Genomic DNA, 55,135 nt, shown 5'->3' on the forward strand with positions numbered 1-55,135 from the left:
TGGGGGCGGTAGCCCCCCGGAGGTTTAGGAGAAAAACGGGGTTTGTGGGGCGAAGCCCCACTTCGGGGGTTTGAGAGTACAGAGAGATAAGGGGGCGGAGCCCCCTTGTCTTTCGTTATGGTGGGCCCGCGGGGATTCGAACCCCGGACCTCCACCTTGTAAGGGTGGCGTCATAACCATCTAGACCACGGGCCCGCCCAGAGTAAAGAAAAGGGGGAAGGTTATAAAATTTTCGAAGCTACTTCTCAACTCCTCTCCTGACCTTCACGGCCAGACCGCTCTGGAAGAGCTTGAGCTCCCTTCCGTTCAGCAGTGTCTGCCCGGTTGCCAGGAGCTCATCGTTTCTGTTCACGATAAGAACCTCGTCGTATGGCCTTATGTTCTCGTCGGCATCAATCACGAACTTCGCGAAGACGTTCTTGCCCTTCCTCGCGAAGGGTTCGGCGTCCTCATCGACCACCACGCGCATCCTCGGGAACGGCAGGATTTCGTGGAGCCTCTTAGCACCTTCGATACCGAGCGTTAAAAGCCCATCCTCCGCTCTGAAGGTTGCGAGGTGCTTGCCCTTTGCCTTGATCTGTCTTGGCATCCCCGTCTTCCTCGACAGCTCGACAAAGGCGTCCTTAAAGGCCTCCCCAGCACCCCCTCCGAACTGGTACTCGGCTACAGCCATAACGTAGTTCCTGACCTCATGCTTCCCTGGCTTCCCTATCGTAAAGTCCTCCTCGCCCTCACTCTGGGCAAAGGGGTAGCTAAGGCTTAAATACTTGGGAATCTCCCCGAATATCGGATGGTTGATTGTTTCAGGGAACTTCGCCTTAACGCGCTCCGCTCTCGCTTTGGCCCTCTGGACTATCGGCCACTTCAAGGATTCTTCGCTCACCTTGAAGAAGGCGCTCGCCTTGGTTATCGGCTCGTTCTTTTCGAGGTAGTCTTGATACTCGAGGAGGCGCTTGTAGGCAGCGTAGAGCTTCGGATGTGAGCGCGCCCTCTCGTCAACTAACCTCCAGAGTTCGCCCTCCTTGATGGCCTGCTTCACGCGGTTGAGCTCCTCCCTGATTACCCAGAGGTTGTGGAGAGCAAGAAGCCTCGTGCGCTCTTCCTTCGGCATCTCGCGGAGCTCCTGGGGGGTGTAGCGGGAACAGACGGGGCATGAGCACGGGAAGTACTCAAGCTCGCTCAGGTGCTTCGTCCCCTCAGGCGTCAGGTAGCGGTCGTCCTTGGCGTAGAGGGCGTAGCTGGCAGAGTCAAAGAGGTCTATCCCCATCGCCACAGCTAAAGCGAATATCATCGGGTGGCCAGCGCCGAAGAGGTGAACCGGCCTGTCGGACCTCAAGCCCTGCTTGGAGGCTATGACCACATCAACCAAATCCCTGTAGCGGTAGCTCTCCATCAGCGGCACGACAGCGCCAATAGGATGAATCTCGAAGTTCATCTCGCTGAGCTTTCTGGCGGCATATGTTCTCAGGTCCGGATACGTTGAGCCCTGAACCGCCGCGTTCATCGCTATCCCCTTTATCTCCTCGGCCTCCTTCGCGCGCTCGAGGGTTATCCTGAGATCTTCCTCTGCCTTCTCCCTTGGAGCATCCGGGGGCGTGGGGATGTCAAGGAAAGTCCCGATGTCGACACCAATCCTCTCCTGGAACTCGACTATCTCCCTGTTGGTAACGTCAACGCCGCCGTAGCGCATGAGCTGGAAGGAGCCGGAATCGACCTCGATGATGCCGTCGTAGTCAAGGAGCCTGTGAATGCCGACCTCAAGGGCCTTCTCTCTAAGCTCGGGTGTCTTGTAAATGATGTAGGAGTTGGTGATTATTATGCCGAAGCCCATCTCCTTCAGTTCCTTCGGCGTCACTGTGAGTTGCTTCGGGTTGATGACTGGCATTATGGCAGGCGTTTCTATCTTCTTCCCGTTAACTTCAAGCTTTCCAATCCTACCAGCGGCGTCTCTCGCCTTTACCTCAAACTTAAACTCGACCATCTCGCAACACCTCAAGAACCTTCGGCGGTCGGTTTAAAAGCCTAAGCTAATAGGCCAACGAGCAGGTATGCCAGCCCACCAGCAGCCAGAGGACCGAGAATCCACCCCCGGACTATTCCAAGGAGAACCCTGACATTTACATGCTCACCTTTGTAAGCACTAAGCCCGCTTATGGCGCCTATTATTGCCTGACCAGAGCTGACTGGGAGTCCCAGCAGGTTAGCGGCGCTGACCGCTAAAGAAGCCCCTAACTGCGATGAGAAAGCCGAAGTCGGTCCAAGAGGGGAGAGATCCCTTCCAACCGTCATCATAACCTCATAGCTGAAGGTCAGCGCTCCAATGGCGAGCATGAGGGCAAGGACGACCTTGAACGGCCCATCAAAGCCCAAGCTTTCTAGTATACCTGCTACGTTGGAGAGCTCGTTTGCACCGAGGTTGAAAGCTGAGAAAGAAGCCGCCGTAAATATCAACCACCTCTGGGTCAGCTCCAGGTTTTTGAGGCACTTTATCCTCTTCAACACCGGAGAGTAGAGACGATAGACGACTATGGCCGTAAGGGCCGCCAGGATGGGGGAGAGAACCCATGCGAGGGTTATCCTTCCAAGCGTTCCCCAGTCGACAGACAGGCCAAGCGCAAGGGAGGCACCTGTTAAAGCTCCGATGAGGGACTGTGTGGTTGAGATGGGCTTTCCCCAGAGGCTCGCGATTGTAACTGCTACCGCTGCGCTGAAGAGTACTAAACCAAGCGTCGGGGCTCCCATACCTTCGGCTAACCCGCTCACCGTTCCTGAAACGCCCGAACCACCAAGGAGGGCACCCAAAGTCGTAAATATTCCAATGAGCAGCACGGCCCGCTTGAATCCAATAACTCCCGAACCCACGGCGGTCCCAACTGCCTTTGCACTGTCGTTCGCACCTATTGCCCAGGCCATGAAAAGGGCAGCGATTATGAGCATCATCGTAATCACGCCTATTTAGTCTATTGGTTAACACATAGTCTATATAGTCTATGTAGCACATAAGTGAGCATTTAAAAAGGTTTCGCATGGGGATGAGAGCAGGCACTCTCAAAGCCTGCCCAGGAGTAGTCTAACATAGCCGTAAACGTGGAGTGTGAGGTAGAACAGCGCCCAGAACCAGACTATAAACGGGAAGAACAGGGCATTAAAGAACGAGCCACCCTCAACAAACGTCGGAACGAGCATCGTGATGACCTCAAAGCCATACCAAAATGCAAAGAGCTCAAAGCGACCAAGAACCAAGAGGAGAGGAGGAAGGATAACATCAAGAAATGCCACGAAGTCGGAAAACAGCAGGAACGCCCAATCCTTGGTGAAGCCGCCGCCGAGGTTCTTCAGATCGCCGAGGAACCAGCGCTTCCTCTGGCGCCAGAGTTTGGAGAGAGTCTTAGGCATCTCGGTGTAGACCTTGGCCATTGGGGCGTAGACGACCTTTCCGAGCTTTTTGATGGATTTGGTCGTGGCATAGTCCTCGACTATGTCCTCAACAAAACCGCCAATTCTCTCAAGCGCTTCCCTCCTGAAGGCCGCTATGGGCCCGGGAGCGAGGCTCAGGTCGTCGAGCTCTTTAGCGCGTCGGAACATTGCAATCCTCAGGTGCTCAATATCTTGAGCCCTCTCGAGGAAGGAAGAGCCCATAATCCGTACCTGGCCGCCCACGCCGAGGGTCTCATCAGAGTGGAAGCGCCTCACCAGCCCCTTCAGGGCATTTTTATCGAGCTCGCTGTCGGCGTCGGTGGTGGCTATTATCTCACCGCTCGCCTTCGCAAGGCCGAAATTGAGGGCTTTCGCCTTCCCGCCGTGTTCTTTTCTGTAAATTCTGAGCCTTGAATCCTTAATAGAGCTCGCAATCTCGTATGTGTCATCCTCGCTTCCATCATCAACAACTATGACCTCAAAATCCGGGTAATCCTGAGCAAGAGCCGATTTTATGGCCCTCAAGATCCTTTCTCCCTCGTTGTAGGCAGGGATTATTAGGCTAACCTTCGGCGTCCATTCCCGAATTCTGTAATTACTGAAAAGGCTAATTATGTAATTAACGAAAAAGTAGCCGTCCCAAGCAAGGATTACCGCAAGGGCCATGAGGAGGAAGTCCATGGTGGAAGAATCGAGGGGGCGCTTTTAACTTTTGCCTGCAAGCCTGTACTTCACAACGTACCGTCCGTGCTCGAATTCGTCCTCTTCAGCCTCCAAGACCTCGGCGGGCTCAAGCTCCAGCCCAAAGTCGAGGGCTTCCCACTTGATGTCGTCGAAGTAGTCGTAGAGCCCGCAGGTTGCGCAGAACGAGCCCTCAAACTCAATGACGACCTCATCGCCATTGACTCCCACGAGCCTGGCCTGGGCTTCGCTGCCGTGGAGCCGGTTGAACTCCTCAAGAACCTTTTTGAGCACTTCCATCTTCTCACCCAATTGGGGTTCATCATAAGCACTTAAAAAGTTTGTTAAGCCAACCGAATAGTTTAAAAATCCAAAAGCAAATGGTCGGCCGATGAGTGAGGAAAGGATAAGGTACGCCGAGAGAGAATACGCGGACGAGGAGATATTCGAGATACTGAGCGAGCCGGTTAGGGAGTGGTTTAAGCGGAAGTTCGGCACCTTCACTCCGCCCCAGCGATATGCGGTTATTGAGATCCACAAGGGAGAGAATGTTCTCATCTCATCGCCGACCGGTTCTGGAAAGACTCTCTCTGCTTTTCTCGCGGCAATAAATGAGCTTATTCTTTTGGGGAAAGAGGGGAAGCTGGATGATAAAATCTACGTTCTTTACGTCTCGCCGCTGAGAGCACTCAACAACGACATAAAGCGTAATCTTGAGGGACCATTGGCGGAGATAAATGAAGTGGCAAAAGAGCTCGGCTACGAGCTGCCGGAGATAAGGGTCGGCATAAGGACGAGCGACACCTCGAGCTACGAGAAGAGCAAGATGGTGAGAAAACCACCCCACATACTCATAACCACTCCAGAAAGCCTCGCCATAGCGCTCAACGCGCCGAAGTTCCGCGAGAGGCTGAGAACTGTAAAGTACCTCATCATCGATGAGGTTCACGCCTTGGCCGAGAACAAGCGCGGTTCTCACCTAGCATTGAGCGTTGAACGCCTGGCAAATCTCGCCGAGAGTGAATTCGTCAGGATAGGCTTGAGCGCTACAATTCACCCCCTCGAGGAGGTCGCCAAGTTCGTTTTCGGCTTCGATGATGAGGGCAAACCGAGACCTGGCCTAATAGTTGACGTCAGCTTCGCCAAAGAGACCAGAATATGGGTTGAGAGCGTCGTCGAGGATTTGATTTACACTGACGCTGGAACCCTGAGCGACGCCCTCTACAAACGCCTGGCCGAGCTGATAAGGGAACACAGGACGACGCTAATCTTCACCAACACTAGGAGCGGTGCTGAGAGAGTGGCCTTCAACCTGAAGAAGCGCTATCCTGAGTTTGAGGGGCTGATAGAGGCTCACCACTCAAGCCTTTCGCGAGAGGTTCGTCTGGACGTCGAGGAGAAGCTAAAGAGGGGTGAGCTGAAGGCTGTTGTCACTTCGACAAGCTTAGAGCTTGGCATTGACATCGGTACAATAGATTTGGTTATCCTCATCGGTTCGCCAAAGAGCGTCAATAGAGCATTGCAAAGGATTGGAAGGGCCGGTCACAGGTTGCACGACGTGAGCAAAGGTGTCATTTTGGCCCTCGACAGGGACGATTTGGTTGAGGTTACCGTTTTGGCGCACAACGCCCGCAACAGGAGGCTCGACAGGGTTAGAATTCCGAAGAATCCACTTGATGTTCTGGTTCAGCATTTGCTAGGAATGGCACTGAACCAGGTCTGGGAGGTCGATGAGGCATACAAGCTCGTGAGAAGAGCTTACCCCTTCCACGACCTGCGTTACGAGGACTTCATGAGCGTGCTGAAGTATCTGGCGGGAGAATACGCCGGCCTCGAGGAGAGGAAGGTCTATGCCAAGATATGGCTGGAGGACGGAAAATTCGGCAGGCGCGGCAAGATGACGAGGGCCATCTACTACATGAACGTCGGGACAATTCCTGACGAAGCAAAGATAAAGGTTTACACTATGGACAAAAAGCTCATCGGGACGGTTGAAGAGGAGTTCGCCGAGAGGCTCATGCCAGGAGACATCTTCGTTCTCGCCGGAAGGACCTACGAGTTCATCAAGAGCAGGGGCAACAAGATCTACGTTATCCCGCGCGAGGGTGCGAAGCCAACCATACCTGCCTGGTTCTCAGAGATGCTTCCGCTGAGCTTTGACCTTGCCCTGGACGTTCAGAGGTTTAGGAGGGAAGTTAAGAACCTTCTAGACAAGGAGAGCGCAAAGTCGCTTCTCACGAAGAAATACGGCATAGACGAGCGCGCCGCGAGAGCAATTTTATCCTACTTCCGCGAGCAGGCTCGCTATTCGGTGATTCCGGACGACAGCACGGTTCTCGTTGAGGAAATCCTTGGCGAGAAGAGAAACCGCTACTTTTTCCACACACTCATCGGCAGGCGAGCAAACGATGCCTTAAGCAGAGCCTTTGCCTACATGGTCAGCCAGTGGAAGAACTGCAACGTTGGAATAGCGATAAACGACAACGGCTTTGCCCTTCTCCTCCCGCCGGAGAAGAGGTTGAACGAGGAAGAAATACGGGCGCTCTTTGAGATTGGAGATTTGAGGGGGGCTCTCAAAAAGGCCCTCGACAATACCGAACTGCTGAAGAGAAGGTTTAGACACGTGGCCAACCGTGGACTGCTCATTTTAAGGCGCTATATCGGGAGGAGCAAGAGGCTCGGCAGGCAGCAGGTGATGGCCGTTGCTCTCCTCAAAGTGCTCAAGGAGAACTACCCCTACTTCCCGCTCCTGAAAGAGGTCTACCGCGAGATAATGGAGGACAAAATGGACGTTGAGAGCGCGGAGCAGTTCCTGAGCTGGGTTCGCGATGGGAAAGTTAGGGTTGTAATCGAGCACAACGAGCTGCCAAGTCCATTCGCCTTCAACCTCGAAGTTATAGGTTCCAGCGACGTCGTTCTGATGGAAGACAGAAGGGAACTCATCAAGCAGCTGCACAGAAAGATAATGGCGATGATAGAAGCATCAGGGTAAAGAAACCACGCGATCGTTGTAGATCACTATCCCTCTGTCAGTAATTTCATACGGTCTGATGGTTCCGTCGAAGCCGCTCCCTCTAAATTTGGTTATCTTGATGCCCCTGGAGAGCCTTCCGTCGATTTCGAAGGCCTCCAGCTCTATCACGCCACTCACAAGGTACTCCTCGATGTCCGTTCTCTGGAGCTCCGATGTCAGCAGAACGGTCGTTTTCATCCTCATCATCGTCTTTATGAAGGCCAGGAAAGCCCTCCTGTACTCTATCTCCTTCGTTGCTGTCAGCTTGAGCATGGTTATGGGATCGAGAATTATTCGGGTGTAGTGCCTCGTGCGGAGCTGCTGCTTTATGGCCTCCGTCATTCTCTCTATGTTCTTAGCGAAGGACTCAAAGAAGTCGTCCACGAGAACGTATCTCTCAGCCGCAGGAGTTGCGTCTATCAGGGTGAACCTAGGATCGCGGAGGTTAAATCCCATCTTGGTCATGTCCGCCCTGAGGTTATCTGCTGGCTCCTCTAAGGTCACATAGAGAACGTTCTCCCCGTTGGCAATGCCTGCCATAGCAAAGTGCATCGCGAGCGTTGTTTTCCCAGTTCCGGGAGCTCCCTTGACTAGATAAGTCCTTCCCGGGATTAGGCCACCGTTGAGCATCGCATCGAGACCAGGAATGCCCGTTGATATCCTTGCGCTCTCCATGTTTCTGCCCCGGGTATATTCTAGTCCCCGGAAATATAAGAACTTTTCGAGCTCTGGCAGATTCTGGCTTCTGCTTGGAGTATTAGTTGAGAGTTACACATTGAAAATTAGGGGAGAGGACTAAGCCTCGAGAGTCTTAACAACAAACGCCAGCAGGTCAGTCAATTCTCTTGTCCTCGTCTCAGGCGAAGCACCCATGTGGCCGCTCTTAGTTTCCACGCGCAGATAAACCGGCGCGCTGACCGCTCTTAGCTTCATGAAAAACTTGAGGGCGTGTGCTGGATGAACCCTGTCATCATATAAGCCAGTGTAGAGGAGCGTTGGTGGATATTTTTGCTCTTTAACGTTATGGTAGGGCGAGTATTTGAGCAGGAACTCCCTGTCCTTCGGATCGTCGGGGTTGCCGTACTCAGGAACCCAAACGCTGCCGATGTAGAGATTGTGGAAGCGGAGCATGTCGATGACGGGGTAGCCTATCAGAGCCGCGTCCATGACGTCCGGCCGCTGGACGAGCGTCGCTGAGACAAGCAGTCCACCGTTGCTCCTGCCCCAGGCGGCAACCTTGTAGCCCTCGGCCCTAAGCTTACCGAGAACGGCTATGAAGTCGTCGAAGACGTTCTGCTTGTTTTCTCTCATTCCGGCGCGGTGCCACTCTTCGCCGTATTCACTGCCTCCCCTGAGGTTGGCCATCACAAAGGTTCCGCCGCGCCGTATGAACGGAATCGCCTGCGGGAAGAACCTCGGAGTTAAGGCAATGTTGAAGCCGCCGTAGCCAAAGACCCAGGCCTTCTTCTCGTCTTTCTCTCCTTTTACAATGAAGTAGTGGATTCTCGTTCCGTCCTTTGAGATCGCAAAGTCCTCGCCCACCTGAAAGTCTCCTTCAATCTTCCTCTCGTCGAGAAGCTTCAGCTCCCCGTCAAACTCGTAGAGCCTGTAGGGGATGGTGAAGCTCTCGTATCGAAGGATAACCTTCTTGCCATCGGCGTCGAGTGGATAGAGGCTTCCGGGCAGGTTAAAGGTAATCTCGTCGAGCTTCTTGCCATCAAGTGAGTAGACCCCAAGTCTGTGGCTGGCATGGACGAGCCTGCCGGCTAGGATTCTGTCGCCCACTATTACTGCCCACTCCAGCGGGAACTCATCCTCGGGGATCACCTCCTCGATTTCGCCGTCTTCGATTGCGATGATCTTTCCGAGGCCCTTTCCTTCCTTCGTGAGAATGTAGACCTTTCCATCGACAACCTCTATCGGCTGTGCCGGAACCTCGGCCGAGTAAACCTTCTCCCACTTTTCGGGCTCCTCTATGGGGCCGAGGTATATCTCAGCCTTGTTCCAGCCAAAGGTCACAACTACCATCGCCCACTTTCCGTCGGTGCTCTTCCTCAGCCCGATGAAGTAGCCGGAGCTAAGCCCCTCGCCGAAGACCATCTTCTCTCCGCCCTCATCCTTCCAGAAGAGCCTCACGGCTGGAGCCTTAACGCCATCGGGTGTCTCGTCGTGGCGGTAGAACCTGCCGAAGTAGTAGCCGTTTTCCAGGAAAGCAACGTTCCAGACCGAGGGCTTCATCTCGTCGATGAGCTCTCCGGTTTCAAGGTCTATGATCCTTGTTATCCCCTCGTCGGCGCCTCCGATGGAAAAGCTGTATGCGAGGCGTTTCCCAGCATCGTCTGCTGTGAACCCCTGAAGGAGAACCTCGTCGCCAAGCTCCTCCTCAAGCCTCTTGGAGTCAACTAGAATTTTTCCGCTGAGCCACTTAATTATCTGCCTGTCCCTCTCCTTGAACATCACTATGATGCCCTTTTCAGTTAGCTTCGCCCCGTAGAGGGTTGGCATCGAGTAGTACTCCCAGACCTCCGGAAACAGTTCGTCGCTCAGCTCTCCAATAAACTCCCTAAAGCGTTTGTTCTCTTCCTCAACCAGCTTGAGAACACGCTCGTCCTGGAGGTCCTCCATCCACATGTAAGGGTCATCCATGGAAATCACCGCTTTAACGCTATGAATGAGACAATAAAAAGATTCTGTTATTCCAATTTTGGAACAAATTCTTAAAAATTATGGAACAATTTTCTGAAACATGATGGACGAAGACAAGAAGTTTATGCATCTCGCGCTGGAGCTGGCAAAGCGCGGAGAGGGCTGGGTAAACCCTAATCCAATGGTTGGGGCAGTCATAGTCAAAGATGGTGAGGTAATAGGTGTTGGATGGCACAGGAAGTTTGGGGAAAAGCATGCCGAAATTAACGCTATCGAGGACGCCAAGGATAGGGGACACGACACTAGGGGAGCAACATTGTATGTAACGCTCGAACCGTGCTCTCACTGGGGAAAGCAGCCACCATGTGCTGATAGAATAATCGCTGAAGGCTTTAAACGAGTGGTCGTGGCAATGAAGGATCCTCACTCACTTGTCGCGGGCAGAGGCATTGAAAAGATGCAGAGAGCAGGCATAGAAGTTGATGTCGGCATCCTTGAGGAAGAGGCGAAAAAGCTGAATGAGATCTTCATCAAATATATAACTACCAAGATACCATTCGTTTCAATAAAGCTTGCCCTAACTCTCGACGGTTTTATTGCTACAGAAAGCTTCTCTTCTCAGTGGATAACGGGAGATAAGGCGAGGCAAAAGGTTCAGGAGCTCAGGAGAAGGCACATGGCAATCATGGTTGGAGCCGGAACGATTCTTAGGGACAACCCGAAGCTCAACTGCCGCCTTCCTGAATGTCCCCCAAAATACAAGGTTATCCTCGACAGACACGGCCTTATCGGTGAGGAGCTGAGCAACGGTAGACGTTTCCGTCTCTTCAATGATGGAAACGTGATAATCTTCACAGAAAATCCGGAAGCGTTTGGAGAAGTAAACGCCACTATTGTCGAGGAAACCGATCCTGAAAGAATTCTTAGAAAGCTCGGCGAGATGGGGATAGACAGCGTCTTGATTGAAGGTGGAAGAATAGCCTGCCAGTTCTTGAGCTATGCCGACAAGTTCTACATCTTCTATGGGCCAAAGCTCTTTGGGAGGGGAATAAAGCCTTTCGAGTGCCTCAGCGTGAAAGAAGCCAACGAGGCACCGGTGTTAGAGATAGAATCAATCGAGAAGCTCGGTGAGAGCCTCCTTGTTACAGCTTACCCGGGTGATTGTGGTGTTCAGCGGCATTATTGAGGCCATAGGCAAGGCGAGATACTCTGCTGGAAGGCTCCATGTCGAAGTCCCTTTCAAGGTTACGCCGGGAGATAGTGTGGCAGTAAATGGGGCCTGCCTGACCGTCATAAGCTTTGACGGAAGGATAGCCACCTTCGACGTCGGCGAAGAAACTCGGAAGAGAACCAATCTGACTAGGGCAAAGTTTGTGAACCTTGAGCGGGCTATGAAGGTGGGCGAAAGGCTTAATGGACACATAGTTACTGGCCACGTGGACGGCACGCTGAGGTTTCTGGCATCGAGGAAAAGCAAAAACACGACATGGATGGCCTTCGAGATGCCCCCCGAGCGGTGGGGAGTGGCTGAGAAGGGGAGCATAGCCATTAACGGTGTCTCCCTGACGGTTGCTAAGGTTGAGCCTACACGTTTCTGGGTTCAGGTGATACCCTACACGCTGAAGAAAACCAATCTCGGCTCGCTGAGGCCAGGTGATGAAGTCAACTATGAGATAGATGTTCTAGCTAGATACGTGAGGAGAATCCAGGAGGTGAAAGGATGAAACCGGACTGGGAAAGCATCAGGAGGGCAATCATTGATGGAAAACCCGCTGTCCTTGTAGACAATAGGAGAGAGTTTGAAGCTGATTTAGTTTATCCAGCAGAATTAGCTAATTCAGAGGTTGTGAACTTCATGCTTTCTATGAAAGGTCTTCTCTGTCTGACGATAGATCTGGAACAGGCCTTAAAAAGGGGCTTCTTTCCACTACCGAGCAAGGGAGGAGAGACGAACTTCCTGATTCCAGTTGACTACGAGGAGACGTTCACGGGTATAACAGCCGAGGAGAGGGCTTTAACGGCTAGGAAGATAGCGGAGGGACTGGAAGTCGAGCACTTCCGCTATCCCGGCCACCTGCATCTCTTAGGGGGAGTAGGTCTTAACTGGAGAAGAGGCCACACGGAGAGCTCATTGGAGCTGATGGAGATACTCGGCTTCAAACGCTATGCCCTAATAGTGGAGATTCTCAACGGAGAAGGAGACAGTCACGACCATGATTACGTACTGAAGTTCGCTAAGGAGCATGATCTTCCTGTCCTCACGACGGACGACGTCTGGAGGGAGTTTGTCAGGAGAAAGCAACTGGTGAGTGTTTATGCCAACGCGAGACTGCCGACGCGCTATGGGGAGTTCAGAATAATAAGCTTTGAAAACGAGCTAGATTTCAAGGAACACGTGGCAATAGTTAAGGAACCCTACAGTGAAGTGCCACTCGTGAGGATACATTCCAAGTGTCTAACCGGCGACACATTGGCGTCGCTCAAATGTGACTGTGGGAGCCAGCTGAGCAACGTCCTGCGGATGATAGCCCAAGAAGGGGGAATTCTGCTTTACATGGATCAAGAGGGACGTGGCATAGGGTTGAAGGAGAAAATAAAGGCCTATGAGCTTCAGGATAAGGGACTCGATACAGTCCAAGCCAACGAAGCTTTGGGACATAAGGGGGACGAGAGGACTTACGAGGCGGCATTCCAGATGCTTAGAGCATTAGGCGTCTCGAAAGTGAGACTCATAACCAACAACCCCAATAAAGCAAGAGCGCTGGAGGAGCTCGGAATTGAGGTAGTTGAAATGATTCCCGCCCCGGGTAAGGTTACCGAGCACAACAGACCCTACCTAAGGATCAAAGCCGAGAAGCTTGGCCACAAGCTTCCTTTTGAAGTTTGATTAATTCAGGATCATGTAATCACGTGATTATGCAATTACCAAAGTAACAAACGGAGGTGATGGTATTGGAGGTTAGGGTGTTTGAGGGCGAATTTAAGGGAGATGGCCTCAGCATGGCGATAGTTGTTGCCAGGTTCAACGACCTCTTGACGGATGAACTACTGAGCGGAGCCATAGACTGCTTCGAGAGGCACGGTGTGGAAAGAGTGGACGTCTTCAAGGTTCCAGGATCCTTTGAGATCCCAATTATAGCCAAAAAGCTCGCCGAGAGTGGAAAATACGATGCCATTTTGGCTTTAGGTGTTGTTGTTAGAGGCGAGACTAAGCACTTCGATCTCGTTTCCAACGAAGTATCCAAGGGGGTCGCCCAAGCTGGCCTGATCACTGGTGTTCCAGTTATCTTCGGTGTCATAGCCGTTGAGGACGAGCTTCAAGGATTGAACAGGGCTGGAATAAAGAGCAATAAAGGGTTTGAGTATGCGATGGCAGCTTTGGAGATGGCGAACTTGATGAAAAAGCTGTGATATAGTTTGTATTATTTTTTAATTTCTGTACTAACATCATTGCAACATTTGCCAGTCTGTAGAAATGACAAAAATCATCCGTAAGTAGTTGGCAAATTTGTAGGTTAGTACGATCCAATTGTAAAAGTTTATAGTTCCTAAGTGTCACCACTGTTTCCTTCTACAACAGGTGCGAAGAACCGGAGGATGTTAAGATCAAAGAAAACGAAACACCCAAGGTCGTTCTGATAGACTGCATAGAGTATCTCGCTATCAAGAACAGCTTTCAGCAGGTTTTTAGGTTTTGAATCTCAAAGATTATGCCTTGGTGACCGATTCGATAATACTCATAGTAATGTCCCGTGAAGTCTGGAAGGATCGGGAGTGGAAGCTTCTTACAAGGGAGTTTCCTTCAGTAGATGAGCAGTGATCAGAATGGCTCGTGGTGCCACGAAGGGATTAATGGTGAAGGAGAACAGTTATTAATTTCATTTCTCCAATTATCGATGGTGATAGCTGATGATTCTTCGGGGTCGGGTTGTCGGGAGCGAAATCCCGCGCTTCAAGCATCGATGGTTTGGGATTCTTGAGGTTGAAACTGAGGAAGGAAAGTTCAGACTCTACATGACGGGCAACGTTGCCCAGTGGTTCCTGACTGGCGATGAAGTGGAGATAAAGGTAAAGGAAAAGCCACAAGAGGAGAACGGCGTTAAAGTCCTCAACTTCGACGACTATGAGCTCTATAAGTTCTACTCTGGCGACAAGATAAAGGCCTGGCCCCTCTGGGAGAAGGAGGTAGAGGCCAAGCGCTTCTCCCCACTCACAGGGGAGCTCCTCTACACGTACAAGCTGAGAGCGAGAGAAGCCAAATACGAGAGCGACTTCGAAGCCATAGCCGAGCTGGAGCAATATCACTACGCCAGCCAGAAGGAAACGGTGGCATTGTGGCGCTGTAAGAACGGCCACATCTTCGAGGCAAACACCAAGCAGAAGTGCCCAGTCTGCGGCACTGAAAGCCATATTCTCGAGATTAAAGGCTCTACTCCAGCTTCTCGCTTCCTGCTCCTTGAACTCGTCGAGAGGGAGGAGTACGAGCCCAGGATTTTAGCCTACGTAAGAATTGATCCGCCGATTCCGCTGATGCACAGACTGTTGCCCAACGGTGAAATTGAAAGGAACATCCGTGAGAAAGTCTTTCCCGGGGACTGGTTCCATCCGGCATTCTGGCCGGAGAAGATCATGAAAGAACTCTACGAGGAGCTCAAAAGGAATCACGGAAGAAAGGTAGCGCGTTCCCTCCTATGGGAAGAGGCTAAGTGGAGAGCTTTGAAAGAAACCAACACCGCTGGCGCTAGAATTGCGCGTGTTGTGGTTCATCCGGACTACCGTTCCGATGGCTTGGGCCAGCTGAGTGTTAGGGCTGCCCTTGAGTGGATAGCCGAGCGCAGGGTTCCGGAGATGAGAAAGAGGAAACACATAGTAGAGACTATAGCGCAGATGGCCCGCTACAACCCCTTCTTCGAGAAGGTCGGCTTCAAGTTCCTCTGGGAGACGGCAAGCGGAAGGCCTGTCCTCTTCTATCCACTCACTGAAGAGGCCAAAGAATACATCGAGCGCTTCCTTCACAAAGACCCTTACGCACCAGAGGACGGTCGCCTGTGGAGGCCGAGCTACGGTAAGGTCGAGCCTCTGAGCGGCCCGATAGTCTTTAAGAACGTCAGCAAGGTCTTCGAGAGCGAGCTCGACGTTAAAGGATTACCTGAGGAGATTCAAGAGCTGCTGAAAGCCTTTGGAGTCAGGCACAGGGTTATACAGCGTCCAGTTTTGAGGAACCTTAACTTTGAGATAAATCCTGGAGAGCTGATAGCGGTAGTCGGTGCGAGTGGAGCTGGAAAGACAACCCTGCTGAGGCTCATCCTCGGAGCGGCGAAGGGCTACTGGGAGGAAAAGTACAGACCGAGTGAAGGAGAAATCAGCGTCCCGGAGAACGTCAAGGTTTCCGTGCTTATACCCGGAGAATTCGAGCCTTCCTTTGGCTCCGAGAGCATATTGGAGCACGTGTACAGAAAGATTAGAGACCTCAACGCGGCTGTGGAGGTGCTCAACAGGGCTGGACTGAGCGACGCAGTTCTCTACCGCGCAAAGTTCGGTGAGCTCTCTACAGGTCAGAAGGAAAGGGCAAAGATAGCTTCACTCCTCGCTGAGAAGCCAAATCTCCTCCTCATGGACGAGTTTGCAGCTCATCTCGATACACTCACGGCCATGAGAGTGGCCAAAAAGGTGGCCGAGATTATCAGGGAGGCCGGCATCACCGCCCTCATAATCACCCACAGGCCAGAGGTGCTGAGGGCTCTGGACCCGGATAAGGTGCTCTTCGTCGGCTACGGAACGGCAAGGGTTGAGGCTAAAGGGAAATCCCGGGAAGAGGGCCGTAAATCAGCATGAGGAGACCAACCAGCAGGGGCTGATGGACGAAGTATATGCCGAGAGTGTGCCTGCCGGCCACGCAGAGGGCTAAAACGAGAGGGTTTGCGGGGATTCTCAACTCCTTTTTCCTCATTCCCTCAGGATAGAAGACGCTGCCTGCTGTGAGACCTAGGAGGTAAATCCCAAACCAGGGAGATATTGGGAAATAGTCCGGGGAAGAAAATCCTTTGAAGGTTATTCCGAGGGGAAGAAGCCACGCAGGGCCGATTAGGTTTCTCACCCAGAGGGAGCCGAGGATGAAGAAGGCCGCCCACAAGAGATTAAGCTTCCCAAAGCGGTAGAAGGGAATCGCTAAGAGCGTTGCTACGCCGAGGAAGTGGAGAATCCCAAAGTAAATTGTCATGCCGTCGAGGAAAAGGTACGTGACGACCGTTATCAGCATGCCCAGGCCAAAGAGCTTAAGGAATCTCCTGAAGTACTTGGCGTAGGGACGGGGGTTCTTCTTGATCGTCCGGGAGTAGCTTATCCAGAAGGAGAGGCCGGAGACGAAGACGAATATCGATGCCGTTGCATAGGCGAAAGCCTTCCAGAAGAAGGGATGTCCTGAATAGTTCAGGAAGAGCTGTAAATCCGTGACGAAGTTGGAGAGGACCATCATAGTGATGCCTATCCCCCTGAGGAAGTCAACCTCCCAGAAGCGTCCGCGAGAGTACACCTCGGCTCCGAGCATAAACATTCCTTCGAGACGGATTTAAAAAGGCTTGCTCAAAGGAGAATGCACATGACGTCGAAGAGGACCGAGCCGAACCAGTGGAGGAGAAAGCTCGGAAGGAAGCTCTTACCCTTCAAATCCATTTTTGCAAAGACTATTCCCGCAAAGAATGCGTAGGGGATTTCGATACCGGGCTTTCCGATGTGAACTAAGGTGTAGGGAACATCCTGGGCCAGTATAGCGAGCCATTCATTTTTCTTCGCCAGGGGGAAGAGCAATATCCCCCGATAGAAGGCCTCGTGGGCGAACATTATCGCACCAACAGCAAGCTCCTTGAGGAGAAAGTCGATCCAGTTGGAGTAAGCGAATATTGGATAGTAGTTTTTCATTTCTGGAACCCTCGTCCCATACAGGCTTATCGGGATCGAGAGCAAAAATAGAACGGCAAACCACTTGTAACCCTCTCGATTTCCAAGTTGAAAGCCGAGTTCTCTTGGCTTAAAACCGAGAAGGTAACCAACGGCCAACGGCAGAACGACGTAAAAAGCCGCGTTGTAAGCCGCCCACCCGAAAACATTGTCTCCCCTACCCCAAACAAGGGGAATGAACACAAGGGAGAGCGCATAGAGAAGCCAGGAGTTCCGCTTCAGTTCCATGGAGAAAAGTTAGGAAAAGAAGATAAAAGTTTTGGCCTCACTCAGTCTCTTCCTTCTTCTCCTCGGCACTCTCGGCTGGCTTCTCGGTCTTCTTTTTGGTAGTTTTCCTCTTCTTGGCTGAGGTGCTCCTCTTTCTGGTGGTTTTGGACTTCTTGGTGGACTTCTTCTTCGGTTTCTCCTCAGCCTGCTCTTCTTTCCTGGTCTCTGGCTCCTCCTTGACCTCCTCAGCCTTGGGAGTCTCTTCCTTCTTCTCCTCGCTTTCCTCGGCCTTCACTCCCTCGGTTTCGGTGGTCTCTTCAGCAGGCTTATCCTCCTCAGCCTTCTCGATGAGCGGCTCGCTGACCTCTTCCTCGAGCTCTGTGGTCTGCTCCTCCTTTTCCGGTGGCTTGAGAAGCTCGTCGACGCTTGGCTTGAACTTGACCTCCTCGTAGCCTATGAACTTGAGGTCGCTCTCAAGGAGTATCTCGCCGAGAACGAGGGTATTTCTGTCTATCTCGACATTGCTAAAGTCAACGCTGACGTCCTTCTCACCGACCTCGATGATGACCTCCTCTGGCTTGACCATTGGCATGCGGAGCTCTATGAGGGCCTTGACCTTCTCTATCGGATCCTCTATCTTCTCGACGACCTCGACCTCATAGACGAGGTGCTTGCCGGCATAGGGGTGGTTGAAGTCAACCCTAACCCTGCCGCCGCTGACGGTGAGGACCTTGCCCTTGAGCTTCCTGCCGCTCTCGGTCTCTATCTCAACCGGCATTCCGGGGAACGGGAAGATGCCCTGCCTCCTAAACTGGCCGAGGGTGAATGTCTTGATGAGCTTGGGGTCGCGCTTTCCAAAGCCTTTCTCGGGCGGGATAATTATCTCGTACTTCTTGCCGACTTCTAACCCCTCAAGCTGCTCGTCAAGGCCCTTAAGCACGTGGCCAGCTCCAACCGCTATCGGGACAGGGCCGTAGATGCCCTTCTCGTTGTAGATGCCGGCCTTTTTGGCAATCTCCTCATAGGTGGTGTCAAAAATCTCCCCGGTTTCTTTGACCTTACCGGTGTAGTGAAGCCTTATGACGTCTCCCTTCTGAACCTTGACCATGAGCATTACCTCCTTTTCGTGCTCCTACCCCGATTAAGGGAGTTGGTTTTTAAGCTTTCCCACCGGGCGATAACCTAATAAAACGCCTCGGCAAAGTTCACCCGGTGGTGAGAAAGATGGCCATTAGAGTGTACAACACCCTGACGAAGCAGAAGGAGGAGTTCCGGCCCCTGAGAGAAGGGGAGGTCAGGATGTACGTCTGCGGTCCCACGGTTTACGATTACACCCACCTCGGTCACGCCAGAACCTACATAGCCTTCGACGTCATCAGGCGCTACCTCGAGCACAGAGGTTATACCGTTCTCATGGTCATGAACTTCACCGACATAGACGACAAGATTATCAGGCGCGCCAACGAGACCGGCGAAGACCCTAAGGAGCTCGCTGAGAAGTTCCTTCGCTACTTCCTCGAGGATATGAAAGCTTTGAAGGTCAAACCGGCCGATATCTATCCGCGCGTTACGGAGCACATTCAGGACATTATAGACTTCGTGAGAAAGCTCCAGGAAAAGGGCTACGCCTACGAGGGGAACGATGGGGTATACTTCGAGGTCAGGAAGTTCAAGGACTATGGTAAGCTGAGCGGAATAAAGCTTGAAGAGCTAGTTAAGGGGGCGAGGGTTGAGCCTGGCGAAGGCAAGAAGAATCCTGAAGACTTCGCCCTCTGGAAGAAGGCCAAGCCCGGAGAACCTAAATGGGAAAGCCCCTGGGGCGAAGGCAGGCCCGGCTGGCACATCGAGTGCTCCACGATGAGCACCAAGTACCTCGGCGAGAGCTTCGACATCCACGGCGGTGGAAACGACCTCATCTTTCCGCACCACGAGAACGAAATTGCCCAGAGCGAGGCGTGCACCGGCCATGAGTGGGTCAGGTACTGGCTCCATACAGGCTTCGTGATGGTTTCTGGAGAAAAGATGAGTAAGAGCCTCGGTAACTTCGTGACGATAAGGGAGCTCCTCCAGAAGTACAGCCCGGAGGTCATACGCTTCTTTGTCCTCCAGAAGCACTACCGCTCGCCGCTCGACTACACAGAGGAGGGCATCCAGCACGCCAAGAACAACCTTGAGAGGCTCTACAACACCCTCGAAAACATCCGCGTGGCGATGGAGAAGGCCGATGTTGCATTCAGATGGGACGAAGAGGAGTTCGAGCTCTACGAGACCGTCAGGGAAGCAAGAAAGAAGTTCTACGATGCCATGGACGACGACTTCAACACGGCCGAGGCCCTCAAGGCCGTCTTTGAGGTCTCCAACGCGGTTAACCGCTACCTCACGAAGGTCGAAAAGCCCAAGGAAAGCGTTCTCAGGAAGGCGCTGGAGTTCTTCAAGATAGTAAGCGAGGTCTTCGGTCTCTTCGAGGACTACTTCAAGGAGCAGAAAGCCGGTGATGAGGAGGCACTCATAGAGCTCCTTGTCTCAGTAAGGGCGGAGCTCAGGAAGCAGCGCAACTTCACTCTGGCGGATAAAATAAGAGACGAGCTCAAGGCTCTGGGCATACAGCTTGAGGACACGCCACAAGGAACAATATGGAAGAGGATTAGTGTTTGATTTTTTCTGCCTCTTTTTGCCACCTTCCAGTCAAAACGCTGAGCGTAAGGCTTAAATATAACCTTTCCTTTGCTCCGTTAAGGGAAATCCAATGAAGAAGTTTCCGGCTTATCTCGCTTCTTGGGACGATATAGAAAAGTGGGCAAAGGAGGGCGCATGGAAGGTTCTTGAAGACGGCTGGAGACCGGACGTTATAGTCGGTCTTGCCAGAGGCGGCTGGATTGCGGCAAGGCTTTACTGCGATTACCTCGGCGTTAAGGATCTCGTCAGCCTCAAGGTGGAGCACTGGGGCGTTACAGCCACTCCGGACGGAAAGGCAAGACTCAAGTACGGCAGCAACTACGACATGAGCGGAAAGAATGTTCTTATCGTGGACGACATCAGTGACACTGGAGAGAGCTTAACCCTGGCGAAGAATTACGTGGAGAGCCAGAATCCGGCAGAGGTTAGGGCGGCAACACTGCTTACGATAAGAGGCTCCCGCTTCAACCCAGACTACTACGGCGAGGAGATCGACTGGGCCTGGATAATCTTCCCCTGGAACTTCGTGGAGGATATGATAAACCTCGTTAACAACCTTTTCGAGGAGAGGGAGTCCTTAACCACCGATGAAATCGTCGAGCTCTTCAAGGGGCTCCACGGCATTGAGGTTCCAAAAGGCAGACTTGAGGAAGCCCTCAGAATGGCCGAGCGCAGGAAGGTTTTTAAGTTCCGGGACGGAGCCTGGCGCAAAGCCTGAGGGTGTGGTAGCTTGGACCGGAAGAAGACTGTCGAGGAAATCAAGAGCCACAGCGTCTATGCCAGGGAAATCTACGACATGCACAGTGAGAGCATCAACGAGGCCATAGACAACTACGAGCGGCTGAAAGAGGACTACCTGAACGATCACTCGCGGGCGAGGATAGTGAGAATAGTCTTCAACGACGACCATGGCCTTCCACTAGCCATGGAGTTCAACAGGAAGGATGACAGCTTCAAGGGATTTACCATAGCCATCGGCAAGCCGCACATAAAAAGCAACGGAAACGGAAAGGAAGGGCAGAAAGCGGAAGAGACCAGCCCCAATCAGGAAGACGCGAGCGGCTGAACGTAGAATCCCATCTCTATCTCTTTTCCATTGAAGATTTCGTAGCTGCTGAGGTAGTAGGTTGGATTCTTGTAAAGTCTCGTGCCGTAGCGATCTGCTCCAGCTATCCATACAATGTAGTTTTCAGGGTTGAGCGGGTTCCTGATGGCCATTATCACCGATGCGCTGAAGTAGTTGGCGTTCCACCCCTCAAGGACTGGATAGGCATCGTTCTCTTGGAGTATGAAGGAGGCAATCTCCCAGTCCCAGTGCTCCGACCTTTCCAAAACCCACTCGTCTCCGTATTTCACAAAGCGCAACGGAAAGTCGTCCTGGAGTTCGGCAACAATCTTGTTGGCAAGGGGGCCACCAATGAGGATAAGGTTCTCCCGCAGTTCTTCGTCGGTAACGTTAACGTCGGCCTTAATGACCACCTCGACGCCGTCTGGCCACTGGGAGTAGAAGGTCTCAAGGTAATTCGCAACAATCTCAGCCGTCTCCCTGTCATATTCGGTTCCACTCGGGTCTGGATTCTGGGTGCCGTAAACTACGATGACCTTTCCAGCAACGGCTCCCCTGTCAAGGGCCCTGAGGGGTGTCACTGGAACGCGCTTTTGGTATAACTCTCCCGCTTTCTCGGGCGAAACCCTGTCCTTCAGCTCGTTCATCATGTCAACAATGTAGTCACCCAGCGACCTCCCTTCCTGAACGCTTATCAGAGTGTACTTCTCGTAGATTTCAACCATGTCTTCTATCCAGAACTCTCCCCATGCCCTCTGCATCCACATCGCCAGCTCCACATAGGCGGGATCAACACTCTTCAGTGAAAAGTCCATCCACCCGTCGGCGAAGCCCTCGTACACCATCATCGTGTCCCACCAGAAGTGGATGTCATATGTCGCAAGGTAAGGCATATCCCCCTCTATCGTATCCTCGAGGTATCTGAGGTCGTAGGTAAGACCATAGTTCCAGTTCAGTTCCTCGGTCGTGATGTCATGGCCAAGCTCGTGGTAGACGAAGCCGAGATAGATGAGCTCGCCCAGTCTCTTGTTCTTAATGTAGTCCCTGTTGAGCGGCAGACCAAACATTGTGTCGCGGGCTGTCTTGTATGTCCACTCAGTCCTCTGTGGGTCGCGCCTCACCAGGGGAATCATTCCGCCAGCGCCGTATATCTGTGTGCCGTTGATTATCGGGTTGAAGCTGTGGCCATGGACGGCAACGAGGTAGGGATGCAGAAACTCAAAGCGCACGTTTGAAATGCTAACGTATTGCCCCATAAACTCATCGGGAGGTAAAAGTTCTAGAGCAGTGATGTAGGTATTAAGGTCTTCCTGATAATACCTCTGACTGGTTTTGTAAAATTCCATAAAGTCCGTTTTCTCTGCAAAATCCCGAAGAGCGCTCAGGAATCTAAAGAACCACTCATCATTCACAAGAACCAGAGGTTCCAGCTCTGGCGGCTCCGTGCACATCAAAAGATATGCCTCGAGGTAGTAGAGCCTCATGTCCCTGTCTGGGATTGTCGTAGCGTTCTCCAAATGCTCCCTGAGCATCTTGACGACAGGATGATTTCTATATGGGCCAAAGTAAGAATCAACATCACTGAGGTAGTCCTCTCTATCTATGACGAAGGTATCGTTTCTTCCAAAAGCCAGATAATAGACCACTGAAAGAAGCTCCGAGTTGGGGCTTATGGTTACCGAAACCTTGGAGCTGACATCGTAAGCGCTTACTGGGACAGCACTACTCAGGAACAACAGCATGATTATTAACGCCGCTAATCTCTTCATGACGACACCAAGTGGTAGTGCGGGCGGAAACTTATAAAACTTTCCGACAACATTTAAAGTTAAGCGTTGAATTCTGTTAGGGTGGCCGAAAATGAGGACGAGAACTCTACTCATAGTGTTGCTTTTAATCGGATCATTCATTCCACTCACCAGTGGGGCTGGAGAAAAGCCCCTCGTGGTGACGAGTATAGCACCTTTGGCAGCGATAGTTCAAGATGCCTTCGGGGATTCTGTGGAGGTTGTTTACATAATCCCTCTCGGCGCAGATCCGCACGAGTACCAGCTGACAGCAAGCCAAATCGAGCTCCTGCGCCAGGCAGACGTCATAGTGACTACCGGGGGCCATTTACCCGTGGAAAAGAAAATCGCCGAGCTGAAAGAGGAAGGAACGATAACTAGTGAGGTGCTCTTCATAGACGACTACAAAGCTGAAGGCTTCCGGTATCTAAGCGAGTACTGGTACAACAGCAAGGACAACTCACACGGTATATGGCTCGATCCCCACAATGCGATGGCAATAGCTCAAGCAACCGAGAAGGCTCTCGAGAAGACCGACCCGTACAATGCCGAGCTATACAGAAAGGAGTTCAAGAGCTTCAGAGAACGCGTTGGGATCATCGTCGAGGCTTATAAGGCCCTTGTGATGGAAAATAGGACTGCTGTCATACAGATGCCCTCCAACCAGTACGCCATTGAGTGGCTTGGCATAAAGGCAGTTGCCTCAATAAAGCCAGAAGAAGAAGTCCCAGCACTTGGAGTTGACGAGCTCGTCTCCACCGCCGAGAAAACCGACCTCATAGTTTATGGAAAGGAAAGCCCTGACCAGCTGAAGGAGGCAGCTAAGGAGTTAGCTGTAAAGAGCGGGAAGTCCCTGGCCGAGATAACGGTCTTCTGGAAGGACAGGCCTTATACAGAGGTGCTTATAGAGAACAGCGCCGCGGTGATCAAGGCGCTCGGAGAAAAGCCCCCTGAAAAACTAGCCGAGGCTAGGACAGACGTCACACGGTATGTCGTCGTTTCCATCATTGTTGGTCTTGTCTTAGGAACCGCTCTTGGAGTAATCCTCAAGAAGTGAGCCTTTCCTTTCTCCCAACTTTGTCGGGAAAGAGAAAATGAGAAGAGGGTCACTCCCTCTTGTAGGGCCTGCCGTCCCACTTGGGCGGGCGGACCTTTCCTATTATTCCAGCCACAATGATGATGGTCATCACGTAGGGCAGCATCTGGACGAACTGCCACGGAACGACCTGGCTGGACTGGACCCATATTGCCAGCGTGTCAAAGAATCCGAAGAGGAATCCTCCGACCAGAGCCATTAGCGGGTTCCAGCCGCTGAACACCATGTTGGCGAGCGCTATGAAACCCCTTCCAGCTGCAACGTTCTTGGTGACCGCTCCGACCCAGTCTATACTGATGTATGCTCCAGCGAGACCCGCCAGTGCGGCACCGTACACTGCCGCCCAGAAGCGGTACTTCTCAACGTTCAGGCCTATGGCATCTGCCGCTTCTGGGTTCTCACCCATGGCCCTTATCCTCAGCCCAAGCGGCGTTTTGAAGAGCACCCAGTAGGTGACGAAAGTTATGACAAGGGTCACTATTATCATGGGACTGATGTTCCCGTAGGTGGTGTTCCAGTTGGGAACCCTGACGGTGTCTGGAACCTGGTGCTGACCTGCCGTTCCCCAGTAGGCCACGATACCGAAGGGGACGAGACCCATGGCGAGGAGGTTTATACCAATACCCGGGATGATGTGGTCTCCCTTGAGGTAGACCGTGATGAAGCCGTGGAGCATTCCGAGAAGGGCGCCGACGAAGGCTCCTCCAAGAAGGCCGATGAACCAGCTTCCACTGACTTCTGCCGCAATAGCGCCGAAGAAGGCACTTATCATTATGATTCCCTCGTAGCCGATGTTGACTATTCCAGCGCGCTCGCTGACAACCGCACCAACGCTCGTAAGGACTATGGGCACCATGGCCATCAGTGAGGTCACTAGGATTGGGACGATTGATGATCCGAGGCTCATGCCCTCACCCTCCTCAAGTTCTTGAATATGTCAATCAGACCAGGAATCGCGACGGCAACGACGATTATACCCTGAATGACGTAGATAATCTCGAGCGGAACCCCTGCTCCAATCTGCATCATTGTTGTTCCGGCACGGAGCATGCCAAAGAACATTGCCGCGAAGATTATGCCTAGTGGGTGATTTCTTCCGACGAGGGCAACGCCTATTCCGTCGAAACCATAGCCGTTGATGTTGGCCATTCCCTGGCTTATGGCATAAGTTGGAGGTCTTCCCATGACCTCAACGGCGCCAGCAAGACCACTCGCAAATCCGCCTATGACAAATGACCATATTATCGCTTTCTTTGGATCGATTCCCCCGTACTCTGCACCCTTCGGATTCATGCCGCTGGCCCTCATGCCGAAGCCCAGCTCAGTGTGCCAGAGGATGTAGTAAACGATGATGGAAGCTACGATGGCAAGTATGAACCCCACTGACAGATTTGAGCCGCCGAGGAGCGGAAGTCTTGCGCTTTCCGGGACGAGAATGGTCTTGTTAGGGTCGCTGGGGTTGGCATATGGGCCGGTGACGAGGTAGAGGACGGCATACCAGGCTATCCAGTTGAGCATGATAGTTGAGATAACTTCGTGAACACCGCGGAAGACCTTGAGGAAAGCTGCTGGAAGGCCCCACATCGCCCCAACCAGCATGCCCATGAGGAGCCCAAAGAGGACGTTGCCGTAGATGTTGGTGAATATTATCGCAGCTATTGCCCCGAAGTAAACAGAACCCTCGGCACCGATGTTAAAGATTCCTGTCCTAGCGCTTATTGCGAATGTCAGGGCGGTGAGCATGATCGGAGTGGCGTAGCTAAGTGTGGAGGCTATTCCTGATGTGGAACCGAGAGAACCCCTCAGGAGCCAATAATAGGCCTCAAAGGGGCTGTAACCGAACGCGAGGAGGATTATCGCACCTAGGAAGAATCCAATGAACACCGCCAGCAGGCTCTCCGCGAGCGGCTTGAGGGAGCCCTTCACTTTTTCATTCACGTCTGATCCCTCCCATCATCATTCCAATCTCTTCCTCTGTGACCTCCTCGGGCTTCACGATGCCCATGAACTCTCCCTCATACATGACGGCCATCCTGTCGCTCAGCTGGGTTACCTCATCAAGGTCGGCGGAAACGAGCAGAACGGCCTTGTTCTCGTTCCTGAGCTTGACGAGGTAGTTCCTAATGTACTCAGTGGAGGCAACGTCAACACCCCTTGTGGGCTGGGATGCGACTATCAAGACAGGCTCCTTGCTTACCTCTCTGGCAACGATGAGCTTCTGCTGGTTTCCACCGCTCAGGCTCTTTGCTGGAGCGTTTATACCTGGAACGACTACATCGAACTGCTCAACGAGTTTTTTAGCGTGCTCCCTGACGGCGTTCCACCTTATCGAGTTGAGCGGTCCTTTGAATTTCTCCCTCCACTGAAGGCCGAGGATCGAGTTCTCGGCGACGCTCATGTCAACGATGAGACCCATGTTTATTCTGTCCTCTGGAATATGGGCCAGCCCGAGGTCGTAGAGCTCTCTCGGTGGCCTGTCTGTGATGTCCTTACCGTTTAGAATGATCTTTCCTCTCTCAACCTTTCTGAGACCGGTTATGGCCTCTATGAGCTCCGTCTGACCGTTGCCCTCAACGCCGGCTATACCGAATATTTCGCCGGCGTGAACCTCAAAGGAGAGACCCTTAACGGCGTCCTCACCTCTGTCGCCCTTAACCCAGAGGTTCTCAACCTTAAGAATAGGCGCTCCCGGCTCTTTGGGGGGCTTCTCCACCCTGAGAACGACCTCCCTTCCAACCATCATCTTGGCGAGTATCTGGGGCGTTGCGTCCTTGGTGTCTATGGTTCCTATGAGCTCGCCCTTCCTGAGGACGGTAACGCGGTCAGTTATCTCGATGACCTCCTTGAGCTTGTGGCTGATGAAGATTATCGTCTTACCCTGGCTCTTCAGCAGGTTGAGAACCCTGAACAGCTCTTTGACCTCTATCGGCGTTAGAACAGCCGTCGGCTCGTCGAGGATAAGTATGTCGACATCCCTGAAGAGCATCTTGAGGATTTCAATCCTCTGCTGGACACCGACGGGCAGCTTCTCAACCGGAATATCAAGGGGAACCTGGAAGTTCAGCTCGTCCATCAGCTTCTGGAGCTTTTCCGTGGCCTTTACCACATCTATCTTCGAGAATAAACTGTGCCCCTCCATCCCGAGGATTATGTTCTCAAGAGCGTTAAACACCTCAACAAGCGTGAAGTGCTGGTGGACGATACCAATGCCCTTTTCCAAGGCATCTGCAGGGCTTTTAAAGTGAACTTCCTCACCGTTTATGTAAATTTTACCCTCCGTGGGCTTTATCATGCCGGAGAGAATCTTCATGAGGGTGGTCTTACCTGCTCCGTTCTCACCTAACAGACCATGAATCTCGCCCTTTTTAACGGAAAAGTCAACACCCTTCAGAGCCTTCGTACCATCAGAGTAAACCTTCACAATGTTCTTCATCTGTATCAGCGGCACTTCTTCCATGGCGACACCCCCTGCAAAGAGAAACGGAAAAAGAAGAAAAAGGTTCTCAACCCATCATCTCGGTCCAGTCGTTGGCGTTCCTTATCTTCTCAATGCCGTCCTTGTCCATTGGCGCTGGAACCTGGATCTCGCCGTTGATTATTTTCTGCTTGAGCTCGTCAATGGCCTGCCAGACCCAGTCGGGAACCTGCTTCCTGGTCTCCTCGAGCTTGGCGAAGAGCTGATCCTCGCTGTCGAATCCAAGCTCCTGGAGTTTCTGCTTCTTGGTGTCCTCCGGGAGGGAGTTGAACATCTCCTTAACGTCCTCGATGGTGCTTATTCCAACACCGCCCTCCTTGAGACCGAGCTCGACGACACCGCCCTTGAAGGTGCCCTCGACGGCCGCTTTAACGGCGGTGTAGACACCGACGTCAACTCTCTTCATCATGCTTGCGATGATGATGCCAGGCTTGATCCAGTCCTGGGCTGAGTCAACACCGATAGCGAACGGCGGTCCCATGTCCTTACCCTGGGCCTTCAGAGCCTCGGCGACGGCATCAAAGACACCAACACCGGTTCCACCGGCGACCTGGTAGATGACCCAAGCGCCCTGCTGGAGCTGGGCCTGGGCGGCAGCCTTACCCTTGGCCGCGTCGGTGAAGGTTCCGGTGTACTGGTAGATAACGTCGACCTTCTTGTTGGTGCTCATCTTCTGGTTGTAGTAGTCAACGCCCCATGAAACACCGAACCTGTATCCAGCCTCGAACTTGTAGAGAACCGGGATCTCCATGCCGAGGACGATACCGACCTTGTCCTTGTCGTCGTTGGCGGCGACCATTCCTGCAAGGGCGCCGACAAGTGCTGAACCCTCGTTCTCCTTGAAGAGTATCATCATGACGTTGTCTGGCATCTCTGGGTCAAATCCGTCGATGATGGCGAACTTCTGATCGGGGTACTTGGCGGCGACCTGCTTAACGGCATCGGTCATCATGAAACCGACAGCAATAATTATCTCATACTCGCCCTGCTGGGCAAGGGTCTCAAGGTTCTGGAGATAGTCAGTCTCCTTGGCGCTCTGGACCTCAACCAGCTCCAGGTTGAAGTCCTTAGCTGCCTTTGAAGCACCAAGGTAAGCCATGTCGTTGAAGCTCAGGTCACCCCTGCCACCGACGTCATAGACGATGGCTATCTTGCCCTTGGTAGTGGTCTCTTCTCCTCCACCTATGCAGCCGCTGGCCACGACGCTAATGGCCAGGAGGCCGATTAAAAACAGACTTAACCACTTCTTCATGTTAACACCCCTGGAGTTTTCAAAGGTATAACTCCAAGTCGAGATATATACTTTGCGGTCTTGAGAACGCCGGAAATTTGAGAAAGAATTTTAACTATCTGGTAAAAGTTTTTTGTGATGACAATGCTGAAGGAAATAGCCGAACTGAATTCGGGAGTCGTTTTAATAACTGGTGACGGCAAGAGACTCGCAAAGATATACCTCGATGTCTGGAGTAAGAGAACGAAGGCCATACTCGTCGAATACCTCCCATTTCAAGTCAATGGGGAGGTCTACATCGGCTCGCCCTACGAGGGTAGGGACTTCGATGTTTACTTCATAGTGAACCCACTCTCTCGTTCAAAGGCAGAGAGAGAAAAGCTTCACCGCTGGCTCGAGCAGAACAGGGATAAGCTCATCCTGCTCTACGAGACGAAGTACGTAAAGGACTCAATAACGCGCTACCGAATCCGGGAGTTCATTGACTACCTCATAGCCTACAAGAGGGAAACCGTAGGCTTCGAGAGGGTCGATGTCATGCGCCTTGAGAATGGAAGGGTGGTGGAAAGCAAGACGTACATCAGAAGGAGCTGATTTATAAACATCTTTAGGATAACTCACCATCGCCCGATGACGAGCGGTTTCGGGTCTGAGGTGTGATGACACCAGCTATCGCAGAGGGCATTTCATAATAATTATATACGTCCAAGCGTCTCGCTCATCAGGTGGTGAATATGTTCAGAAAGCTGAAGGAGAAGCTAGGCTCATTCGTCGAGAAGGTTTCCCAGACTGAGATAAGAGAGAAAGACGTCGAGAACGCCCTCTGGGATCTTGAGCTAGAACTCCTCGAGGCTGACGTTGCCCTCGAAACGGTGGAGGCTCTCAGGGAGAAGATAAAAGAGAAGCTCGTCGGCCAGAAGGTCAAGATAGGGACGAACAAGAAGGGACTAGTAGAGAAAGCCGTTAGGGAGGCTGTTCTGGAGGTGCTGACCCCAGAGAAGAGGATAGACCTCCTCGAGATGATTCGCTCAAAGGAAGAAAAGCCCTTCGTCATAGCCTTTGTTGGCTTCAACGGCTCGGGGAAAACCACGACCATAGCCAAGCTCGCCCACTGGCTCAAGAAGAACGGCCTTTCCGTCGTCATAGCAGCGAGCGACACCTTCAGAGCAGGGGCAATAGAGCAGGTAGAAGAGCACGCAAAGCGTGTTGGTGTTAAGGTTATCAAGCACTCCTACGGCGCTGATCCGGCGGCGGTAGCCTACGACGCAATAGGGCACGCGAAAGCGAGGGGCGTTGATGTTGTCCTCATAGACACCGCAGGGAGGAATGAGCTCAACAGGAACCTTATGGACGAAATGAAGAAGATAGTGCGCGTTACCAAGCCTGACCTTGTCATCTTCGTCGGTGACAGCTTAGCCGGAAACGCCGTGGTAGAGCAGGCAAAGCAGTTCAACGAGGCTGTTAGGATAGATGGGGTAATTCTCACAAAGCTCGATGCCGACGCCCGTGGTGGGGCCGCACTCAGCATAAGCCACGCCATAGGGGCGCCGATACTCTTCGTCGGCGTCGGTCAGGGCTACGATGACCTCAAGCCCTTCGACGAGAAGTGGTTCGTTGAGAGGATTTTTGGGGAGGCCTAAGACTCCCATCCTTTTTCTCGGTGTTTCCATGTTAGACTGCCACAGCGACACCCATGCGGATTAAAGCCCACAGCATGAACGCCACCACGACCGAGGTTAGTACAAGGAAGGCGATGCCAGCCTTGTTGTCCCGGTAATAGTCTCCCATACTCCAAGCAACTACCAAAGGGAAAGAGAGCGACACGATGAGCATCAGAGTGAATGAGGACAACGAAGGGACACCAACTATCGCAGGCAGGGTCGTGATGAGTAAAGCCGAGAACGCAGTAACCATGGCGGCGGCTTTGAAGTGCTCAACCCTTCTCCATTGCCAGAGAAGCAGAAGGAGCAGGGCGGGTATTAAAGCCAGAGCTGGAAGGGTGAAGTTGGGTTTGTAGTGGAAGTTGCAGGCGGGAGGCATCAGGGACCAGCAGTCAGCACCTATGTAGTAGTCCCTGGGAAGCCAGAATAGAGAAATCTCACCAAAAAACACAATGGTGAAGGCAGGAAGGTAAACTGAGATCAGCTTGGACAGGCTGTTCTTTGTCATAAACACCACTGCAACACATCCTGTTCTCAGGAAGACAACAACTCATTTGACCATTCGATTATAAGCCTGATCTCAGCAGCCTCTCAACCTCTTTCAAGTCAACCCCCGCTGTCATGTCTATGTTTATCGGCGTCACGCTGACCTTCCTCTCCACCTTTAGGGTGTAAGCATCCGTCCCGGGCTCGAACTTCTCGCACTTCCTGCCGACTATCCAGTAGTAAGGATATCCCCTTGGGTCGATGCGCTCCTCAATGGTTGGCCGGTACCTTCTCCTCGCGAGCCTCGTCACTTTTATCCCCGTCTCCGGGGTGGCATCGTTCGGGATGTTCACGTTGAGCATGTCAACGCCCTTTGGAAGGCCCTTCTCGAGGACGGTCCTGGTTATTCTCCTCAGGAAGTGCGACGCAACTGAGAAGTCTATCCCCTCGCCCTCGCTGAGGGTCTTTCTCCAGTCGACCTCGAGGCTTATCGCTATGCTGGGAATCCCATGGGTGGCGGTTTCTATGGCAGCGGAGGCCGTTCCGGAGACTGTTATCTCTGTGCTCAGGTTCTCTCCGAGGTTGATACCGCTTATCGCCAGGTCGAAGTGGGTGAACCTTGCAAGAGCAAAGATGACGCAATCAACGGGCATGCCGTCTAGGCCGTAGGCAACCTTTGCCCCTGGCACGTTCACAAGCTTTGCCCTCAGCGGCTTGTGAAGCGTCATGGCTCTTCCGCTGGCGCTCCTCTGGAAGAGAGGAGCAACGACATAAACCTCTCCAAGGTCTTTAACGGCCTCTACAGCGGCACGGATGCCTTTTGAATAAATTCCGTCATCGTTAGTTATGAGTATCCTGGGCATACTATGAACTAAGGCCTCACCTTTAAAAACCTTGATTTCCAGCCTAAGCTGGTGTTAAAAGATGACGTACTGGACGAGTGAGGACAACGTTGCTGGAAAGCCCGGGACTGCACTCTTCATAATCCTGCCCACGATAGGCTGCTATCGCTTTAGGATAGGCCAGGCCTGCTACATGTGCGCATACCCAACGGCAGCTCCAAAGGTTAGATGGAGCCAGGATGCCCTAGTCGATTACGTTAGAGAGGCCTTAAAGAAGGTAGAGGGCAGGAAGAGGGTTGCAGTGAGGATGTTCACCTCAGGTTCATTCCTCGACAACGGCGAGCTAAAACCTGAAACGAGGAGAAAAATCTTCGAGATTCTTGCGGGAATGGAGAATGTAGAAGAGATTGTGATAGAGAGCAGGAGCGAACTTGTTCGCTACGACGCGGTTAGAGAGCTCGCAGAGATAGTTCCAGACAAGCATTTTGAGGTAGCCATAGGGCTCGAAACCGCCAACGATGACATAGCCGACGTTTCAATAAACAAAGGCAACACCTTCGACGACTTCGTTAAGGCTGCAGAGATAACACACGAAGCGGGTGCGAAGGTGAAAACGTACCTCCTCCTGAAGACGATCTTCCTTAGTGAGCGCGACGGCATAGAGGACGTCAAGGCGAGCATCATAAAAGCCGAGCCCTACACGGACACCTTTTCCATAAATATCACTGACATCCAGAAAGGGACGCTCTATGAGAGACTCTGGGAGAAGGGTGAATACCGCCCGCCCTGGCTCTGGAGCGCGGTGGAGATACTCCTGTGGGCAAAGAAGCGCTTCCCAGACAAGAGAATCCTAAGCGACCCTGTTGGAGCGGGTTCGAGACGTGGCCCCCACAACTGCCTCACCGACTACGACAGGCAGATAGGCAGAGCGATAAAGAAGTTCTCCGCAACGCAGGATCTCAAATACATCGAGAACCTCAAGCCCGAGTGCAGGGAGAGATGGGAGTACATAGTCGAGAACGGTCTCCTCGACTGGCAGTTGATGACGTGGTGAATGGATTTCGTTTTTAAAATGCTTTTTATGCGCTCTTTTCGACCCATTTTTAATGTCCGTCGGGCTTCTTTGATGATCATAGATGTACCTCCACGAAAGCTTTAAATGTTTACATACGTAAACGGGTTTAACAAATCGTGGGTGATGATTATGGCAAACGTCGAAGGGAAAACCGTGGTTGAAAGGGATGGTTACCTCGTGGTTGGAAGGGCTGAGGATGTTGTGGAAATCAATGTCGATACTTTTCTGTGCAAGGGCTGTGGAATCTGTGTTGAAATGTGCCCCAGGAAGGTCTTTGAGTGGAGCAAGGAGCTGAGCGAAAAGGGAGTTCACTATCCGGTTCCCGTGCACGCCGAGAAATGCGTTAAATGTAAGCTCTGTGAGCTTCTCTGCCCGGACTTTGCCATAGCAGTAAGGTGGTGACTCATGATAATCCGAGGTGATGAGCCTGAACAGCTCAGGCTTTTGAAGAGGCTTTACAAGCCGGGCAACTACTTCTTGCAGGGCAACGAGGCCGTTGCATACGGTGCGCTCTTTGCAGGCTGTCGTTTTTACGCAGGATATCCAATCACCCCCTCAAGCGAGATAGCCGAGACGATGGCAAGAGAGCTGCCCAAGCTTGGCGGCTACTACCTTCAGATGGAGGATGAAATCGGAAGCATTGCTGCAATGGTAGGGGCTTCTTGGACTGGATTCAAGGTCATGACCGCAACGGCTGGACCCGGATTTTCGCTCATGCAGGAAAACCTCGGCTACGCAGTAATGACGGAGACTCCCCTCGTTCTGGTCGACGTTCAGAGAAGCGGTCCAAGCACGGGGCAGGCCACCAAGGGTGCTCAGGGTGACTTCTTCCAGGCGAGATGGGGAACTCACGGAGACCACCCGATAGTTGCCGTCTCACCGATAAGTGTTGAAGACGCCTTCTGGGAAACTGTGAGGGCCTTTAACATCTCCGAGAAGCTCAGAACCCCGGTTGTTGTGCTCTTCGACGGTGTTCTTGCCCACACGAGGGAACAGATAAAGATCCCCGACGTGGAAGAAATCGAGATAACCTACCGCAAACTGCCAAAGAATGAGGAGGAGGCAAAGCTTCCCTTCGGAGACCCGCACGGCGATGGTGTCCCACCGATGCCCCTCTTCGGCCACGGCTACTTCACCCATGTAACCGGCTCCACACACAAGGAGAACGGTCTTAGGGACGTTTACACTCCGGAAGTTCACGACAGGCTCGTGAGAAGAATTCACAGGAAGATAGAGCAGAATAAGCACGTTTATGAGAAGTACGAGGAGTACTTTACGGATGATGCCGAGATACTCGTCGTCAGCTGGGGCGTTACCGCGAGGCCCTCACTCGGAGCGGTACTGAAAGCCAGGGAGGAAGGAACAAGGGTCGGCCTCTTCGTTCCGAAGACCGTCCACCCGTTCCCGGGGAAGAGAATAAAAGAGCTCGGAAAGAAGGTTCGCGCAATACTTGTTCCCGAGATGAACCTTGGCCAGCTAATCCTTGAAGTCCAGCGCTTCGTCTACGACGACGTTCTTCTCAAAGGCGTGAACAAGATAGGCGGTGTTCCTCTGACCGTTGAGGAAATCCTGCGCGAGATAAGGGGTGTTGCCTGATGGCAAAGGAAATCTATTCCACTTATCCGATGGTCAAATATCTCCGTAAGGAGGCCCTGCCCACAGCCCTCTGTCCAGGATGTGGTGGCGGAACCGTTCTCAACGCCTTTGCAAATGCAGTTGACCAGCTTAGGATAGACCCGAAGGATTTGGTCGTCGTCAGCGGTATAGGATGTTCCGCATGGATTGCTTCTCCCTACTTCCTAGCCGACACCCTTCACACGACTCACGGGAGGGCAATAGCCTTCGCGACGGGAGTTAAGGTCGGTTTGCCGGACAAGAAGGTCGTCGTCATAAGTGGCGACGGTGATCTGGCCAGCATAGGCGGAAACCATCTCCTCCACGCCGCGAGGAGGAACATAGACATAACGGTAATCCTCGTCAACAACTTCATCTACGGAATGACCGGCGGCCAGGTGGCTCCGACGACACCCTTTGGGGCAAAGACCACCACCAGCCCGTACAGAAACATAGAGCACCCACTCCAGATCTCCGAGACTGTTGCTGCCGCTGGAGCTTCATACGTGGCAAGGTGGACTACCGCCCACGTCTACCAGCTCATAGAGAGCATTAAGAAAGCCCTCCAGGTTAAGGGATTCTCCCTCGTCGAGGTCATTTCCCAGTGTCCTGTCCAGTACGGAAGGAGGAACAAGATGAAGGAGCCGGCAGAGATGCTCCGCTGGTTCCTCAAGAACAGCGTCCCCGTGGGCAAAGCTAAGAAGATGTCACCGGAAGAGCTTGAGGGCAAGTTCATCATCGGCGAGATAATCAACAGACAGAGGCCCGAGTTCACCGAAGAGCTGAACAAGCTTATTGATGAAGTCCAGGAGCATTTCGGCCTTAAGGGGGAGTGAGAGCCATGCAGATTAGGTTCGCAGGCATAGGCGGCCAGGGTGTCGTCCTGGCCGGTGTTATCCTTGGCGAGGCGGCCGCGATTGAGGGTCTGAACGTTCTTCAAACGCAGGACTACAGCTCGGCCTCCCGCGGCGGTCACTCCATAGCGGACGTCATCATCTCAAAGGAGCCAATTTACGATGTCATTGTCACCAAGGCTGACGTTCTGGTTGCCCTCCACCAGCTCGGCCACGACACCGTTAAGGAGGAGCTGAAGGAAGATGGCATTCTCATCATCGACACTGACCTTGTCAAGCCTGATAAGGATTACATCGGTGCCCCCTTCACGCGCCTGGCCGAGGAGAACACCGGGCTCGCTTTGACTGTTAACATGGTAGCCCTTGGCTATCTGGTCGCGAAGACCGGTGTTGTGAAAAAGGAAAACGTGGAAGAGGCCATAAAGAGGCGCGTCCCGAAGGGGACGGAGGAGATAAACATCAAGGCATTCAATGCCGGCTATGAGGAGGGATTGAAATGAGATACCCGTTTCCTGTCGGTAAGAGCGACTTCATCCAGGGTGATGAAGCCATAGCAAGAGCAGCTATCTTGGCAGGCTGCCGCTTTTACGCTGGCTATCCAATAACTCCCGCGAGCGAGATTTTTGAGGCCATGGCCCTCTACATGCCGCTCGTCGATGGAGTGAGCATACAGATGGAGGACGAAATAGCAAGTATCGCCGCTATAATTGGCGCATCTTGGGCAGGGGCTAAGGCCATGACTGCAACGAGCGGCCCTGGCTTCTCGCTCATGCAGGAGAACCTTGGATATGCTGTGATGACGGAAACACCGATAGTCGTTGTCGACGTCCAGAGAAGTGGTCCGAGCACGGGTCAGCCGACGTTAGCTGCACAGGGCGACATAATGCAGGCAATATGGGGCACTCACGGTGACCACAGCCTAATCGTTCTCAGCCCGTCAACCGTTCAGGAAGCCTTCGACATGACGATAAGAGCCTTCAACTTGGCTGAGAAGTACAGAACTCCAGTGGTCCTCCTTACCGACGCTGAGATAGCCCACATGCGCGAGAGGGTTTACATACCTAATCCGGACGAGATAGAGCTTATAGAGAGGAAGCTCCCCGCCAACGAGGAAGAGGCGAAGTATCCCTTTGGGGACATCCACGGCGATAGAGTTCCGCCGATGCCGATATTCGGCAGGGGCTACCGCACCTACGTCACCGGTTTAACCCACGATGAGCGCGGAAGACCAAAGACCGTTGATGCTGAAGTCCACGAGAGGCTCATCAGGAGGATAGTCAGTAAAATTGAGAATAACAAGCATGACATAATCTCCTACGAGACCTACGCGCTTGATGATGCGGAGATAGCAATAATCACCACTGGAATAGTCGCCCGTTCAGCCATCAGAGCTGTCAAGTTACTGCGCGAGAGGGACATCAAAGCAGGCCTGCTCAAGCTCAACACCATCTGGCCATTTGACTTCGACATGATCGAAGAGCTGGCGGAGCGCGTGAAGAAGATATACGTGCCGGAGATGAACCTCGGACAGCTTTACCACCTCGTCAGAGAGGGGGCAAACGGAAAAGCCGAAGTCGAGCTGATAAGCAAGATCGGCGGCGAGGTTCACACTCCGATGGAGATAGTCGAGAGGGTGGTGGGCTGAATGTACCTAAAGTCCGCTTACGAGATTCGCGATAAATACTTGAGAAAGGACATGCTCCCGACGATATTCTGTCCGGGCTGTGGAATAGGCTCGGCCCTTCAGTACACACTCAGAGCCATAGACGACCTTGGCCTCAACCCGGACGAGATAGTCTGGGTCAGCGGTATAGGATGTTCCTCCCGCGTTCCGGGATTCGTCAATTTCGATGGGCTGCACACAACCCACGGAAGGGCCTTAGCGTTTGCCACGGGTATAAAGCTCGCCAATCCAAAGCTCAAGATAATCGCCTTCATGGGTGACGGTGACGCGGCAGCTATCGGAGGAAACCACTTCATCCACGCCATAAGGAGGAACCTCGACGTCACGGTGATACTTATCAACAACTTCACCTACGGAATGACGGGCGGCCAGGTGGCCCCTACAGCCCTCAAAGGCTTGCGTGGAACTACTGCTCCCTACGGTCAGTTCGAGAACCCCTTTGATATAGCGGATCTCGCCGTTTCAGCAGGGGCCAACTACGTCGCCCGCTGGAGCGTCTTCAACTACCTCCAGGGAATCAACAGCATCAAGAAGGCACTTCAAAAGGAGGGCTTTACGCTCGTTGAATTCCTCTCGCCGTGTCCTATAAGCTTCGGAAGGAGGAACAGGATGAAGACGTCTCCAGAACTGCTCCGCTGGTATCAGAAGATAACCGTACCGATAAGCAAGGCCAAAAATATGTCTCCGGAAGAGCTCGAGGGCAAGATCGTCATCGGTGAGTTCGCCGACAGGGACAGGCCGGGTCTCGTTAGGGAGTACGAGGAGTACAAGAAGAGGGCCAAGAGGATGATGGGGTGGGAAGAATGAGGAAGGAAATCCTCTTCAGCGGTTTCGGCGGCCAGGGTGTTATCCTCGCCAGCGTCATCCTTGGCAGAGCCGCTGCCGTTTATGAGAACCTCTACGCGGTTCAGACGCAGGCGTACGGGCCGGAGTCAAGGGGTGGAGCGAGCAGGGCTGAGGTGGTGATAAGTGACGAGCCGATCGACTATCCCAAGACCGTCCACCCGGACTGCGCGGTCTTCTTCTCCCAGGAGGCCTACAGCAAGTACCTCCACACCGTCAAGGAAGGAGCCACAATAATAGTCGAGAGCGACCTCGTGCCGCACCGCGATGAGGAGTTCGAGAAGAAGCTGAAGGTTTACGCCCTCCCTCTAACGGAAACAGCGGAGGAAACCACCGGCCTTAGTTTAACAATGAACATACTCACCCTTGGCCTGCTGGTCGCCCTAACGGACGTCGTGAGCAGGGAAGCAATAGAAAAGGCCGTCCTCGACGCTGTCCCAAAGGGGACAGAGGAGATAAACCTCAGGGCGCTCCACAAAGGCTTTGAGCTTGGTGAGAAAGCAAAGAAAGGCGAGCTCTGAGTTCGTCTATTTTTCTTTCATTTCCCAAAAACTTATCAACCGGGGAGTAGAGTTGGTTCTATGCTCGTAAACGAGACCAAGGGCAGGATATGGCACGGAAGGGTAAGGCTCGCAGACACGTTCTTCAAGCGGTTTAGAGGCCTAATGCTGGTTAGAGACATCAACTACGCGCTTGTTTTTGTATTGCCAGCCGAAACGAGGGCTAACGCTTCGATTCACATGTTCTTCATGCTGGGTGATATCGACGTTATCTGGCTTGACTCCTCCCGCCGCGTGGTGGATTTCAAGACCGCCAGAAAGTGGCGAGTCTATGTCCCTAAGAAGGCCGCCCGGTACATCATTGAGGGCCCGGTTGGGATGATAAACGTCCTCGAGGTTGAGGAAGGGGATTTAATAAGCTGGTCACCAACAGAGGAGAAAAACAAGGCCGTTCCTGTAAAGATTTCGCTGCCGGAGAAGATTTCCTTTGAAGGCTCGAACGGCATAGCGATTGCCGAGAGCGTTAAGGAAATAAGGACGGAGAAAGCTTAAAACTCAAACTCCACTCCGTTTCCCTCTCCTTCCCAGAGAACTATCCTCTGGAGTCTGACATCCTTAGGGAGCCTCTTCTCAATCTCTTTCGCTATCCAGAGGGCGACGTTCTCAGTCGTCGGGTTCTCAAAGAGGGCGTTGAGGTTCCTGTGGTCGAGCCTCTCGATGATTTCATTGACTATTCTTCTCAGCTCAAGGAAGTTCATAACGTAGCCGTTCCTCAGCGGCCCCTCCACCGCCACCTCAAGCCAGAAGGTATGACCATGTATTTCCTCAGGCTTTCCGCCGATTACAACGGCATGTGCCGCCTCAAATTTGAAGCGTTCGATGATGCGGGACTTCATTTTACTCACCCTGACTTTCCTACCATCCGAAATCCAAATTAGCGTCAACGCCCTAAAACCTTTGGGGATCTATTTATGTATAACTCAACATATTTTCGACCTTTAAAAATAACCCACCGTAATGCTTAAAACCCGCAGGTCTTATAAGGGACTAAAACGACGGTGTGGCGGTGGTTAAAATGGTCAGATACATGGTGACTTCCGCTCTTCCCTACGCCAACGGGCCGATTCATGCTGGACACCTTGCTGGAGCATATCTGCCTGCGGATATATTCGTCCGCTATCTGAGGCTCAAGGGAGAGGAAGTGATTTTCATCAGTGGAACCGATGAACACGGGACACCAATAACCTTCAGAGCGCTCAAAGAGGGGAAAAGCCCAAGGGAGATAGTCGACTACTACCACGAGCACATCAAGACGACCTTTGAAAGGGCCAAGATAAGCTTCGACTACTTTGGCAGAACTGAACTGCCAGTCCACTACCGCATAAGCCAAGACTTTTTCCTCAAGGCTCTAGAGAACGATCACCTCATTAAAAAGGTGAGCAAGCAGGCCTACTGTGAGCACGACAAGATGTTTCTTCCGGACAGATACGTCATAGGCACGTGCCCCTACTGCGGTGCTGAGAACCAGAGGGGAGACCAGTGTGAGGTCTGCGGCCATCCGCTCACGCCGGAAGAGCTAATAAATCCGCGCTGCAACATCTGCGGCAATCCAATAACCTTCAGGGACTCTGCTCACTATTACATAAAAATGCAGGATTTCGCCGAGAAGCTTAAGGAGTGGGTCCAAAGCCAGGAGCACTGGAAGCCGAACGTCAAGAACACAGTCCTCGGCTGGATTGAGGAGGGCCTTGAGGAGAGGGCCATAACGAGAGATTTAAACTGGGGCATTCCAGTGCCGCTCGACGACGAGGACGTCAAAGGCAAGGTTCTCTACGTCTGGTTTGAAGCGCCGATAGGGTACATCAGCATAACCGTCGAGCACCTTAAGAGGGAAGGCAAGGAGAATGAGTGGAAGAAGTTCTGGCTCAACCTTGACGGACAAACAAAGGTCATCCACTTCATCGGCAAGGACAACATACCCTTCCACGCGATATTCTGGCCGGCTTTCCTGATGGCCTACGGCAAGTACCAGGACGGAGAGACCGAGGCCGAGTGGCTCCTTCCGTACGACATCCCCGCCAACGAGTACCTCAACTTGGAAGGCAAGAAGTTCTCAACGAGCAGAAACTGGGCCATCTGGGTGCACGAGTTCCTCGACGCCTTCCCGGCTGACTACCTCCGCTATTACCTCACCGCCATAATGCCCGAGACGAGGGACAGCGACTTCAGCTTCGCCGACTTCAAGACAAAGATTAACGAGGAGCTGGTAAACAACCTCGGAAACTTCGTGCACAGGGCTCTAACCTTCGTGAACCGCTACTTCGACGGCGTCGTCCCCGAAAGGGGCGAGCTTGATGATCTGGACAGGCAGGCCTTCGAGGAGATTGAGAAAGCTCTGAAAGAGACGGGTGAGCTAATAAGCACCTACCGCTTCAAAGACGCTCTCAGGCGTGTAATGGAGCTGGCAATCTTCGGCAACCGCTACTTCGACTACCAGAAGCCATGGAAGACAGCCAAGGAAAACCGCGAGAGGACGGCAACAACTGTTAATGTCTCGCTCCAGATCGTCAAGGTCCTTGGAGTGCTCCTCGAGCCGTTCCTGCCGGATGCCAGTGAGAAGATATGGCACCTGCTCAACCTCGAGGAGACCAAGCGCTGGGAGTTCATCGAGATTCCAGCAGGCCACAGGGTTAGGAGGGCCGAGATTCTCTTCAGGAAGGTCACTGATGAGGACATAATATTCTTCATCGTGAACTACATAGCCAGAGGCAACCCTGAGAGCGCAAGGCTGCTCCTTGACAAGTACTACAGGACGGACGACGTCGTTAAGGTTGCCCTCGAGAGGTTCGGCGAGAAGCGTAAAGATGAGGCCATGGCAATCCTTAAGAGCATATACGGCGAAAGGCTTGAGAAGAAGGCCAAAAAGGAGAAGAAAAAGGAGGGTGGAAAAGTGGAGTACGTTAAGTTCGAGGACTTCATGAAGCTCGACTTGAGGGTTGGAAAGATTGTTGATGTGCAGGATCACCCAAACGCGGACAAGCTCTACGTGGTAAAGGTTGACCTCGGTAATGAGGTCAGGCAGCTCGTCGCTGGACTCAAGAAGTACTACAGCAAGGACGACCTCCTCAACCGCTACGTCGTTATCATAGCCAACCTCGAGCCCAAGAAGCTCAGGGGAATAGAGAGCCAGGGAATGCTCCTCGCTGCCGACGACGGCGAGAACGTTGCCCTGCTTATGCCGGACAAGGAGGTAAAGCTCGGGGCAAGAATAAGATGAGGGGAGCTCAAAGCCTGAGCTCCACCCAGTTTTCCCTCTTCTTCTTGTAGACCCTCACAAGGCCCTGCTTTTCGAGCCTCTGGAACATTCTCCAGGCAGTTGTCTTCGGGATTCCGAGCGTCTCCCTGACCTCGGACTGCCTTGCCTTTCCGCCTCTGTCGAAAAGATAAAGCAGTGCTTTTTCCTCATCCTTTGTCAAGTCGTACTCCGTGAGCCTCTTTTCAAAGTCCTCCCTGCTGATGCTTGGTGCCGATCCGCCCTCTTCCCTACCACTCTTCAGGTATATGAAGCCGCCTATGGAGAGGGCAAGGAGAGCGAGTATTCCAATCGTCGCCCAGCTGGTGGAGCCACCCGAGAGGGTTTCAGTTGACGAGCCAGTGGTTGAGGGTGCGGTGGAGTTAACGAAACTTTCAGAGGCAGATGTTTCCGAGATGGACTGGGTAGTCTGTGTCTGGGCCGTTTCTGTCCCAGCTGGCAGATATTCCAGAACATAGGAAACCGTCTGATTGCCCGCAGGCATGACGATTGAGTTGCCGTTTATCTCGAGGGGGATGTCGCTCAGGTCAACAATGACAGCATTTTCGGGGAAAGTTATTTTGACAGGTATATTTGAGCCAACACGGACACTCCATATGGCCCTGTTCTTGACGGTCAGGTCAGGGGTGTAGTAGGTTATCTTAATGCCTGTGGCATTTTCAAAATACACGATGAGCGTGGAACCATTTATTTCATAGGGTAAAGGACTGCCCCTTTCATCAATAACGACTAGGCCCTCAACGTTGGCCGCAAGAAGGGGAATGGTAACGCTTACAGTATAGTTCTCCGGCTGGATAACCTCAACTACCTTAACGTATCCATCGGCATATACGGTAATGCTGATGGACGTGATGGTGTACTGCCCCGCGACGAGGGGCAAGAGCATGACTGCAATTGCGAGTACCGCCGCTGCCTTTGTTTTCATCCCAACACCCCCAAGAAGTTGAGAGAATCACCTTAAAAAAATATGAGTAAAAAAGGGACGTTCATTCGTCGTCCTCTTCATCATCACTGTAGTCCTCATCCTCGTAGTCGTCGCTACTACTTCCCTCGTCCGAGTCATCATACTGGCCATCGTCGCTTTCGTGATCATCATGTTCCTCGTAGTCTCCACTTTGGTCGTCTGCCTCGTACTCCTCACTCTGGTCGTCGTGGCTCTCGTCGTCCTCATACTCATCCTCGTGCTCCTTTTCTTCGTGCATCTCTTTCTCAATCTCCTTGGTTTCCTCGACTATATCCTTGAGCTCTTCGTTGATATCGTGGAGCATATCAAGCGCTTCCTCGTACTGACCACTCTCAACGAGCTGGGTAAACTGTTCGTACATCATCTGCAACTCCGCAAAGTCTTCCGCTAGATAAGTTGCGTTGATGATAGTAGAGTTCTGAAGCATGGCCATTGACTCCTGCATGAGCTTCATATGTTCCTGGAGCTTTTCCATGAAGGCATAGCTTATCTCCTCTGCCTTGGCGTCCACTATCTGCTCGGTCAGCTCCTCAACGGCGTCTTCGAGCTTGTCCATGAGCTCTTCTGCATAATCAAGGTCGTTCTCAAGCTTCGTTATGTTGCCGTCGGTGTTGGCGATGTCCTGGGCAACCACTAGATAAGCCTCTTTTGTCCGGTTGTAGAGCTCTACAACAGCGGTAACGTTGAGGCCTTCAGCCTGAGCTTCCTCAATTACCTTCTCAACATACGGGAAGTATTCAGCTGCCCTATTGAGTTCTTCCTTAGCCTCCGTAATGAGTTCATAATACTCATATTGCTCCTCGATCTGGTGTTCCTGGTGATCTGTGTAGTAGTCCATTAGTTCTTCAACTGCCTCCTTGTAGAGTTCTAGTGCAGACATCGATGCGTTTATACTCCCTTCATAATTTCCTGCATAGTAAAGATCCCACGCCTCTTTCCTCATTGTCTCCGCTTGGTAATATGCCTCCAATGTCCAGTTTGGCAAGGTAACGTTACTCACGTTGAGATCGGCTATCATATTAGCAGTGTAGTTCGCGACGTTATCCACTATAATCAGGAGGTTATACGCCGCTGTCTGGAGGCCAGTATTGGTGGTGTTCGTGACGTTGGTCATGTTGGTAGCATTTACTAGCAGGGTTCCGTTGGCTGATGCAGTAACGTTGGTGGTCTCAGTAGCGTTTACACTGGCAGCCCAAGCTGCAGTGCTAAGGGGTATCAGTGCCCCTATAAAGAGCACCAACAATGTTTTCATACTCATCTTCATGGCTCTCACCTTGATAATGACTAGGCACGACTAATATATTAGGAACCCGCTGGAATTTTCGTGTTTCAGAACGTTTCTCTACGTTTCCATAGGGGAAATTAGAAATTGAAAGGCCAGAAATAAATTTTTAAGGCTAGAGAAACTCATGTTCTGGTTAAAACCTCAGCTCCACCCAGTTTTCCTTTCTGCCCTTTATAACCTTCACCAGCCCTTTCCGCTCCAGGCGCTTGAACATCCTCCAGGCAGTAGTTTTGGGAAGTCCAATGGCCTCCCGTACCTCCGCCTGACTCGCCCTACCGCCTTTGTCGAAGATATAGAGCAGGGCCCTCTTTTCTTCATCGTTTAGCTCGAGTCCCTCAAGCCTCCTCTCAAACCCCTCGCGAGTGAGCTTAGGTCTTTCCATTCCCCCGCTGCCCCTCCTTCTGAGGAGGTATGCGGCTATACCTCCAATCACGACGACACCAACGAAGAGAGCAATGAGGAGGTAGTTCGACGAGTTCTCCTCGGAAGTTCCGGTGTACTGGAGGGTGTAGGAGACGCTCTGGTTTCCTAGAGGCATAGTTATGGAGTTGCCCGCTATCTCGAGGGGAATGTCGCTCAGGTCAACAACTATGCAGTTCTCCGGGAGAACCACGGTGAAAGGACTCTCAGACGAAACTTTGAGCGTCCAGACAATGCCATCCTTGGATGTTAAGTCGGGGGTATAATAGGAGACCCTGACGACCTGGGCATCCTCTGAGTAAATCAAAAGGTTGCCGTTATCTAGCCGGAAGTTCAGGGGGTTCCCGTTCTCATTCTCTACAAAGAGGTTCTCATAATGCTCTCCGAAGAGGGAGACCTCAATTTGAGAGGCGTAATCAGCGGGAAGGAGCTCGTATTCAACCTTAACGTAGCCGTCCTCGTAGACGGTCAGAACCAGAGACGAGACGGTATATTCTCCACTAACCACCGGAACGAGAATAAGAGCCGTTATCATGAATATCACGAGCGACTTCCTCTCCATTTAAGCATCCCTCCAAATCAAATGAAAAGGGAAAGGGTCATGAATGGGCAAGGATAAACTCGTCGACCTTGTGGAGCATGTTCAGGGCTATTGCGAAATGAGCCTTGGCCTGGAGCGGCTTCCTGTCCTTAAGGAGTTCAACGCCGATCCTAAGCTCCTGCACCGCGACTTTCAGCTGAATCTCCGCAGAGGTAGTGTCCACGCCCTCCCTCTTGAGCTCGGCCAGCGCCTTGGCATCCTTTTCAATCCTGTTCTCCATCTCCATAAGGAACGCTCTCACGTCCTTGAGCTTCTCCTCGAGCTCCCTTTCGTAGACCTTCATTCTGATGAACTCAGCAGCTTTTTGGAATTCTCTGATGGTCTCCTTGTTTTCGTCCATTACTTTGAGGGCCTCCTCCCACCTGCCCTCGTCGGCAAGGGCCTTCACCTCATTGTAGACCGCGGCGAAGGCATCGAGTCTCTCCTGGAGCCCGGTGACGTTGTAGCCGTTCTCCTGGGCCTTCTCGATTGCCTGCTGGGCTATTTCTATTCCTTTCTCACCCTTGATGAGGAAGTCCCGAACTATCTTATCTGCGTTGGCATAGGCGAGCTCCTCACGAACCTTCCTCAGCTCCTCGTCGAGTAAGGCCTTCTTCTCCTTGGCGGCTTCATAGTCAGCCTTGGCCTTCTCTATGTCCCCGGCCTTCAGATCATCGAGGACGAGTTTGTACGCCTCTTTGGTCTCGTTGTAAAGCTGAGTTAGGTTGCTCACGTCGACCCCCCGGTTCTGGGCGAACCTGATGGTCTTCTCGACCATCTGGAAGTACTCCATCATCCTCTCAGTTTCGATCCTGATGCGCTCCCTGAGATCCTGAACCCTATCTGCCGCTTCCTGAAGCCTCGAGAGGGCGAGCTTGTAGTAGTGCATCGCCGTCAGACTGTCCAGGATTGAGTTATAGTAATCGCCAGCCTCGTATTCACTGATAGCCCTGTCCTTATATTCCTCTGCGGTTTCATAGTTGGCCAATATGCTGGAATTCTCGGGCAGTTTGTCCTTAATAGGTTCTATCTTATCCTCGGCAAACTTACTAAGCCTCTGCAGCTGGTTGATGAGCTGCTCCGCTATCACCATCTCCCTGGTGCTGTTGTCCAGAAGGGTTGCATCGCTTGCAGTGGCGTTGTCTTCGGCCATGCTCAGTGGAACGACGCTTCCAAGCAGTAACAGGACGAGGGCAAATGCCCCCCACTTTGTGCCTACCATCGGCATCACCGTTCATACCTACTGGCCCAACCTATTTGAGGAATCCTGTGAAAAGTACGTTTCACACCGTTCCATTCTTCTCAAGATCCCTTATATGCAGAGCAGTGGCACAAATTCCCCCAATTATGCTTCCAAACATTGGGATATCCCCAAACTGAGCATATAAGCTTCCGTAGTTTGGGTGCCATGCATCGACTTGCTTTCTGTCTTTAGCAGTGATTATGTAGACTACCCAGCCCTTCTCCTCGAGTGCCTCGATGAGCTTCCACGCATTGGTCATATCACTCTCATCCTTTATCTCAACCCCGTACTCAGACTTAACAGCCTCGAAAAGCTCATCCATTTTTGCCACCGTTAATAGTTCGTCAACAGGCTAATAAACGTGAGCCTTAGAAGAGCATCTTCAGTGCCACGATAATGAGAAGGGCGGAAAAGGCCCTCTTGAGGTGGCAGGGGTGAAGTCTGTGAACCAAAAGGGCACCGATTCTGGCCCCTACAAGCAGACCTGGGGCAAGTAGGAGTGCGGTATGAACGTCAACCTGACCGAGGCGGTAGTGACCGAGAGAACCGGCAAGGGCGGTGAAGAAGAGCGCCAGACTCGAAGTTCCAACGGCATACCTCATGGGGATTCCGACGTAGGCATGGAACAGAGGGACGTTCAGAATTCCCCCGCTGATGCCCAGGAGACCGGACATTAGTCCCGAGGCAACCCCCACGACGGAGATCCTTGATGTTTTAATCTCTTTCTCTTCAAACTCGAAAGTGTCCCTGCCCCGCCACATTCTAAATGACAGATAGACAAGAAGCAAGGCAAAAACAAATTTAAGGATTCTTCCGGGAAGTAAAGATGATATATAGGCTCCAATTAATGCGGCAGGAATCGAAAAGGCTTCTTTAATCAGGACAACCCTGTAGAGTACCGTCCCCTTTCTTACATGGATAGCTACCGCGGAAAGGGAGCTGAGGACTATGCACGTCAAACTCGTGCCTATGGCCACGTGTATCGGGAGGCCGAGTATCGTGAGAGCAGGAACTATGAGAAATCCCCCTCCAACCCCAAAAAGGCCGGCTATGAGGCCAATGCCAAGGCCGAGGATGAAGTCCAGGAGGTAATTCAACATAAAAACTCTTTTTAGAGGGAGCGTTAAAAATCCTCCGGTGGTTCTATGAGGAGCTCAGAACTTAAGTTCTGGCTTTTAGTGGTTCTTGTCTTCGCCCTCACCCATCCCGGCTCTATCGCCTTCGCCAACTGGGACGCTCCCTACGGGTTTTACAAAGACCTTTCGGTCTGGCTCAGCTCCGCGGCAGGTGGATTGTTGCTGGTGCTCACCTACGGCGTGCACGAGTGGAAAAATGGAAAGCTGAGTTCCCCGAACCTTCTTCTGGCGGTGATTCTAGTGGTTTCAACTGCCATAATCTGCTACCGTGCGGAGCTTGCTCTCGGAGGGAAGATGGGTTACGGCAGTGAAAACATGGTGCTTTTCGTAATTGGGGGAGTCCTCTGATTTACGTTATCGATAATGCTCCTCCCGCTTTCCCTGCCCTACGCCCTCACAGGGGAGCTCTACTACCCCTACGATAGGCCGTTACTGGTGGCGTGGCTCCTTACGGTGGCCTTGGCTGTTTTCCTCGGCGTTGCCTACGTAAAGATAAGGAAGGCAGAGAGACCTCACGGCACAGGATAACCCAGCCCCTTCAGAATCATCCTCAGGGCAAGCAGAGCCATGACGACCGCGAAGGCGTTCTTCAGGTTCTTCGCCTTGGTTCTCTTGGCAATCCTTGCCCCGAGCTGGGCGCCGACTATCAAGCCCGGAATGAGGAGAACGAGCCAGTGGAGCTCAACGTTTCCGAGGGTGTAGTGCTTTATGGCACCAGCTGTGGCGGTGAAGACTATGGCGAAGCTGGAAGTGGCCACCGCGTAGTGTATCGGGAGACCAAGCCACGTCAGGAAGGGCACGTTGATTATCCCTCCCCCAACGCCGAGCAGGCCGCTTGCTATTCCAGCGAAGAAGCCGCCGATTGGGACGAGCCTGTAGTCAACTTTAACGTCTTCAAGCCTTACTTCCGTTGGCTCTGCCGTTTTCTTGCGGTAAATCCTGATTGCGACTATGATGAGCGTTGCTCCAAAGATGACCTTAAGCATCCCAGCGCTTATGAAGCTCGTCATCCAAGCTCCGATGTATGCTCCAATCACTGCGGTGCTAGCGAGCAGAAGGCCGATCTTGTAGTGTATCCTCTTCTGCCTTGAGTATGCGAGGGCAGAGCTCAGTGAGGTAAAAACAACCGCAGCAGAGGACGTTCCCACTGCGTGGTGTATCTCAACCCCAAGCAGGTTAAGTGTCGGCACTATCAGAAAGCCCCCACCGAGGCCGAAGAGAGCCGCGAGGATTCCGATGAACACACCAACCGTGAAATAGCCAAGATATTTGAGCAATTGATCACCTCCGTTTTCTCAGCGTCTATCACAGCTCGAAAGCTATCGCCTCTATGAGCTTTATCAGTGCCTCAAGGTCACCCAAATGGAGCGTCTCGACCTCGCTGTGGAGGTACTTTATGGGCACGCTCAGGGCCAAAACTTCGCTCTTGCTCTGGAAGACAGAGGCGTCCGTTCCTCCACCCGTTACACCTATCTGAATAGGTATATCGTTCTTCTCCGCTATCTCCCAGACCTTCCTAGCGAGCCTGCGAGTGTAAATCGCTGAGTTGTCCACGGCCCTTATGAGCGCCCCGCCACCGAGCTTCACATCTCCAGTCAGCTCGGAGCAGCAGGCAAAGGAATCGATGGCGAATGCGTACTTTGGAGAGTAGTGCTCCGCGAGGAACTTGGCCCCCTTGAGGCCTATCTCCTCCTGGACGGTGAAGGCAAAGATGAAGCGGCCGTTGAGGTCGTGGTCGACCAGGTCCTTAATAGCCTCGACAAGGGCAACCACACCAAAGCGGTCGTCCAAGGAGCGAGTCGAGACATAGCGGTTGTTGAGCACCGCGAAGTGCTTCTTGAAGACCGCATAGTCCAGAACCTTGACTCCCATGTCGAGGGCTTCTTCCTTGCTCTCCGCTCCGATGTCAATGGTGAGCCTGTTCCATGGGACCGTATCGAACTTCCTCTCAAGGTTCAGGTGGACTGGTAAAGCTCCTATAACACCGTCGAGATTCCCGCTCTCGGTGATTACATCCACGTGCCTGCCGTAGAGGAGGCGGTCGTCTATTCCACCGATTTTCCTGAAGCGGAGCTTTCCATCGGGGGTTATGCCCGTAATCAGAAGCCCAATCTCGTCCATGTGAGCCATGAAGATGGCCTTAAGATCACCCTCGCCCAGCTCTACGATGAGGTTTCCGATAGTGTCTACGGTGCAGTCCGCGTAGGGCTCAAGCCATTCCATGAGCTTCTCCCTAACCTTCCCCTCGTAGCCGGAAATACCGGGTATGGCAGTTATCTCCCTCAGCTCTTCAACGAGCATTTTCATCACCTCAGAGCATCTTTACTTCCTCAATCGGCCTGACCTTTAGGACCTCCCGATTAACGAGGTCCCCTGGAACCTCACCGCGAAGAACGGTGAGAAGGTTCTCCACAGCCCGAAAGCCCATATCCTCCATTGCTTCCCTGCTCAGACCGGCGTAGTGTGGCGTTAGAACAGTCTCCCACTCCATGCCGAAGAGCTCGTGCTCGGTAACTGGCTCTCTCTCGAAGACGTCAGTGGCGTAGCCCTTCAGCTTTCCCTCTTTCAGTGCCTTCACGAGGGCTTCTTCATCCACGAGACTTCCGCGGCCGATGTTGACGAGGTATTTCCCCTCCATGAGCTTTAGGCGTTCCTCGTTGATGATGTGGTAGGTTTCCGGCGTTGCAGGGAGGGCCAAAACAACGATGTCAGCGCTCTTAAGAACCTCCTCGAGCGAGAGGTACTTCGCGTTAACCTCTTCTTCGATGTCTTTCTTCCTCGAGCGCGACCAGTACACCACTTCCGTACCGAGCGCCTTGACTCGTCTCGCTATGGCCTTCCCTATCGCCCCCATGCCGAGTATTCCGACGGTTTTGCCGTAAACTGTCTCAATGTCTTTGAAGCCACTCCATATTACCCTGTGAGACTCCCACTTTCCAGCGCGTATGAACCTGTCGGTGTAGACTATCCTCCTTAGGAGGGCTATCATAAGCCCGACGGCGAACTCGGCGACGGCCTCGCTTAGAACACCGCTAACCTTTGTGACGTATATTCCCCTCTCGGTGGCGGCCTTCACGTCGACGTGGTCGTAGCCAGCGGAGTGGCAACTTATAACTTTTAGCTTCTCGGCCCTCTCGATGACTTCACGCGGAATTGGGTTTAGGGGAGAAACAATTATCCCGTCAAATTCCCCAATTTTCTCCTTGAGCTCCTCAACACTTGGATATAGGAGCAGCTCAACATCCGCATGCTTTTTGAGTTCCTCTAAAGGCTTGCTCTTTATCTTGAAAAGAACCAAGACCTTGGGCCTCATGATATCACCTTAAGATGGTTATCGAAACGAACTATTAAGGTTTTTGCCCGAGGTTTGTCAGAATGTCCGCTGCCCCCCGGGAAAGCTTAAAAAGTTTTTTCGGCCTCTCACTTTAGGTGGTGTCGATGAAGGTTGAGCGCAAGAAGTGGAGCGAGGAGTTCAGCGAGTGGTACAACGAGCTGATTGAAACTGCCGGGATACAGGACAAGCGTTACCCGGTCAAGGGAATGAACATCTGGCTCCCGTACGGGCTTAAAATAATGCGCAACATTGAGAGGTTCATACATGCCGAGATGGAAAGAACCGGCCATGATGAGGTTCTCTTCCCGGCACTCATCCCTGAAACCGAGTTCCAGAAGGAGGCAGAACACATAGCGGGCTTTGAGGGTGAGGTCTTCTGGGTCACCCACGCCGGTCACGATCCCCTCGACATCAAGCTCATCCTCAGGCCGACGAGCGAGACTGCAATGTACTCAATGTTTGCTCTCTGGATTCGCTCACATGCCGACCTTCCCTTCAAGGTCTACCAGATAGTTAACACTTACCGCTACGAGACCAAGCACACGAGGCCGCTTATCCGTGTCAGGGAAATCAGCAGGTTCTTCGAGGCCCACACGGCTCACGATAGCTTTGAGGATGCCGAGAGGCAGATAAAGGAGGATCTTGAGATATTCGACAACCTCGCCAAGTTCCTTGCGATTCCTTACATAGTCTCCAAGAGGCCCGACTGGGACAAGTTCCCGGGAGCTTACTATTCCCTCGGTGCCGAAGTAATGATGCCCGACGGCAGAACGCTTCAGATAGGAACGATGCACAACTACAGGCAGAACTTCGCAAAGGCCTACGAGATACTCTATGAGACCGAAACCGGTGATCACGAGTACGTTCACCAGACGACATTCGGAATGAGCGAGAGGCTTCTCGCAGCTGTTATAGCAATCCATGGAGACGACAGGGGAATGGTTCTGCCACCCACAATAGCTCCAATACAGGTCGTCATCGTTCCGATTCCAAAGAAAGACGCAGGGGCAGATGTATTCGCCTACGCTCGCGAGATTGCAGAGGAGCTTAGAACAGCTGGCCTGAGGGTGCATGTAGACGAGCGCGACATAAGGCCTGGCAGAAAGTTCTACGACTGGGAGCTCAAGGGCGTGCCGCTTAGAATAGAGGTCGGCCCAAGAGACGTTGAAGGAAGGAAAGCAGTTCTAGCGAGACGTGACACGCTCACGAAGGAGACTGTTGAGAGAGATGGAATAGTCGAGGCTGTCAGGAGGACCCTCGACGAAATCCACGAGAACCTCTACAAGAGGGCCGAAGAGTTCCTCAGGACCCACATCAAGCGCGTTGACACCATCGAGGAGGCCAAGGCCGTCTTTGAGGACAGGCGCGGAATAGTTGAGATTCCCTGGTGTGGCGAGGAGGAGTGCGGCCTGAAGATGGAGGAAGAGCTTGACGCCAAGATGCTCGGAACGCCCTATCCTGAGGAGAAGGCCAAGGAAGGCATCGAGGGCAAGAAGTGCCCCGTCTGCGGAAGAGACGCCAAGTTCATCGCCAGGTTTGCCAGAACATACTGAGCTTTCCTTTCTATTCTCATACACTTCGCTTTTGAAGCACAAGTAGAAAACAGCTGAGAAAAGGAAATATGACAAAATCAGGCACTCTCGTTCTCGATGACGGCTTCAAGGAGCTCGATGGCCTGCTCGATGTAGAGGTAGGCCTTCCTGATGTGGACGCTGAAGACAACCCAGCGCAAGGTCCTTCCCTCGTCCGGAATGCCGTACATCAGCGCCTTCTCGAACTCAGCGGTGGCGTTGGTATAGAGCTCCATCGCAAGCTGGAGTGTCTCGTTGCTGACGTTGGCCTGGACGCTGAGGTTGTAGAGCTCGTTGAACTTCTCCTCATCGCTCTGGTAGAGGTAGTACCAGGCGATGGACTGCTTGATGAAGTTCTCATAGCTCCAAGTGATGGCACCAGCGGTTCCCGCGAATGGGACAAGCACCACCATCAGAACCGCAAGGAGTGCAACGGCCCTCTTCATGGTTCCACCTCCTTCAAATGTATTCATTCGGCAGGGCTTTTAAATTCTTCCCTCCCCTAATGTTTAAAAAACGAACATCGAATGCACAACCATGATTTTGGGAATCCACGACGGCCACGATGCGGGAGCTGTGCTGATAGACGGCGAGAGTATCTTCGCGGTTAACGAAGAGAGGCTGAACAGGGTTAAGAAGTACCGGGGATTCCCAACTCTCAGCGTGAGGAAAGTCCTCGAGATGGCGGGTGTTTCGCCCGAGGAAGTTGAAATCATAGCCGTTGCTGGCATCTTCCGGAAGCAGAAGCGGCTCTTAGAGCTTGAGAACAACCTGCACGTCATTTTCGGGCCGGATTTCAAGAGGAAAGTTCTCTTCGTTGAGCATCACTTGGCTCACTCTGCGAGTGCCTACTACACGAGCGGCTGGAAGGATGCTATAGCCCTGAGCATAGACGCCGCTGGAGATGGGTTGAGCTCATCAATCTATATCGCGAGAGATGGAGAGATGATTAAAATCGCCCAGAGCACCTATCTAGACTCCCTCGGCGACTTCTACGCATCTGTTACGGAGCTCCTTGGCTTTAAGCCAATGCGCCACGAGGGCAAGGTGATGAGCCTGGCAGCATACGGAAAGCCGACCTATGATCTGAGCAGCATCATAGAGCTGAACGGTTTAACCTTCGACAACCACCTCAAACTCATAGGCGTTGAAGCTACGAGGAAGCTGGCCGAGCTATTCAGCTATCCCTTGAGCAGGGCTAAAGAAATCGCAGGGCAGATGAAGCGCGGGAAGCTCGACGGGGAACTCCAAAGAAGGGCAATAGAGATAGCGGCCAGCGCTCAGGCACACCTCGAAAAGCTCATTGACGAGCTAGGCCTCAAGCTGAAGGAGTACGGTCTTCCGCTCGCCTACGCCGGCGGAGTTGCCCAGAACGTCAAGGCCAACGCCATTTTGAGAAAGCTCTTCCCAAGCTTGTGGGTGTTCCCGGCAATGGACGATGGAGGACTGGCTTTTGGAGCGGCAATCTTCGTCAAGGCACAGCTTGAGAGACTTGACAGCAAATGGAAACCATTCAAGCTTGAGCACGTCTACCTTGGGCCGGACTACTCAAAGGACGAGGTAGAGGGATTCCTGAGGAGGGAGGGTGCCGAGTTCGAGGAGGTAGACGACGTCCCGGGCTTCGTCGCCGATTCCTTAGTTGATAGAAAAATCGTCGCCTTTTTCCAGGGAAGGATGGAGTTCGGACCGAGAGCCCTGGGCAACCGCTCTATTTTAGCCGACCCAAGGGACGATGGAGTTAAGGAGAGACTCAACGTGGCCCTAAAGCGCGATGTCTTCCAGCCATTTGCTCCTTCGATGCTCGAGGAGAGAGCGAGAGAGTATCTGGCGGATCTCAACGGTGAGCCCAACAGGTTCATGACGATGAGCTACACCGCGAGCGAGGAGTTTAGAAGGGAAGCTCCAGCGGTTGTTCATGTGGATGGGACGACGAGGCCGCAGAGCGTTGTGAGGGAGCTCAACCCAGTTTACTACGACATCATAAAAGCCTTTGAGAGGAGAACGGGTCTTGGGGTGGTATTAAACACCAGCTTCAACATGCACGGTGAACCAATAGTCTGCTCGCCGAAGGACGCGCTGGGAAGCTTCAGAAAGGCTGGGTTGGACGTGCTGGTTCTTGGGGGATTTGTCGTCCATCAATGAAATTTACTATTCTTTGATGTCCATCTTTTTGCCAAGGTAAAGTTATAAACATTGGGCCGAAGAACTTTCGGTGATGTTCATGGCGCTGAGCGACAGGTTAGAACTCGTTAACCCTTCTGAGATCAGAAAGCTTTTTGACCTAGCTCAGGGCGTTGAGGGTCTCATCTCACTTGGAATCGGAGAGCCGGACTTCGATACTCCAGAGCATATAAAAGAGTATGCCAAAGAGGCTCTCGACAAAGGAATGACGCATTATAGCCCCAACGCTGGAATCATGATGCTCCGTGAGGCCGTTGCGTGGAAGCTGAAGGAACAGAACGGCATTGAAGTTGACCCAAAGAGCCAGGTAATGATAACCGTCGGAGCCAATCAGGCGTTCGTCATGGGACTCGCGGCGTTTCTCAAGGATAGAGAGGAGGTCTTAATTCCAAGCCCAATGTTTGTGAGTTATGCCCCCGCAGTAATCCTCGCGGGAGGGAAGCCTGTCGAAGTTCCAACATATGAAGAAAACGAGTTCCGTCTGAGTGTTGACGACCTGAAGAAGCACGTATCTGAGAAGACGCGTGCGCTCATCATAAACAGCCCAAACAACCCCACTGGAGCGGTTCTCACCAAGAAGGACGTGGAGGAAATCGCTGACTTCGCGGTGGAGCACGACCTTATCATCTTCAGCGACGAGGTTTACGAGCACTTCGTTTATGATGGTGTCAAAAACTACAGCATAGCGGCTCTCGACGGCATGTTCGAGAGAACAATAACGATAAACGGCTTCTCCAAGACCTTTGCCATGACAGGCTGGCGTCTCGGCTTCGTGGCCGCACCGGAGTGGATAATTGAAAAGATGACCCGCTTCCAGATGTACAACGCCACCTGCCCAGTGACCTTCGCCCAGTACGCCGCTGCAAAGGCTTTGAGAGACGAGAGGAGTTGGAAAGCCGTTGAGGAGATGAAAAAGGAGTACGAGAGGAGAAGAAACCTCGTCTGGAAGCGTCTCAACGAGATGGGCCTGCCGACAGTCAAACCGAAAGGAGCATTCTACATATTCCCGCGCATAATGGACACTGGACTCACGAGCAGGGAGTTCAGCGAGATGATGCTCCTCGAGGCCAAAGTCGCCATTGTTCCTGGAAGTGCCTTTGGAGAGGCTGGCGAGGGCTACATAAGGATAAGCTACGCGACTGCATACGAACAGCTTGAGGAAGCTATGGATAGGATGGAGAAGGTTTTGAGGGAGAAGAAGCTCGTTTAGAGCTTTCTTAACTCTATCTTTACTTCCTTTTCTGGCTTGAAGTCTATAACTGCATAGTAACCCCTGAAGAGTGGTCCAGGGTTCACG

Annotated in this window: 56 protein-coding genes and 1 tRNA gene (1 of these 57 cut by a window edge); 28 read left to right on the plus strand and 29 right to left on the minus strand. The window is 52.6% G+C overall.

Annotated features, from left to right (window positions below; genetic code table 11):
• Window positions 1-118: 118 nt before the first annotated feature.
• The 5 genes from E3E33_RS08305 to E3E33_RS08325 form a co-directional block, all read right to left on the minus strand.
• A tRNA-Val gene (locus E3E33_RS08305) sits at window positions 119-195 on the minus strand.
• Window positions 196-238: 43 nt separating this feature from the next.
• Window positions 239-1,981: a tRNA guanosine(15) transglycosylase TgtA gene (gene tgtA / locus E3E33_RS08310; protein ID WP_167711846.1), complete on the minus strand. Its 1,743-nt coding sequence runs from the start codon at window positions 1,979-1,981 to the stop codon at window positions 239-241.
• A gap of 41 nt (window positions 1,982-2,022) precedes the next feature.
• A complete protein-coding gene (locus E3E33_RS08315; RefSeq protein WP_167711847.1) occupies window positions 2,023-2,940 on the minus strand; it encodes an inorganic phosphate transporter in 918 nt (305 codons plus the stop codon).
• Window positions 2,941-3,048: 108 nt separating this feature from the next.
• The gene (locus E3E33_RS08320; protein ID WP_167711848.1) at window positions 3,049-4,098 is read right to left on the minus strand and encodes a glycosyltransferase; all 1,050 of its coding nucleotides are present in this window, start codon (window positions 4,096-4,098) and stop codon (window positions 3,049-3,051) included.
• 24 nt (window positions 4,099-4,122) lie between these two features.
• On the minus strand, window positions 4,123-4,398 hold the full coding sequence (locus E3E33_RS08325; RefSeq protein WP_012571573.1) for a hypothetical protein: 276 nt from the start codon (window positions 4,396-4,398) through the stop codon (window positions 4,123-4,125).
• Window positions 4,399-4,489: 91 nt separating this feature from the next.
• Here E3E33_RS08325 and E3E33_RS08330 point away from each other — a divergent pair, with 91 nt between their 5' ends.
• The gene (locus E3E33_RS08330) at window positions 4,490-7,090 is read left to right on the plus strand and encodes an ATP-dependent helicase (RefSeq protein ID WP_167711849.1); all 2,601 of its coding nucleotides are present in this window, start codon (window positions 4,490-4,492) and stop codon (window positions 7,088-7,090) included.
• On the opposite strand, the gene E3E33_RS08335 is transcribed toward E3E33_RS08330, so the two are convergent.
• A complete protein-coding gene (locus E3E33_RS08335; protein ID WP_012571571.1) occupies window positions 7,082-7,786 on the minus strand; it encodes a gas vesicle protein GvpD in 705 nt (234 codons plus the stop codon). The genes E3E33_RS08330 and E3E33_RS08335 overlap by 9 nt on opposite strands.
• Before the next feature lie 120 nt (window positions 7,787-7,906).
• Complete coding sequence (locus E3E33_RS08340) at window positions 7,907-9,757, minus strand: prolyl oligopeptidase family serine peptidase (RefSeq protein ID WP_167711850.1); 1,851 nt, start codon at window positions 9,755-9,757, stop codon at window positions 7,907-7,909.
• Window positions 9,758-9,857: 100 nt separating this feature from the next.
• Between E3E33_RS08340 and ribD the strand changes: the two genes are divergently transcribed.
• The 6 genes from ribD to E3E33_RS08365 all read left to right on the plus strand — a co-directional run bounded on the left by ribD (window position 9,858) and on the right by E3E33_RS08365 (window position 15,592).
• Entirely contained in the window at window positions 9,858-10,943 is a 1,086-nt protein-coding gene (gene ribD / locus E3E33_RS08345) for a bifunctional diaminohydroxyphosphoribosylaminopyrimidine deaminase/5-amino-6-(5-phosphoribosylamino)uracil reductase RibD (RefSeq protein WP_167711851.1), read from the plus strand.
• Entirely contained in the window at window positions 10,924-11,481 is a 558-nt protein-coding gene (locus E3E33_RS08350; RefSeq protein WP_167711852.1) for a riboflavin synthase, read from the plus strand. The genes ribD and E3E33_RS08350 overlap by 20 nt, the downstream gene beginning before the upstream one ends.
• On the plus strand, window positions 11,478-12,644 hold the full coding sequence (locus E3E33_RS08355; RefSeq protein WP_167711853.1) for a bifunctional 3,4-dihydroxy-2-butanone-4-phosphate synthase/GTP cyclohydrolase II: 1,167 nt from the start codon (window positions 11,478-11,480) through the stop codon (window positions 12,642-12,644). The genes E3E33_RS08350 and E3E33_RS08355 overlap by 4 nt, the downstream gene beginning before the upstream one ends.
• Before the next feature lie 65 nt (window positions 12,645-12,709).
• On the plus strand, window positions 12,710-13,168 hold the full coding sequence (gene ribH / locus E3E33_RS08360) for a 6,7-dimethyl-8-ribityllumazine synthase (RefSeq protein ID WP_167711870.1): 459 nt from the start codon (window positions 12,710-12,712) through the stop codon (window positions 13,166-13,168).
• Between the two features lie 307 nt (window positions 13,169-13,475).
• The gene (locus E3E33_RS11015) at window positions 13,476-13,577 is read left to right on the plus strand and encodes a DUF835 domain-containing protein (RefSeq protein ID WP_238516346.1); all 102 of its coding nucleotides are present in this window, start codon (window positions 13,476-13,478) and stop codon (window positions 13,575-13,577) included.
• Between the two features lie 89 nt (window positions 13,578-13,666).
• The gene (locus tag E3E33_RS08365) at window positions 13,667-15,592 is read left to right on the plus strand and encodes a GNAT family N-acetyltransferase (RefSeq protein WP_167711854.1); all 1,926 of its coding nucleotides are present in this window, start codon (window positions 13,667-13,669) and stop codon (window positions 15,590-15,592) included.
• Here E3E33_RS08365 and E3E33_RS08370 read toward each other — a convergent pair.
• The 3 genes from E3E33_RS08370 to E3E33_RS08380 are packed head-to-tail and all read right to left on the minus strand — an operon-like array spanning window position 15,552 to window position 18,029.
• Entirely contained in the window at window positions 15,552-16,304 is a 753-nt protein-coding gene (locus tag E3E33_RS08370; protein ID WP_167711871.1) for a heparan-alpha-glucosaminide N-acetyltransferase, read from the minus strand. The two genes, E3E33_RS08365 and E3E33_RS08370, sit on opposite strands and share 41 nt — an antisense overlap.
• A 35-nt stretch (window positions 16,305-16,339) precedes the next feature.
• A complete protein-coding gene (gene mrtA, locus E3E33_RS08375) occupies window positions 16,340-16,942 on the minus strand; it encodes a CPBP family archaeomyxosortase MrtA (protein ID WP_167711855.1) in 603 nt (200 codons plus the stop codon).
• A gap of 37 nt (window positions 16,943-16,979) precedes the next feature.
• Entirely contained in the window at window positions 16,980-18,029 is a 1,050-nt protein-coding gene (locus tag E3E33_RS08380; RefSeq protein ID WP_167711872.1) for a peptidylprolyl isomerase, read from the minus strand.
• A gap of 116 nt (window positions 18,030-18,145) precedes the next feature.
• Here E3E33_RS08380 and cysS point away from each other — a divergent pair, with 116 nt between their 5' ends.
• From cysS to E3E33_RS08395, 3 genes are all read left to right on the plus strand, one after another.
• Window positions 18,146-19,576 (plus strand): cysteine--tRNA ligase, encoded by a 1,431-nt coding sequence (gene cysS / locus E3E33_RS08385; RefSeq protein ID WP_012571561.1) that lies wholly within the window; start codon window positions 18,146-18,148, stop codon window positions 19,574-19,576.
• Between the two features lie 91 nt (window positions 19,577-19,667).
• Window positions 19,668-20,315 (plus strand): phosphoribosyltransferase, encoded by a 648-nt coding sequence (locus E3E33_RS08390; protein WP_167711856.1) that lies wholly within the window; start codon window positions 19,668-19,670, stop codon window positions 20,313-20,315.
• A gap of 12 nt (window positions 20,316-20,327) precedes the next feature.
• The gene (locus E3E33_RS08395) at window positions 20,328-20,663 is read left to right on the plus strand and encodes a hypothetical protein (protein WP_012571559.1); all 336 of its coding nucleotides are present in this window, start codon (window positions 20,328-20,330) and stop codon (window positions 20,661-20,663) included.
• Here E3E33_RS08395 and E3E33_RS08400 read toward each other — a convergent pair.
• A complete protein-coding gene (locus E3E33_RS08400) occupies window positions 20,642-22,432 on the minus strand; it encodes a DUF4932 domain-containing protein (protein WP_167711857.1) in 1,791 nt (596 codons plus the stop codon). The two genes, E3E33_RS08395 and E3E33_RS08400, sit on opposite strands and share 22 nt — an antisense overlap.
• A gap of 91 nt (window positions 22,433-22,523) precedes the next feature.
• Between E3E33_RS08400 and E3E33_RS08405 the strand changes: the two genes are divergently transcribed.
• Window positions 22,524-23,507, plus strand: a complete 984-nt coding sequence (locus tag E3E33_RS08405) for a metal ABC transporter solute-binding protein, Zn/Mn family (protein WP_012571557.1) — start codon at window positions 22,524-22,526, stop codon at window positions 23,505-23,507.
• Window positions 23,508-23,556: 49 nt separating this feature from the next.
• On the opposite strand, the gene E3E33_RS08410 is transcribed toward E3E33_RS08405, so the two are convergent.
• From E3E33_RS08410 to E3E33_RS08425, 4 genes are read right to left on the minus strand one after another with little or no spacing between them, the layout of a single operon-like run.
• Window positions 23,557-24,453, minus strand: coding sequence for an ABC transporter permease (locus E3E33_RS08410; protein ID WP_012571556.1), 897 nt, complete (start codon window positions 24,451-24,453; stop codon window positions 23,557-23,559).
• Complete coding sequence (locus E3E33_RS08415; RefSeq protein WP_167711858.1) at window positions 24,450-25,484, minus strand: ABC transporter permease; 1,035 nt, start codon at window positions 25,482-25,484, stop codon at window positions 24,450-24,452. The genes E3E33_RS08410 and E3E33_RS08415 overlap by 4 nt, the downstream gene beginning before the upstream one ends.
• Window positions 25,477-27,003 (minus strand): ABC transporter ATP-binding protein, encoded by a 1,527-nt coding sequence (locus E3E33_RS08420; RefSeq protein ID WP_012571554.1) that lies wholly within the window; start codon window positions 27,001-27,003, stop codon window positions 25,477-25,479. The genes E3E33_RS08415 and E3E33_RS08420 overlap by 8 nt, the downstream gene beginning before the upstream one ends.
• Window positions 27,004-27,049: 46 nt before the next feature.
• Complete coding sequence (locus E3E33_RS08425) at window positions 27,050-28,273, minus strand: BMP family protein (RefSeq protein WP_012571553.1); 1,224 nt, start codon at window positions 28,271-28,273, stop codon at window positions 27,050-27,052.
• Window positions 28,274-28,396: 123 nt separating this feature from the next.
• Here E3E33_RS08425 and E3E33_RS08430 point away from each other — a divergent pair, with 123 nt between their 5' ends.
• Window positions 28,397-28,846: a hypothetical protein gene (locus E3E33_RS08430; protein WP_167711873.1), complete on the plus strand. Its 450-nt coding sequence runs from the start codon at window positions 28,397-28,399 to the stop codon at window positions 28,844-28,846.
• Between the two features lie 140 nt (window positions 28,847-28,986).
• Window positions 28,987-29,892 (plus strand): signal recognition particle-docking protein FtsY, encoded by a 906-nt coding sequence (ftsY, locus tag E3E33_RS08435; protein ID WP_167711859.1) that lies wholly within the window; start codon window positions 28,987-28,989, stop codon window positions 29,890-29,892.
• A gap of 31 nt (window positions 29,893-29,923) precedes the next feature.
• Here ftsY and E3E33_RS08440 read toward each other — a convergent pair whose 3' ends face one another.
• Together E3E33_RS08440 and surE are read right to left on the minus strand one after the other, a co-directional pair.
• Entirely contained in the window at window positions 29,924-30,421 is a 498-nt protein-coding gene (locus E3E33_RS08440) for a hypothetical protein (protein ID WP_167711860.1), read from the minus strand.
• 58 nt (window positions 30,422-30,479) lie between these two features.
• Window positions 30,480-31,262 (minus strand): 5'/3'-nucleotidase SurE, encoded by a 783-nt coding sequence (gene surE, locus E3E33_RS08445; protein ID WP_012571549.1) that lies wholly within the window; start codon window positions 31,260-31,262, stop codon window positions 30,480-30,482.
• A 61-nt stretch (window positions 31,263-31,323) separates the two neighbouring features.
• Here surE and E3E33_RS08450 point away from each other — a divergent pair, with 61 nt between their 5' ends.
• The 9 genes from E3E33_RS08450 to E3E33_RS08490 all read left to right on the plus strand — a co-directional run bounded on the left by E3E33_RS08450 (window position 31,324) and on the right by E3E33_RS08490 (window position 38,363).
• Window positions 31,324-32,295, plus strand: coding sequence for an archaeosine biosynthesis radical SAM protein RaSEA (locus E3E33_RS08450; RefSeq protein ID WP_012571548.1), 972 nt, complete (start codon window positions 31,324-31,326; stop codon window positions 32,293-32,295).
• A 150-nt stretch (window positions 32,296-32,445) separates the two neighbouring features.
• Entirely contained in the window at window positions 32,446-32,718 is a 273-nt protein-coding gene (locus E3E33_RS08455) for a 2-oxoglutarate ferredoxin oxidoreductase subunit delta (RefSeq protein ID WP_012571547.1), read from the plus strand.
• A gap of 3 nt (window positions 32,719-32,721) precedes the next feature.
• Window positions 32,722-33,912 carry a 2-oxoacid:acceptor oxidoreductase subunit alpha gene (locus E3E33_RS08460; RefSeq protein ID WP_167711861.1) on the plus strand — a complete coding sequence of 397 codons (1,191 nt, stop codon included), beginning with the start codon at window positions 32,722-32,724 and terminating at the stop codon, window positions 33,910-33,912.
• Window positions 33,912-34,766 carry a 2-oxoacid:ferredoxin oxidoreductase subunit beta gene (locus E3E33_RS08465; protein WP_012571545.1) on the plus strand — a complete coding sequence of 285 codons (855 nt, stop codon included), beginning with the start codon at window positions 33,912-33,914 and terminating at the stop codon, window positions 34,764-34,766. Before E3E33_RS08460 ends, E3E33_RS08465 begins: the two co-directional genes overlap by 1 nt.
• 5 nt (window positions 34,767-34,771) lie before the next feature.
• Window positions 34,772-35,284 (plus strand): 2-oxoacid:ferredoxin oxidoreductase subunit gamma, encoded by a 513-nt coding sequence (locus E3E33_RS08470; RefSeq protein ID WP_167711862.1) that lies wholly within the window; start codon window positions 34,772-34,774, stop codon window positions 35,282-35,284.
• Complete coding sequence (locus E3E33_RS08475; RefSeq protein ID WP_167711863.1) at window positions 35,281-36,429, plus strand: 2-oxoacid:acceptor oxidoreductase subunit alpha; 1,149 nt, start codon at window positions 35,281-35,283, stop codon at window positions 36,427-36,429. The genes E3E33_RS08470 and E3E33_RS08475 overlap by 4 nt, the downstream gene beginning before the upstream one ends.
• Entirely contained in the window at window positions 36,430-37,275 is an 846-nt protein-coding gene (locus E3E33_RS08480; protein ID WP_012571542.1) for a 2-oxoacid:ferredoxin oxidoreductase subunit beta, read from the plus strand.
• Window positions 37,272-37,832, plus strand: coding sequence for a 2-oxoacid:ferredoxin oxidoreductase subunit gamma (locus tag E3E33_RS08485; RefSeq protein WP_167711864.1), 561 nt, complete (start codon window positions 37,272-37,274; stop codon window positions 37,830-37,832). Before E3E33_RS08480 ends, E3E33_RS08485 begins: the two co-directional genes overlap by 4 nt.
• Before the next feature lie 60 nt (window positions 37,833-37,892).
• Window positions 37,893-38,363, plus strand: a complete 471-nt coding sequence (locus E3E33_RS08490) for a DUF192 domain-containing protein (protein WP_167711865.1) — start codon at window positions 37,893-37,895, stop codon at window positions 38,361-38,363.
• Here the strand turns inward: E3E33_RS08490 and E3E33_RS08495 are convergent.
• A complete protein-coding gene (locus E3E33_RS08495) occupies window positions 38,360-38,707 on the minus strand; it encodes a 6-carboxytetrahydropterin synthase (RefSeq protein WP_167711866.1) in 348 nt (115 codons plus the stop codon). The two genes, E3E33_RS08490 and E3E33_RS08495, sit on opposite strands and share 4 nt — an antisense overlap.
• Window positions 38,708-38,886: 179 nt before the next feature.
• On the opposite strand from E3E33_RS08495, the gene metG reads away from it, so the two are divergent.
• The gene (gene metG, locus E3E33_RS08500; RefSeq protein WP_167711867.1) at window positions 38,887-41,088 is read left to right on the plus strand and encodes a methionine--tRNA ligase; all 2,202 of its coding nucleotides are present in this window, start codon (window positions 38,887-38,889) and stop codon (window positions 41,086-41,088) included.
• 7 nt (window positions 41,089-41,095) lie between these two features.
• Here metG and E3E33_RS08505 read toward each other — a convergent pair whose 3' ends face one another.
• The 6 genes from E3E33_RS08505 to E3E33_RS08530 all read right to left on the minus strand — a co-directional run bounded on the left by E3E33_RS08505 (window position 41,096) and on the right by E3E33_RS08530 (window position 46,716).
• The gene (locus tag E3E33_RS08505; RefSeq protein WP_167711868.1) at window positions 41,096-42,049 is read right to left on the minus strand and encodes a helix-turn-helix domain-containing protein; all 954 of its coding nucleotides are present in this window, start codon (window positions 42,047-42,049) and stop codon (window positions 41,096-41,098) included.
• Window positions 42,050-42,110: 61 nt separating this feature from the next.
• Window positions 42,111-43,352: a hypothetical protein gene (locus E3E33_RS08510; protein ID WP_012571536.1), complete on the minus strand. Its 1,242-nt coding sequence runs from the start codon at window positions 43,350-43,352 to the stop codon at window positions 42,111-42,113.
• Window positions 43,353-43,506: 154 nt separating this feature from the next.
• Entirely contained in the window at window positions 43,507-44,355 is an 849-nt protein-coding gene (locus E3E33_RS08515) for a helix-turn-helix domain-containing protein (protein ID WP_167711869.1), read from the minus strand.
• Window positions 44,356-44,392: 37 nt separating this feature from the next.
• Window positions 44,393-45,601 (minus strand): hypothetical protein, encoded by a 1,209-nt coding sequence (locus E3E33_RS08520; protein WP_342764307.1) that lies wholly within the window; start codon window positions 45,599-45,601, stop codon window positions 44,393-44,395.
• A gap of 55 nt (window positions 45,602-45,656) precedes the next feature.
• Window positions 45,657-45,938, minus strand: coding sequence for a hypothetical protein (locus E3E33_RS08525; RefSeq protein ID WP_167710804.1), 282 nt, complete (start codon window positions 45,936-45,938; stop codon window positions 45,657-45,659).
• A 46-nt stretch (window positions 45,939-45,984) separates the two neighbouring features.
• Entirely contained in the window at window positions 45,985-46,716 is a 732-nt protein-coding gene (locus E3E33_RS08530) for a sulfite exporter TauE/SafE family protein (RefSeq protein WP_167710684.1), read from the minus strand.
• Between the two features lie 45 nt (window positions 46,717-46,761).
• Here E3E33_RS08530 and E3E33_RS08535 point away from each other — a divergent pair, with 45 nt between their 5' ends.
• A complete protein-coding gene (locus E3E33_RS08535; RefSeq protein ID WP_240912065.1) occupies window positions 46,762-47,100 on the plus strand; it encodes a hypothetical protein in 339 nt (112 codons plus the stop codon).
• A 15-nt stretch (window positions 47,101-47,115) separates the two neighbouring features.
• Window positions 47,116-47,280, plus strand: coding sequence for a hypothetical protein (locus tag E3E33_RS11020; protein WP_240912066.1), 165 nt, complete (start codon window positions 47,116-47,118; stop codon window positions 47,278-47,280).
• On the opposite strand, the gene E3E33_RS08540 is transcribed toward E3E33_RS11020, so the two are convergent.
• The 3 genes from E3E33_RS08540 to E3E33_RS08550 are packed head-to-tail and all read right to left on the minus strand — an operon-like array spanning window position 47,265 to window position 50,065.
• Window positions 47,265-48,029, minus strand: coding sequence for a sulfite exporter TauE/SafE family protein (locus E3E33_RS08540; protein WP_012571530.1), 765 nt, complete (start codon window positions 48,027-48,029; stop codon window positions 47,265-47,267). The two genes, E3E33_RS11020 and E3E33_RS08540, sit on opposite strands and share 16 nt — an antisense overlap.
• 28 nt (window positions 48,030-48,057) lie before the next feature.
• Window positions 48,058-49,053 (minus strand): M42 family metallopeptidase, encoded by a 996-nt coding sequence (locus tag E3E33_RS08545; protein WP_167710805.1) that lies wholly within the window; start codon window positions 49,051-49,053, stop codon window positions 48,058-48,060.
• A 10-nt stretch (window positions 49,054-49,063) separates the two neighbouring features.
• The gene (locus E3E33_RS08550; RefSeq protein ID WP_012571528.1) at window positions 49,064-50,065 is read right to left on the minus strand and encodes a 2-hydroxyacid dehydrogenase; all 1,002 of its coding nucleotides are present in this window, start codon (window positions 50,063-50,065) and stop codon (window positions 49,064-49,066) included.
• Between the two features lie 125 nt (window positions 50,066-50,190).
• Between E3E33_RS08550 and proS the strand changes: the two genes are divergently transcribed.
• On the plus strand, window positions 50,191-51,639 hold the full coding sequence (gene proS, locus E3E33_RS08555; RefSeq protein ID WP_167710806.1) for a proline--tRNA ligase: 1,449 nt from the start codon (window positions 50,191-50,193) through the stop codon (window positions 51,637-51,639).
• A 77-nt stretch (window positions 51,640-51,716) separates the two neighbouring features.
• On the opposite strand, the gene E3E33_RS08560 is transcribed toward proS, so the two are convergent.
• On the minus strand, window positions 51,717-52,103 hold the full coding sequence (locus E3E33_RS08560; RefSeq protein WP_167710685.1) for a pyrolysin: 387 nt from the start codon (window positions 52,101-52,103) through the stop codon (window positions 51,717-51,719).
• 91 nt (window positions 52,104-52,194) lie between these two features.
• Here E3E33_RS08560 and E3E33_RS08565 point away from each other — a divergent pair, with 91 nt between their 5' ends.
• Entirely contained in the window at window positions 52,195-53,799 is a 1,605-nt protein-coding gene (locus E3E33_RS08565) for a carbamoyltransferase (protein WP_167710686.1), read from the plus strand.
• A gap of 79 nt (window positions 53,800-53,878) precedes the next feature.
• Complete coding sequence (locus tag E3E33_RS08570) at window positions 53,879-55,048, plus strand: pyridoxal phosphate-dependent aminotransferase (RefSeq protein WP_167710807.1); 1,170 nt, start codon at window positions 53,879-53,881, stop codon at window positions 55,046-55,048.
• On the opposite strand, the gene E3E33_RS08575 is transcribed toward E3E33_RS08570, so the two are convergent.
• Window positions 55,045-55,135 carry the 3' end of a metallophosphoesterase gene (locus E3E33_RS08575; protein ID WP_167710687.1) on the minus strand. Its footprint extends 560 nt past the window's final position, so the window shows 91 of its 651 coding nt (coding positions 561-651); its start codon lies off the right edge, out of view — the gene reads right to left on this strand; it ends in the stop codon at window positions 55,045-55,047. The two genes, E3E33_RS08570 and E3E33_RS08575, sit on opposite strands and share 4 nt — an antisense overlap.

Origin of the sequence: Thermococcus sp. GR5, from assembly GCF_012027535.1 — an archaeon.
Taxonomy (GTDB): domain Archaea; phylum Methanobacteriota_B; class Thermococci; order Thermococcales; family Thermococcaceae; genus Thermococcus; species Thermococcus onnurineus.

Coding starts and splice junctions, on each gene's coding strand:
- ribD (WP_167711851.1), top strand. CDS start 9,858: ATGATGGACGAAGACAAGAAGTTTATGCATCTCGCGCTGGAGCTGGCA.
- E3E33_RS08400 (WP_167711857.1), bottom strand. CDS start 22,432: ATGAAGAGATTAGCGGCGTTAATAATCATGCTGTTGTTCCTGAGTAGT.
- E3E33_RS08430 (WP_167711873.1), top strand. CDS start 28,397: ATGCTGAAGGAAATAGCCGAACTGAATTCGGGAGTCGTTTTAATAACT.
- ftsY (WP_167711859.1), top strand. CDS start 28,987: ATGTTCAGAAAGCTGAAGGAGAAGCTAGGCTCATTCGTCGAGAAGGTT.
- E3E33_RS08335 (WP_012571571.1), bottom strand. CDS start 7,786: ATGGAGAGCGCAAGGATATCAACGGGCATTCCTGGTCTCGATGCGATG.
- E3E33_RS08505 (WP_167711868.1), bottom strand. CDS start 42,049: ATGAAAACAAAGGCAGCGGCGGTACTCGCAATTGCAGTCATGCTCTTG.
- E3E33_RS08560 (WP_167710685.1), bottom strand. CDS start 52,103: ATGAAGAGGGCCGTTGCACTCCTTGCGGTTCTGATGGTGGTGCTTGTC.
- E3E33_RS08545 (WP_167710805.1), bottom strand. CDS start 49,053: ATGCTCGTTGAAGAGCTGAGGGAGATAACTGCCATACCCGGTATTTCC.
- proS (WP_167710806.1), top strand. CDS start 50,191: ATGAAGGTTGAGCGCAAGAAGTGGAGCGAGGAGTTCAGCGAGTGGTAC.
- E3E33_RS08485 (WP_167711864.1), top strand. CDS start 37,272: ATGAGGAAGGAAATCCTCTTCAGCGGTTTCGGCGGCCAGGGTGTTATC.
- E3E33_RS08325 (WP_012571573.1), bottom strand. CDS start 4,398: ATGGAAGTGCTCAAAAAGGTTCTTGAGGAGTTCAACCGGCTCCACGGC.
- E3E33_RS08380 (WP_167711872.1), bottom strand. CDS start 18,029: ATGGTCAAGGTTCAGAAGGGAGACGTCATAAGGCTTCACTACACCGGT.
- E3E33_RS08570 (WP_167710807.1), top strand. CDS start 53,879: ATGGCGCTGAGCGACAGGTTAGAACTCGTTAACCCTTCTGAGATCAGA.
- E3E33_RS08470 (WP_167711862.1), top strand. CDS start 34,772: ATGCAGATTAGGTTCGCAGGCATAGGCGGCCAGGGTGTCGTCCTGGCC.
- E3E33_RS11020 (WP_240912066.1), top strand. CDS start 47,116: ATGCTCCTCCCGCTTTCCCTGCCCTACGCCCTCACAGGGGAGCTCTAC.
- E3E33_RS08525 (WP_167710804.1), bottom strand. CDS start 45,938: ATGGATGAGCTTTTCGAGGCTGTTAAGTCTGAGTACGGGGTTGAGATA.
- surE (WP_012571549.1), bottom strand. CDS start 31,262: ATGCCCAGGATACTCATAACTAACGATGACGGAATTTATTCAAAAGGC.
- E3E33_RS08480 (WP_012571542.1), top strand. CDS start 36,430: ATGTACCTAAAGTCCGCTTACGAGATTCGCGATAAATACTTGAGAAAG.
- metG (WP_167711867.1), top strand. CDS start 38,887: ATGGTCAGATACATGGTGACTTCCGCTCTTCCCTACGCCAACGGGCCG.
- E3E33_RS08320 (WP_167711848.1), bottom strand. CDS start 4,098: ATGGACTTCCTCCTCATGGCCCTTGCGGTAATCCTTGCTTGGGACGGC.
- E3E33_RS08520 (WP_342764307.1), bottom strand. CDS start 45,601: ATGCCGATGGTAGGCACAAAGTGGGGGGCATTTGCCCTCGTCCTGTTA.
- E3E33_RS08355 (WP_167711853.1), top strand. CDS start 11,478: ATGAAACCGGACTGGGAAAGCATCAGGAGGGCAATCATTGATGGAAAA.
- E3E33_RS08330 (WP_167711849.1), top strand. CDS start 4,490: ATGAGTGAGGAAAGGATAAGGTACGCCGAGAGAGAATACGCGGACGAG.
- E3E33_RS08515 (WP_167711869.1), bottom strand. CDS start 44,355: ATGGAGAGGAAGTCGCTCGTGATATTCATGATAACGGCTCTTATTCTC.
- E3E33_RS08365 (WP_167711854.1), top strand. CDS start 13,667: ATGATTCTTCGGGGTCGGGTTGTCGGGAGCGAAATCCCGCGCTTCAAG.
- E3E33_RS08460 (WP_167711861.1), top strand. CDS start 32,722: ATGATAATCCGAGGTGATGAGCCTGAACAGCTCAGGCTTTTGAAGAGG.
- E3E33_RS08315 (WP_167711847.1), bottom strand. CDS start 2,940: ATGATGCTCATAATCGCTGCCCTTTTCATGGCCTGGGCAATAGGTGCG.
- E3E33_RS08425 (WP_012571553.1), bottom strand. CDS start 28,273: ATGAAGAAGTGGTTAAGTCTGTTTTTAATCGGCCTCCTGGCCATTAGC.
- mrtA (WP_167711855.1), bottom strand. CDS start 16,942: ATGGAACTGAAGCGGAACTCCTGGCTTCTCTATGCGCTCTCCCTTGTG.
- E3E33_RS08410 (WP_012571556.1), bottom strand. CDS start 24,453: ATGAGCCTCGGATCATCAATCGTCCCAATCCTAGTGACCTCACTGATG.
- E3E33_RS08405 (WP_012571557.1), top strand. CDS start 22,524: ATGAGGACGAGAACTCTACTCATAGTGTTGCTTTTAATCGGATCATTC.
- E3E33_RS08340 (WP_167711850.1), bottom strand. CDS start 9,757: ATGGATGACCCTTACATGTGGATGGAGGACCTCCAGGACGAGCGTGTT.
- E3E33_RS08495 (WP_167711866.1), bottom strand. CDS start 38,707: ATGAAGTCCCGCATCATCGAACGCTTCAAATTTGAGGCGGCACATGCC.
- cysS (WP_012571561.1), top strand. CDS start 18,146: ATGGCCATTAGAGTGTACAACACCCTGACGAAGCAGAAGGAGGAGTTC.
- E3E33_RS08465 (WP_012571545.1), top strand. CDS start 33,912: ATGGCAAAGGAAATCTATTCCACTTATCCGATGGTCAAATATCTCCGT.
- E3E33_RS08565 (WP_167710686.1), top strand. CDS start 52,195: ATGATTTTGGGAATCCACGACGGCCACGATGCGGGAGCTGTGCTGATA.
- E3E33_RS08475 (WP_167711863.1), top strand. CDS start 35,281: ATGAGATACCCGTTTCCTGTCGGTAAGAGCGACTTCATCCAGGGTGAT.
- E3E33_RS08530 (WP_167710684.1), bottom strand. CDS start 46,716: ATGTTGAATTACCTCCTGGACTTCATCCTCGGCCTTGGCATTGGCCTC.
- E3E33_RS08490 (WP_167711865.1), top strand. CDS start 37,893: ATGCTCGTAAACGAGACCAAGGGCAGGATATGGCACGGAAGGGTAAGG.
- E3E33_RS08535 (WP_240912065.1), top strand. CDS start 46,762: ATGAGGAGCTCAGAACTTAAGTTCTGGCTTTTAGTGGTTCTTGTCTTC.
- E3E33_RS08455 (WP_012571547.1), top strand. CDS start 32,446: ATGGCAAACGTCGAAGGGAAAACCGTGGTTGAAAGGGATGGTTACCTC.
- E3E33_RS08390 (WP_167711856.1), top strand. CDS start 19,668: ATGAAGAAGTTTCCGGCTTATCTCGCTTCTTGGGACGATATAGAAAAG.
- E3E33_RS08510 (WP_012571536.1), bottom strand. CDS start 43,352: ATGAAGATGAGTATGAAAACATTGTTGGTGCTCTTTATAGGGGCACTG.
- E3E33_RS08450 (WP_012571548.1), top strand. CDS start 31,324: ATGACGTACTGGACGAGTGAGGACAACGTTGCTGGAAAGCCCGGGACT.
- tgtA (WP_167711846.1), bottom strand. CDS start 1,981: ATGGTCGAGTTTAAGTTTGAGGTAAAGGCGAGAGACGCCGCTGGTAGG.
- E3E33_RS08440 (WP_167711860.1), bottom strand. CDS start 30,421: ATGACAAAGAACAGCCTGTCCAAGCTGATCTCAGTTTACCTTCCTGCC.
- E3E33_RS08550 (WP_012571528.1), bottom strand. CDS start 50,065: ATGAGGCCCAAGGTCTTGGTTCTTTTCAAGATAAAGAGCAAGCCTTTA.
- E3E33_RS08420 (WP_012571554.1), bottom strand. CDS start 27,003: ATGGAAGAAGTGCCGCTGATACAGATGAAGAACATTGTGAAGGTTTAC.
- E3E33_RS08370 (WP_167711871.1), bottom strand. CDS start 16,304: ATGCTCGGAGCCGAGGTGTACTCTCGCGGACGCTTCTGGGAGGTTGAC.